Raw genomic sequence first — 57,340 nt, forward strand, 5'->3', positions numbered from 1 at the left:
TCACCGGCTGTGCCACCGAAGCCAACAACCTGGCCCTGCTGGGCGTGGCCAGAGCCTGCCCCCCAGGCAAACGACATCTGGTCATCAGCGCCGTCGAACATCCCGCCGTCATGGCCCCGGCTCGCTACCTGGAAGCCCAGGGGTGGCGGCTGACCCTCGTGCCTGTCGATGAAACCGGGCAGGTTTCTGCGGAGGCCGTGATCGATGCCGTGCGTCCGGATACGGCCCTGGTCTCGATCATGTTGGCCAACAACGAGGTCGGCACCCTTCAGCCTGTCGCCGACATCGCCAGGCATCTCGCCAACCGTGATGTCCTACTGCATACCGATGCCGCCCAGGCAGTAGGCAAGATCGCCCTCGATGTCGAGGCATTGGGCATTGATCTGCTGACCATCGCCGGCCACAAGTTTCAGGCGAGCAAAGGGGTCGGTGCGCTCTACGTGCGGGAGGGGACCCCGATCCGGTCGGTCCTGTTTGGGGCGGGTCATGAGAAGGGATTGCGGCCCGGCACCGAGAACGTCCCGGCCATCATCGGTCTGGGGGTAGCCGCCAATCTGGCGGCCCAGCGCCTGGCGAGCAACGACACCAGGCTGCGCGATCGACGCGACCAGTTGCATCAACGGCTCGGTGCCGACATCCCCGATCTACGTCTCAATGGGCACGCCGAGGCGCGACTGCCCAATACCCTGAACGTGTCGTTCCCCTCGGTCAGCGGCCAGGCATTGCTCGATGTTGTCCGCGACACGGTGATGGCCTCCGTCGGCTCGGCCTGCCATAGCGGAGAATCTACGCCCAGCGGGGTGCTGGGCGCGATGGGCCTCGACACGGCACGCGCGCTCGGTGCCGTGCGGCTATCAGTGGGCTGGGATACCACGGCGAAAGAAATTGAGGCCGCCGCTGTTGCGCTGGTTCAGGCCTGGCGGCACCTCGCCGATGGCCGTTAGGCACCAAAAAGACAGTGCAATGACGAAGGCTGTTCTTCGGCAAGCTCGCCTAGCGGGCCAGGTCTGCTGCCACCAACAGGAAGGCACCGCCGTGCAGCCACGCGGGCCAGCAACCCTCGGTATGCCGGGCCAGCCAGCCACCCCCTGGCAGCCAGATGGCGCTGCTGACGCTGACGTCGGTGACCGGCAGGCCGTCGAACAGCGCCCGCGCCTCGCGTGGCGTATGCCAGCGTGCGCCCCGGTAGGCGCCTCGACCGCCCCGCCGCCCCTTCTGCCACCACAGCAGGCTGTGCCGGTTCAGCAGCCCCAGTACGACACGCCGACGTGCCACCCTGACCATTTCCCTGACGGCAAGTCGCTCATCCTCGATGAAGCACAACGCGGTGATCGATACGACCAGATCAACGCTCTTGTCCCCGAAGGGAAGGGCCTGTGCATCGCCGACCAGCCAGTCGATATCAAGGTCATCCCGTTGTCTGGCGTAAGCCACCCAGGCCGGATTGATGTCGATGCCAGACACCGCCCCCTCTCGCTGCCTGGCAAGGCCACGGGTGAAATAGCCGGTACCGCAGCCGACGTCCAGCAACGACTCACCGGCGTGGACCGCAAGCAAGTCCCGGACCAGGCCAAGCTCACGGCTGGCGATCCACCGCCCGCGTGGCGTTTCGTACCAGGCGTCATAAGCACTGGCATCCACCGCGACACCTCACTTTTCAGCGTTCATCCAGTATACGCGCGAGACAACGATGGCTCGCGCCCAAGGAGGGCCAGATGACATCCCCCGGTTCGTCTCACGAACACTATCGGCACGGTATCCGTGAAAACCTTCACCAGTTCACTCATCAGCTGGGCCAAGTCTTTCTGGTCGGCCTGACCATCGGCATGATGCGCACCGTGGTGCCGGCACTGGCGGAATCCGAGTTCGGCGTCGCCGAGGGTTCCTTCATGATGCTGACGTCCTTCGTGGTCGCCTTCGGCTTCGTGAAGGGCTCCCTGAACTTCGTGGCCGGGCGGCTCTCCGAACGCATCGGGCGCAAGAAGGTCCTGCTGCTTGGCTGGCTATCGGCCATCCCGATTCCGTTCATGGTGCTGTATGCCCCGTCATGGAGCTGGATCGTCGCCGCCACCGTGCTGTTGGGCATCAACCAGGGGCTGTGCTGGTCGATGACCCAGACCGCCAAGATGGACATCACCCGAGCCGATGAGCGCGGCTTCACCATGGGTATGAACGAGTTCTCGGGCTATGTCGGGGTGGCCGTGGCAGGCATCGTCACCGGCTACCTGGCCATGGGGCTGGGACCGCGCCTGGGGCTGTTCGTGTTCGGTGCCGCAGTGATCGCACTCGCCATCGTGCTGACCCTGACGTCGATCCGCGAGACGCATGCCTGGGCCAAGGCTGAGAGCGCTCGCCATGCCAGCGGTAACCCTGACGGGCCGAGGGCGAAGATTTCGCGCCTGGTCTCGGACGACCCGACCACCGGCGAGATGTTCGCACTGATGAGCTGGCGTGACCGGCGCATGGTCGCCTTCAGCCAGGCGGGACTGGTGGAAAAGTTCGTCGATGCTCTGGTGTGGGTCTTCTATCCGGTCTTCCTCTACCAGCAAGGCCTTGGCCTCGACGCCATTGGCTGGGTGGTGGGCATCTACGGCTTCGTATGGGGCGGTTCCCAATTCGTGACCGGTCGACTGTCGGACCATATCGGCCGTCTAAAGCCCATCGTCTGGGGCATGTGGCTCTGCGGCGGTGGCGTGGCCCTGACGCTGCTGGGCACCGGCGTGGTCTGGTGGTCCTTCGCCGCCGCCGTCACTGGCTTTGGCATGGCCCTGCTCTACCCCAACCTGAGCGCGGCAGTGGCGGATATTTCCCACCCCAACTGGCGCAGCTCTGCCATCGGTATATACCGCTTCTGGCGTGACCTCGGCTATGGCATCGGCGCCCTTTGTTTCGGCCTGGTGGCCCATCTCACCGGCGCTGTGACGGCCGGCTTCTGGTTCGTGGCCATCGCCATGTTCCTCTCGGGCGCCCTGGTGATGGCCTGGGGGGAAGAGACTCACCCTCGGCTCAACCCCGAGGTGTGATCTACCCTTTGGCTCCCTCCCCCATCATCTATGCTTCCCTGTCACACTGCTGTCACCTTGCATACTCAGGGTGACATCCTTGTCCCCGGCTTTGAGGAGCTTGCATGTGCGACGACCAGGCTTCCCCGGGCCGCATCCGCGAGGTCTTTCGCGCCTTCCTGCTGCTGGGCCTGACCTCCTTCGGCGGCCCCATCGCCCACCTCGGCTACTTCCGCATCGAGTTTGTGGAGCGGCGCCGATGGTTTTCCGAACAGGCCTATGCCGATCTGGTAGCGCTGTGCCAGTTCCTACCCGGACCCGCCAGTAGTCAGGTGGGTTTCGCCATGGGGCTGATGCGCGCCGGCCCATGGGGGGCGGCGGCGGCCTGGACGGCCTTCACCCTGCCCTCGGCCATCGTGCTGGTGCTGTTCGCCTTGGGGTCTACCTTGCTTGATGGCCCCATCAGCCAGGGCATCATCCACGGCCTTAAGGTGACAGCAGTGGCCATCGTCGCCCACGCCGTGTGGGGCATGGCACGCAGTCTCTGCCCCGATCCTCGGCGCGCCGGTATTGCATTGGCCGCCGTGTTCACCGTGGTGCTGGTGAGCGGTCCGCTGGGCCAGGTGGCCGCCATCGTGATCGGTGCCCTGGCTGGCATGGCACTGTGTCGGACCCACGCCGAAGCAGACATTCCCGACCTGCCTTTGCCTGTCACGACACGTGCCGGCCATCTGGCGGGGCTGGTCTTCGTTGCGCTGCTGCTCGGCCTACCATTGCTGGCTTGGGCCATGCCCTCCGCAGCCCTGGCGGTCATGGACGCTTTCTATCGTGCCGGTGCCCTGGTGTTCGGCGGCGGGCATGTGGTGCTGCCACTGCTCGAGGCCGAGGTGGTGCAATCCGGCTGGGTCGCTGCGGACGAGTTCCTGACAGGCTACGGCGCCGCCCAAGCCATACCGGGGCCGTTATTCACCTTTGCCGCCTATTTGGGCGCGGTGATGGGACCGCTCGGCGGCAGCTTGCTCGGGGCCGCCCTAGCGCTGGTGATGATCTTCCTGCCCGGCATGTTGCTGCTGGTGGCAGTACTACCACACTGGAACCGATTCCGCCGTTGGGATAGCGCGCAGGCACTGATGCGCGGCGCCAATGCGGCAGTCGTCGGCATCCTGGGCGCCGCCCTCTACCAGCCGGTCTGGACCAGTGCCATTCTCGGCCCCCACGAGTTCGCCCTGGCGCTGACCGGTTTTCTTCTGCTCAGCGTTTGGAAACTGCCGGCCTGGGCGGTAGTAGTCATCCTTGCCGGCGGGGGCGTACTCATCACCTTGTAGCTGGAATCGCCATCCATACCGAACAGGCTCTATCCTGATAACGGATACATGCCACGCAAACCACCAGGTATCTGTTATCATCCCGTTTTGGCAACTCTGAAGGGGCTGCCAGGGACGCCTAGGAAGGGCATGAAGCTCTCTCAGTCAGGCGGTATGAGCTGGCGAGTCTCACCTCCACGCTCAATTGGAAGCCAGTCAACTCTGTTGAGCAAGTGCTTCAATCACTCGCTGTACGGATAACAAAGGTTTAGATCTACGACACATGGCATGCGTATAGTTGTGTAACAACCCATGAATCCAGGAAACAATCGGCCCTCCTCAGTGTCTTATCGTCGGCAGAAGTGCTTGATGCGAAGCTGGCCTTGCCCTTACGCACCTGCACAACACTGCCAAGTTGCCGTTACCGTCGAGCATCCCGGGTCAACGCTACTTGGAAGCACTATCCAGCTGGACCCAGTGCCGAGGACATTGACAGCAATCGTTTCTTGCGCATTCAATTGGTCACCTGCTTAATGGTTGAGTGGAGCGTTGAAGTTGGGCCTAGCATCAAAATATCGAATCGGTATTATCAAGAAATCTTTTATTCTACGCCTTTTATCGCGTTATGAATAAGCCATTAAAAAGCCGATGCAACGATGGCGTGATTCAATTTCAATAACACAAACCAACAGGATTGCTCGACATGCCCGAATTCCGCGACTCCCGCATCGGCATCCGCAATGCTTCGCTGATGCTTGGGGTCACTGTTACCGAGCTACGAGAGGCCATCCTCTCCGGCAGCAAGATTCATGGCGTAACACCACCCAAGCCATTGTTCAACGCCGGCCAGCGAAAATCTGAAATGATGTTCAAGGCGGGGGATATCATGGATTGCGCTGAAAACATACAAGCCTCTAAAACCAAAGGAGAAGCTGAATGACAGACCTGCAAGCGTTCGAAGAAGCGTTATTGTCGTCAAGGGATGACTTTGTCGAGAAGCACAATCGTTCAGTTGAACGCGCTCAGGAACAGTTTGGTGAGCGACGTGTCGCAGCAAAGAAGATCAACCTTCCTCAACAAGATCCCAAGAAATCACCTCAAGAACCCAAAAACAAAGCTTACACTGGCATGGCATATAAAACAGGATACATTATCAAGCTAGTCGTAAGAGAAAAGAAAATGAGCCTGCTTGATGAGGTGTTCGAGTACCAGTCTCCCAAAATCTCTGAGCTTGAAGCTCGCATAGACGCAGAAAAAGCTGCTAAAGCAGCAGGATACCCTATCATTGGCTATGTTCAGTCCATAGAAAAGCTGTGATAGCGCAAAACATGAACGGCGATGGAAAACTGATCATTGGCCAAAAAACCACCAGCATCTGAGATGGCCGCAAACCATCTTCCAGGGGATCCAAGCACTCAGTGCCGCTTCGTCAGCCCCCACCACGCCAAGGCTAATACCATGAACGACAAGCAAAAGGCCGAGTTGGATGACGCTATAAGCAGCTTGGAGCACCGGATCATGGGCCTGGCAATCACGCTCTCGATGGCCAACACCAAGCTCGACGAGCTGCGTAGCGAGGTTGACCAGCTCAAGGCCATACGCGACGGCAAGCGCCCCGACCTGCTTTCAAGCCTCGACTTCGCGCTGGATCTGCCCGACTTTATCGAGGCGATCCCCTCTTCTGTTCGTGGCCGAATCATCGCGTTAGCCCAAGAGCTAGAGGAGACCGGAGACACTCTGCTCGACAGGCTATGGCAGGAAACCCGCGCCCTTCTGCTGTACGACGCTATCTACGCCGATGTTGATGCAGAGTATGACCTACCCAACCCGATCCTTTCACGCACCATCAGGGGCTGTATTGACCATGCGGGCCGTGTGCCGGATGGAGCTGACAGGGACACTCTACTCTGCGAGTGCCCCCAGATCCTGGCAGCCATCGAAAGTGCGTATCAAAAGCATATCAGGGTTCAGCTTCAAGCTATGGGCAAGCAGGCCGAGGCACATTTACAAACGATGGGAAAGAACTACCGATAAGGAACCGCTGATTAATTTCGTGTCGGGCGGATGGAGCGCTCAGAACAGATCATGTCAACGCCCCCGCCCTGCTTGCGATGCCAGGTGCTGATAGCGCTTGGCAAAAGGCGTCGCGGTCACGCCATGCACGATAATCGAGACGGCCACGATCAGGCTGCCGACCACCCAGGCCATGTCGTTTTCAGTCCGCCTGGCAATCATGACAGCATAAAAAAGCGCCGAGATGCCGATCGGACCGAACCAGCCCATCACCAGCGCAATGGGCTTCTCCCTAACCGGCGGTAGCCACGGCCGCAATGCCCAGATGACCGGCAAGCGGCGCAGCAGCATGACAAGCATCGCCAGCAAAACTCCACTCCAGCCAAGTGCCATCCACTCGGACCAGGGCGCGATCACCCCGAACAGCACGAAAACCGGTAGAGTAAAGAAAAGGTTGACCGCCTCCTGAACATTATCCTCCTCGCTGCGCTCCTTGCCGCCCACCATCTGATCGAATGCCAGACCGGCTGCGAAGACCGCCAGGATGCTGTCGGTTCCCAATAGCTTGCCCACCCCCAGCACAAGGATCGTCAGCGCCACGGTAATGCTGAGAAAAGAGGGTTGGTCGAGATACTCATTAACCTCTGCCCATTCCAGAGCGCGCCCACTCACCCAGCCAATCAGCACGCCAAAGACGATCGCCATGCCCACTTCCCACAGCCACACCTTGGCAAACCAATCGATCCAGGCGGATTCTGTGGGCACGGTCAGCAGCAGGATGGGTAGTAACACCAGCGGATATGCCAAGCCATCGTTGGCGCCGGACTCGCTGGACAGCAGATGCCTGAACGACTCGGGCAGGGTCTCCTTGGCCAGGCTACCCGTGACGATCGACGACGCGAGCACCGGGTCCGTGGCGCATACGCTGGCACCGACCAGCATAGCGATCAGCCAGGGCAGCCCGAGTGTCCAGTGGACTAACAGCGCGCTGATCAGAAACATCGCGGGCATGCCGATCGCTAACAACAGGCACAGCGATCGCCAATGCCGCAGAGGGTAGGTTGGCGGCAAGCGCAGGGCAATACCCATCAGGCTGATGCCAAGGGTCAGGCGGGTGCTTTCTTCAAGCAGGGTGTCGACACTGCCCCACGCCGCCGGATTCAGCCACCCGAGCCCATAGGGACTGAGCAGGAGACCCAACAAAAAAGCCACCAGCGGAGGAGACAGCCAGGAGCGGTCAAGTGGTCGCGACAGCAAGCCAAGTACAAGGATTAGGGCACCAGTCGCGGCCAGTGCGACATTGAGTTCCTGCATGTCTCGTTCCTCCTGTCAGAAGGGCTATTCCGGCGTGCTCGGTAAACTCCGCTTGGGTGCGGTATTAGAATAGGTGTCGGGGCCCGCGTCATCAGAGGTTGTGTCGATCACTCGGGTCAAGTGACAATGGGAGCGGACAGAGATGATTTACTCAGAGAGTGCCCGGGGATACTGGATGCGATAGAAAGTGCATATCAAAAACATCCCTTTGGACAGCTTGTGAAATAATCAAACAGACCAAAACACATGCTCATGATAAGAGCTACTACTTCCAGCCTGCAACCTCTATTTATATCGCGGGAATGCAGATCAATCACATTCAATGGCCAAGTAAGTTATGTAGCCACTACTATCCAATATCGGGACCGCCTCCAAGCTCTCTCTCAATTTCTTTCAACATCACTTGGTGATTGCAATTCTTGTCGTAACCATTCCTGTACCTCAGCACACACCTCATCGTTGTCTTCGGGCAAAACAATAGCTTGACCCACCCCCGGCTCATCTCGAAAGAAGAAACGTTCAGGGATGGCAATCGAATCGCCTCCATGCAGATAGGCAACAATATCCCCACTCCAAGAAGGGAGGTAGGCACGCTCACTTTGCAGGCACTCCAGTGCCTCGCGGAAGGTCTCCAAGGGCTGAGGGAATCGATCCCGCAGATCAAACGCCCGGTAAGCAAAGATACGGTCCAGCGGGTCTTCTGGAGCAGGTGGTGATTGCTGAGTCATGCCTCCCCCCCTTCTGTGACGCGTACTAGCTATCATACTAGCCGATTGCCCGTGGTAGCGCTGCCTGCTGTGGACGGAACCGGGATGGATCAAGACATCGATTCCTCCTCGCCCTCCATACATCTATATATGTGCAGGATCAGTGAGTGAGTAGGTAAGTATTTGAGCAATAGGCTCCATGAGCAAAAGTAATTAAGCGCAATGAGGCTTGTTTCCCAGCTTCATGGTAGCGATGACCTTACCGATACATGCTTAGCAGTGATGTATTGTCCATCCAGTAAGTGCGTGATGGGAGCTATAATGGCCCCGAATTCCCCCTCCGACCAAGTCACTCCTACCCCCCATTATGATCGGCATGTCATGAAATACTTCAGGATTTTTCAAGTATAGCGTGAGCCTCTGCTATGCTTTAACCGTATGAAATATTCGAACGGACACAACCCCTGGTCCAAGGTCGCAACAGGACGGAGGCTCTAACCAGACCCGGAGATACTATCTATATGTCAAAATATCGATCGTTCGGAGTGGGTGCCATTGTGCTGTTCCTAGCCTCACTCGCAGGCCTCGCCATCGCGTTCTATGCCTATATCACCCCATTGACCGGGGTCACCGGTACGGTTGGCGCCCTGATCGCCATTGTGGCGTGCATCGCGCTCGCCGTATTGGCGCTCATTCTGAGTGCCGTCAAACGTCGCGGGGCTCGCATCGCTTTGCGCGTGCTGATCCTGCTGGGCCTCTCCGGTACCTTCCTTGCTGGACTCCTCCTGCATCTGTGGTGGTTGAGCGGTGCCATGGTGATCGGGCTTGTCGGGCTGATCATCGACATGGTCCGCTCGACTCACCACACCCGCCCGGTCCATTCCTAAGGAGCAGCTTCATGCCGACATTGAGAGTGGCCACACATCTCGGCACAGCAACCGCACTGGCGCTGTGCATCGCCCCTCTTCCACTGCTAGCGCAGGATCAGCCAACGACGACGAATCAGACGCCTGCGCAGCAGGACGGGGGTACGCAAGACGAGTCCGTTGCTATGACGGACGATGAAGCTGTGACGGAGACCAACGCGACACCGATCCCGCTAGTCCCTGGAGAGCCGACCTGGGACAGCTTCCACGGCCAACTCAATGCGCAGAAGTACAGTCCGCTTGACCAGATCACTGCGGACAATGTCAGTAATCTGGAAAAGGTCTGGGAAGTCCACACCGGCGATGTATCGGATGGTTCAGGAGAGCTTCCCGCGACTGTATGGTCAGCGACGCCGGTTTTCGCCAATGACACGCTCTATATCGGTACACCGTTCTATCGAATCCTCGCCCTCGACCCCGCCAGCGGCGAAGAAAAGTGGAGTTTCGACACCCAGTCAGCGCTTGAGCCCCTGACACAACCCGCTTTGAAGAATCGCGGAGTCGCCTACTGGCAGGCAGAGGAGCCAATAGCTGGAGAGCCCTGCCAGAAGATCATCTACATAGGCACGATGGATGCGCAACTCTTCGCGGTTGACGCCGATAGAGGCGAGAAGTGCGAAAGCTTCGCCAACAATGGCGTACTCGACGTCAATCAGTGGAATGACATCCACGACAAGTGGCCGTTGTCGCTTCTCCAGCCCCCCACCGTGGTTGGTGACCGTTTGATTCTCGGCTGGGCGGGGATGGACTGGGCTTACGCTCAAGCCCCACCCGGCACTGTTTTCTCGATCAATGCCCGCACCGGCGAGCGCGAATGGACCTTCGAGGCGTTGAGTGACGAGATACGCGAGCAGAGTGGCACGGCCAACGTCTGGACGCATATGTCCGCCGATGAGGCACTCGGCCTGGTCTACTTGCCGGTCTCCTCCCCCTCGCCAAATTTCTGGGGTGGCAACCGTACCGAGAAAGTCCCACTGGGCACCTCGACCACCGCCCTGGATATCGAGACGGGCGAAGTCGTCTGGTCGCGGCAATGGGTTCATCACGATATCTGGGATTACGATCCCCCCGCCGCCCCTACGTTGATGGATATCACGGTGGATGGTGAGGAGATACCGGCACTGATCCAGGCGACCAAGATGGGCTTTCTCTTTGTCGTTAATCGCGAAACCGGTGAAGACGTCTGGCCAATCGAGGAGCGTCCGGTTCCTGACGGTGATGGAACCGTCGACGGCGAGGTTTACGCCCCGACCCAACCCTTCCCGACCAAGCCGGCACCGCTGCTCAATCAGTCCGAGAAGCCAGAAGTCTGGGGGCTTGCCGATGCAGTGGGTTTCGGGGAGTGTTCGGCGCTCTGGGATGATCTCTGGTACGAAGGCCTGTACACCCCGCCTACTACCCAAGGCGAGGGCACGATGGGCTACCCCATCACGGCGGGCGGTGTACAGTGGGGTGGCATAGCCTTCGATCCGGAGAGCCAGACCGCAATTGTCAACACTTCCCACATTGTGCAGTACGTCAAGCTCTATGGGCGTGAGGAATACGAGGAAGCCAACACCGGCTCGGGCAATAAAGAGGGCTTCGCACCACAGGAAGGTGCGCCCTACGGGATGCGTCTTGAGATCGCACAAAACTGGCTCGGCATGCCCTGCTGGGAGCCGCCCTTCGGTGAACTGGTTGCACTCGACATGACCACCGGCGAGGTAAAATGGCGTCGACCGATGGGTGCATCGCAACAGTACGGCTTCTTCATGCCCGAAAGCTGGGGCTCGCCGACTATCGGTGGCCCGGCGGTCACAGCCGGCGGGTTGGTATTTATCGGCGCCTCGATGGATGCCAAGGTGCGCTCCTATTCACTCGAGACCGGCGAGGAGCTGTGGGAAGACCAGGTCGAGGCACCCTCCGTATCGAACCCGGCGGTCTACGAATACAACGGTCGCCAGTACGTTGCCTTCATCGCCGGCGGCAATACGATTCTGAAAGATGAAGTCGGCGATCAGCTGGTGGTTTACGCTCTACCGGAATAAACATCGAGCGGCTGCTACAGACTGAGGGCGGACCCATGGATCCGCTCCAGTCACGTGTGGCGGGGTTGAAAGGGGTAGTCTCACGCCATGGCTCGAATGCTATGCTGACTGTGCAGGGTCTGGCCGTTGGTCAGTTCGACCAGCCTCCGACCGAGCGGCGTCGGTATTGACATGAATCCTTAGGTCTGCGGCCCACTATGGCGGAGGTCGAATTGACCTGGATCGGTTTCTTAGAAGCTTCGCTGAAGGTCAGCCATTCCCCATCCTCCATCATCAGGATGAGGATCGTGCCCTCTGATCCCCCTGTCCTTATAATCCATTAGGAGGGTAAGGAAGACGTTCATGCCTCGTTACCCGAGGGACACCGCCATGCACGCATACATCCTCCAAAGCAAAAACCCCACACCGCTGAGCGTATGTGGGGCTTCATGATCAAGCTTCGGCGGCTATCGCCGTGCTGAATCAGTCCTCGGTGCGGACCAGCCAGGACTCGACGGTTTCGTCACCGTGCTCTTCTTTCCAGGCCTTGAGGGTCTTCTGGTTGCCGCCACGGGTCTCGACAACCTCCCCTGTGTTGGGGTTTTTGTAAATTTTCAGCTTACGCTTGCGGCGCTGGCCCTGGCCCTTTTGGCCACTATCGCCTGCCGAGTCGGGACGGAGGAGTGACAGGACATCAGCAGCGCTCTTGTCGTACTCCTTCATCAGCGCCTCAAGCTGGTTCTTGAACTCAATCTCAGCTTGGAGGCGTGGATCCTCCTCCATTTTTTTAAGCTTTTCCGCCAGCTCTTTCATTTGCTGCTCTTGCTGAGCGTATGTTGTCAGGAGGCTTGACATAGAATAGGTCTCTAACTGTTGAATTTACATGTAGCATGATAATTAACGAAAAATAGAAACGCAACGAGATTCTTGCTTTCATCTCGTGTGTCGGTTGATAGGACCAGATGGAGGTGCACGCGCTGGGACGCAACTCACATCCGCTCGGGCTAGGCTGCAATCGCAGGGCACCGCTCAAGAGCCTGAAGATGGTTCACATTGCCGCTGCCGCTGTTAAGTACGTAAGGATAGTCAGACACAGCCTTTTGTCGGACGCGGTGAATCCGACCAGTCCATCGGTTGAGGGCCGTCCTCCATGGGTAACAAGCGGGAAGGTCCCTAATTTGGCGGCATGGGGTTTGGTATTGGTTTACCCTGATACGGAGATTTCCCTCGGTCATCCCTGTCATATGCTCCTCTTCCCCTTTCGCGGCGCTGGCTGGCAAAAGTAGAGGATGCGGGACGCGCCACGGGAATAGACGTGCAACGGTAGTCCTAGACCGGCGATTGGCACGAGGCGAGATCGGCCGGGAGGAGTGCCAGCGGGTAAAGAAGGACCTCGAATGACGGTACAGGACTCCATGTTTCCTGCCACTGCCATGCCGGACAAGGACTGGTGGCATGCCCTATGGCCTAACCCCGACAGGGTCATCAAGGCCTTGCGCATCGAGCCGGGGATGAAGGTCGTCGACCTGGGCTGTGGCGATGGTTATTTTACTGCCGCCATCGCCCGCCATGTGGGCGCGGGGCGCGTCATCGGTCTCGACCTCGACCCAGTCATGCTCGAGCAGGCGCAAGCGGTGTGCAAAGGGATGACGAATTGTAGCTGGCTGCTGGGGGACGCCATGGCACTCAGTCGTCTTCTAGATCCATCGGTGGACTATGCGCTGATCGCCAACACCTTTCACGGCGTACCGGACAAGACCGCCTTGGCACGGGAAGTCGCCAAGGTCCTGAATCCGAACGGCCGCTTTGCTATCGTCAATTGGCATCCCCTGCCACGGGAACAGACGACTGTCCTCGGGCAGCCGCGAGGCCCCAAGACCACAATGCGCATGTCGGCGGAACAAACCCGGATGGTGGTCGAGCCTGCTGGCTTCAGGCTGGAGAAGTTGGTCGAGCTTCCTCCCTACCACTACGGGGCAGTTTTCATCCGTACCATCTGATCATAAAGGACCCTACATATAGCAGGAACCAAATTTTCACACAGCCTCGGCCAGAAATCGACGTTCAGAAAAACCTTTTCTAATGCCTCGATTTAGACGCGCACATGGCCGGAGGCGTTTTGTGTCGGCTGCAAGCGCAGGCTAGCTCGATCGTGTTTAATTAACACCTTTCGTCGTCGAGTCGTTCATTGCCTTCTCTTTCTTCTCACTGCGAAGATCCTTCCACAAGGTGTAAAGGAAATTTAGTACTAGTGGGATGAGAACTGCTAAAACCAAGCGCGTCGAATCGTTTGAAGACTTTAGCTCCCTAAGGATGGATTCTTGAAAGCCTTGTTGTTGTGCTGAAAGAGTGGTTCCAAGCTGCTCGAAGTCAACCCTGAGTGACTTCACCTCATCAGTCAATCGGGCAATGGTGAGAATGTCGTCGGGTTTTACCGGATTGATTGCCTGGCGAAGAGCCAGCGTCTGATCGCTGACTGCTTCAATTCGTTCATCAATCTTTTTCAATCGAACTTCGACTACTGAGGCGGAGGCCTCCAGAGGCAACTCAGCGACACTTTTTTGCACCAACTTTTCTATCTGCTGTTGGAGTTTCTCTGTTCTCACATCGAACTCAAACATGTCTCTCTCTAACGGATACTCAGCAAGTCGAACTGAAGTGAGTTGCTGATAAAGGGCAGCCAAGGTTACCAGAATAGTGAATATCGCTATTGAGAGCGTGAACCAATGAGATTTCATGACTTCTCCCTTCGGAGCCCTAACTGTTCAGCATTTCTTCGCCGTGCGGAGCATGGCGTATAAATGCCTGTTGGACTAAGCCGCCCATCAGGCTGCCACACAGCTTCTATAGGGTGTTGTTTTGGCCGGTGTGCGGCCTGAGACATCAGGTCGCGCGCATACGGATCTGTTGTGACGCGTTCGGGCCGTGATGTTGGCCATGATCCCAGTTCCCTCCGGGCCCAATTTGCCCCAACGTAGCGCGCCTGCTGGTCAAAATCCATCACCGGGGCGAGCGCCGCCGCGACCCGCAAGCGGGCCGGATCGCCGAGTCCGTTGTGTGAGTAGCGCATCAGCTCATGCTCGATAGCGTTGCTCCCTGTGGTTGTGGGGTCGGCTACGTTTGAGTCGCCGGGGCGAGAGGGTCCCGTTCACCCGCAGTGTCGGTTGCACGCAGTGGGGGCAGGTATAGGCCGGCTCCGGGTCACTGGCGGGCGTACCGGCATCCGGGTGTCACCTCGACAACTGCCGGAGCTTGGCGGATCTGTGCCAGGCGTCGTCGCCGGCAGCGATTGGCCAGAAAGCCGTAGTGGCGAACCCGCATCAGCCCCTTAGGCAGGACATGGAGCAGGAAGCGGCGCACGAACTCCTCGCCATCGAGGACGAGCTGTTTACGCCGGTCACGGTCGCGGTAGTCCTTGTAGCGAAGGGTCACCTGGTGGTCGTCCACGGCGAGGATGCGGGCGTTGCTGATGGAGATCCGTCGCGTGTAGCGCGCCAGGTAGCGCACCACCGTGTCGGTGTGTTCGAGACAGTTCTTGCTGTAGACCACCCACTCGGTGGCCATCAGAGTGTTGAGCTGGTCATCGACGTCACCGGGCCGGGTGACCCGGTGGAGTTCGCCGGCAATAGCGGCCTGACGCAGGGCACTGACCATGTGCCCGCGAAAGTGGCGCGACAGAGCCCGGACCGGGAACAGGTAGTGACTGCGAGCCCCATGCCAGCCGCCATCGTCGCCCAGCGCACCGCCAGGGACCAGGCAATGCAGGTGCACGTGCTTGCTCAGGTTCGGGCCCCAGGTGTGAAGCACGGCGCTCATGCCCATCTCGCCGCCGAGACGCTTGGGATCGCGACCGAAGGATCGGAGGGTGTACCAGGCACTCTGGAACAGCAGTCGGTAAATCACCTCTGGGTGAAGCTGGACCCAGCCATTGAGGCTGTGCGGCAGGGTGAACACGACGTGGTAGTAGCGCACCGGCAGGATGTTCGCCTGCTGACGCTCGGCCCACTGATGCATGGCGCGGCCCTGGCACTGCGGGCAGTGGCGATCGCGACAGCCGAAGTAGTGCGGCTGGGTGTGGTCGCAGTCCGTACACTGCAAGACCGTCCCGCCCATCGCCTCGGTGCAACAGGCGAGTAGGTGATGGCACACGCGTTGGCGCTGACGATCCAGGCCAGCCGGGTTGAGAAAGCGAGCCAGGGCCTGTTGGAGGGTGGCGGTCTCAGTCATGGGCCACCTCCAGGCCGGCTACCAGGTCGATGGGGCCCTGACTCGTCCCCTGCTGGCCCGGCAGCCAGTGCATGTAGCGCATCGTCGACTGGACGCTGCGGTGGCCCAGCAACCGTTGAAGCTGATGGACGGGCATACCCTGCTCCAGGACATCCGTGGCGTAGGCATGGCGCAGGCTGTGAATGCCACCGATCCATTCTACACCGGCCTGGCGCTTGGCCTGTGTAAAGGCCTTTTGCGGCGCGCTCGGGTGCAGCGCGCGATCCGGGAACAGCGCGCTCGGAAACAGACATGTGGGCGGCCGGTAGGCACGCCAGTAATCGCGCAAGCGATCGAGCAGGGTCACAGATAGCAGGACCATATGATCCTTCGCGCCCTTGCCCTGCGCAACACGCAGTTGGCCACGCTGGCTGTCGATGTCCCGGACCCGCAGGTGGTAGACCTCACTCACGCGCAGTCCGCAGCCGTAGCACAGTTCGAGCATCATGCGATGCTTGGGGTTTTGGCACGCGGCCAGGATCCGCCGGACTTCGTCGGGAGTCAGCAATTCCGGAATCCGTTGCGGTGTCTTCGGCACCACGGGCGATACCTCAACCGACGGCCGGTAAAACACCTGGAGGTACAGGAAACGCACACCGTGCAGATAGACTCGGCAGCTGGCGGCTGACAAACCGCGCTCCTGGACCAGATGATTGAAGAAGCGTTGCAGGTCGTCGGTGCTCAACGTGTCTGGCGGTCGGTGGAAATAGCGCGTCAGGTCCGTGATCACCATCAGGTAGGTAGTGTGGGTGCGTTGCGCGAAGCCATGCAGACGCATGGCCTCGATCATCGTCTGTCGCAAGGCAGTCATCGTCGTCACTCCTGTTCATTGACCCTCGTGGGTCAATGAACAGTGTGGTTCGATGAGGCGAGGGACAGGATTCGACGACAGCTACCGCGAAGCGGTTTAGTTCAACTGTTAATTAGCCAGCCTGCCCTGATATTGGATGAACGCACACGCGCGTTCATCAATGTTATACCGCTCGCCGCCTGCTCCATAACCCACTTAAATCCCGAAAAAAAAGTAAAGGTCGGGACGGCTGCTGGGGGTCGATAACCGTAGACCGTGAGTCTTTCAGTACCATACTAGCCAATATCCTGCACCACCCTGCACTGCGGATATCCTGAACACCCCCAAAACTGATTCCCAGCGTTCTTACCCCTTTTCGATGTCCGCAATACCATGCTACTGCCACACTTGGGGCATTTGCGCTGAGCATTAGAATCAGACCGAGTTTTAAGCTGTGCAACGTGTTCTCGGTGAGTCTCTCGTGAGGGGGCAAGCCTTCCAGTCTGGATTTTCGTGAAGGCCTCTTGAACCTGCGCTTCAGATAGAACGACGTCCCTAAACGACTTGATGTGATTCACGTAACCGCCGCCACGTGTGACGTTCTTCGGCATCTTGGTCTTTAGCTTCGCACTGCCAGTGAACACCACAACCGAATGAAGGACTTCCGAAGGAACGTCGAGGGCGCTCTCTAAAGCTTTTACATGCTTGTAGTTTTGACGCAAAGGGTTTGGGAACCTGCATGACTTCCGATAAATCTTTTGGGTCCATTGCGCCTGATGTTCGTCACCAAAGATCCAACCTTTCATGTACTTTGTTTCCACGACGAAGATCCCGAATCGAGACACAAAGATGTGATCTATCTGAGTTGAGCCGTCCGGCGTAGGGAGGGTGACATTGTGGATCGGTCGGTATGTCTCCGCTGGCAACCGAAACCTGGCTGCCGCTTTAACCAAAGCCTCTCCAAAAAGTCCCTTGAACCATGGTGACTTGATGATACCAATTAGAAAGGCTACGGGAATGACCCACCACAACGGCCTCAAGACTTCATAGATGAACAAAGAATGATCCAAGGTATTATCTCACTGGTAAATTTTTTGGTGAAGTCATCCTGTTGAGAACGTCACAAATTTCCAACACCCTACTTTTACTGCTCCTGGCTCTTTAACGTCTCATAGCGCGCACATGCCTCCTCGCGGGCCTCAGCGCTTGGCGACTGCTGAATTACCAGTCTGTTGCATTCCCTTTTTGCCATCTCAAGCGGCGAAGCTTGGCTGGCAGGGGAAACAAAGGCAATGGTAGGCTTGAAGGAGCTGGATGCTGTGCAGTACATATTCTTCGTCTTGTCGTACTTCAATCCGCTTCCCTGATTCTCTCGAAGATACCGACATGCATCAGCAAAGAATTTCTTTGCTGCCAAGGTGCACTTGGAGAACTCTGCCATTCTATCTCTTTTATCTACACAGACAGATTCGTCCCGTATGCGCCACAACTGGTGCTGGAACGAAATAAGTTGCTCGTTGTGATCAACAGTGACAGTTTTGACCTCTGTCCCCAATGATTCTTGCATATGATTGCTCACAGCACCTGAGGTGCTATCGAGTACCGCTGCGAACAGGGCTGAGATTGGGTCCATGCGTTCCTCGATCTGGATATCTAACGGTGATTAGGTAGTTTTCTCTGGTATTGGATGAATTCTCATACGGCACTGTCTTCACATTGTTTTGTAATCGCCAACTGTTATTTTTTTTATCAGCATACACTAACGGTTGTCATTCGGCCAGAAGCGGACATCCAGCTAATTATTATAGCTTAACTGCATTCAGTTAGAAGAAACTTCCCGAAAGTGGATACCTTCTTCTCCCTAAATCAGAATCAGGTATATGCAAAAAGATGCTAACATAGCCAAGATGCCTTTTCGCTTCTTTTCCGATTCTTCCTATCGCATAGAGCCTTGCTAACGCCCGGGTAAATCGCTCAAGGCGCGATACAACTTCTATATTGATTTCCTCGTCAAATCGCTGACTAGCAGGGTTCTCCTCAATCTCACGAAAAAGATCCTCCCGGGACAATAAAATTTCCGTTTCAAGCTTCTGCCATGCAGCATCAGGATCCTCAGTTTGAGGAGACCTACCGATGATTACGTCAAAGTTATAATAGCGTGCCGCTTGACCAAAATCACTTAAAACAGAAATTAACGACGTTAGCTCACTAGAACTGAGATACTCAAAATCCATCTGGCCGACAGGAATGGTGTCGACATATTCATTTAAAAAACATTCTTCCCGAACTCGTTTAAGGAGAAGATTTAGGTCATGGCCATCTCTGCCAGCAGGGAAGGTTTTGTTTGTCGGAAACTTTCCAGTGACTTCAATTGCACGAAAGCATAATGTAACTTTCATGAAGCGCTCAAAACCGCTAGCTAAGGATAGAAGCGGAAGATGGTAGAAATCATTTCCACCATCAAGGGTCTGCAACTTCCCCATTCCTGCCTTAATTAATCTCACCGCATTTAATAGCTCTTGGCCAAGCGCCAAGGTTCTTTGAATCTTTGAAGACATATCTTGATCTCATGACAGTAATAAAATGGAGAAGCCACCTTGAGAGGAAATATATCAACACTCTACCAGAATTATTTAAACTTCTCCATTCGACAAGAAGCGGTCGTTCAACAGACTATTCGTCCGCTATCACCGATCTTGTCCTGCGTAACCATGCTCTCAAGTACGCGAGCTTGCTCACAAATTAAATTAATATTTGTACACTAAGTGATCATAATCACCATCAACAAATCCAGCTTCAACACCAAACAGATCACCAATTTCTTTTAACGCACAGAGAACGTCACACTGAACCCTCTGCATGCTATTTTCTGAGAAATCGTGCTGGAACTTAGCTGCAAAATTAAAACCGATATAAACAACCGGATCCTTGTAATGCACAAGATAGTTACGCATATCAAAGAGATCCTGAATGCCAGCTCTCCAACTTGAATTTCCATAAGACAATCGACAGAATTTGTATAACCTTTTTAGCTTGGCTATTGTACTTCTATAGTTTCTCTCGTCCTCTTCTTTAGTTACTGGGTGAGCATGCCATACCAAATTTACAAATGCCTCAAATGAAATAGCCCAGCCAAGAATAGCTTCAATACAGAGCGCTATAGTTTCATCATCTTCAAACCCTGGACCTTTAAATAAGTAAGGCTCTCCAGACTCTGGCACAGAATCAGGAACTTCAACCATCCTTTTCTTAGCTTCGTAAAAATTATTGTTTGCTCTCCTAAGCATGAGCTGCTCAACATTCAGCCTGTATCCATATGTCATATATTTCTCTGCGCTTCAAAGGTTTATTAAGCTGATTTTTTGGTTCTTCGCCGTTGGGTGTGGTCACCAATCCCGGATCGCCGCTTATCCTTCAGCCGGTAACTTTCGCCCTTGATGTTCAAGGTGGTCGAGTGGTGCAGCAGCCGCACCTTGCCACGGCTCATTCCACGGCTGAGGTTGACGACAATACTCATCAGTCACTGGCTGCGGGCGCGATCTGCATTGGTCTCCACAACGTAGGTCGCTGAATTCCCATTTGAGATTGACGCGGGCGTCACTGAGCCCTGCTCGCCCTGGCGCCATCTCGATCAGCTTCGTACAGCCTCGGGCCAGGGCTATTGCAGATGGCAGAATAGCTCGGGGCTGATCCGGTGCTGGCCTTGGAATGCCGGACCATCGAGGAGACGCTGTAAACCCCTCCCTGGGCACTACCGACCCCATCCCTGGCGTAGGACCTCCTCTACACGGCCTGCCCCCAGCGCCCCTCACTGTAGCCAACTCCGATAGCCCTCAGCCTCAGTCAGAGCGATGTTGACACGACATGGACGAGCTGGTTACCTTGTACTCAGCGCCGATTTGAATCTCAGCTTGCGGGCGCTCTACAAATCCTGCTAAAGCGTCGCCAGAGGCCCGCTATAGCACACGCTGAGCGGGTTTTTTGTTGTCCGGCCCTCGGGCCACCGCCGATTTAAGCACCAACTTGCGGGCGGGATAGAAATGCAGCTAAAGCGGCGTGCGACTCCACTCCCCTGGGTCGGCGCTTGCCGAACCCTTTCCAAAGCACCACAGGGGAACTGGAGACGATCATGACCCACTACACTACCCTCCCCGGCCACACTCCGGCTACCGATGTCGAGGCCTCCTCCGAGTCACTTGGCCATAGCCTGGCCGACCTACTCGCCCAGGACGACATCGTTCGTCCGGAACTTCGCAATGCCGCCATCCTCAAGGCGCAGCGCGAAGCACTGGAAGGACGCCACATCGCCAAAAAGCACTCCACGCAGGCGAGGAGGTCGTGACCATGAACCTGCATCAGGAACTGCGCCTCAGGACCCAACACCTCGCTGACGCCGACGTGGTGCGTGGCATGGGCTACACCACGGTCGATGAGGCGGTGCTGGCCCACCTGAGGGCCATCCCGGAGAGCCCCTATCTCGGCCTGGAGAAAGAGTACCGAGATGCCCGGTACGGCGAACGTGGCTTCCTCGAGGCGCTGTGTCGCTGCTTAGGGCTCGACGAGGCCGAAACCCTGGCCGACATCGAGTATGTGGCCGAGCGACTCGCTGAGGACCGCGCTGCCTTTCGCCACTTGCTATTTGCCGATACCGACTATGTGCGGGGCCCCGGCACACCGATCTTCGCCATGGCCTTCACCGAGCACTATCGCCGACTGAAATTCCCTATCGGTTTCTGGCGGCTGCCATTCGAGGAGCGGCTGGCATCCGCATGCCAGAAAGCGCGCGAGCACATGCAGGATTCGGGAGGGCGTCTCGTGACCTGGGGAGACATCAAGCGCTACCACTACTTCCATGCGCAGGGTGAAAGTGTGGTGATTTCGCCTCGGGGCGAGATCCTTGGAGAGCGTTCGGGATTCGTTCCCCCGCGTGCAACTTTCGGGCTGGAAGGCAGCGACGAGAACCTCCCGGACCTGTTCGTCAAGGATGACGAATAGCTTGGTGCTGGGCCTGGAGGGGGAAAACGTCTGGAAGAGACAGAAAGGCCTCTGGGAGCAGATGGGGGATTTCGAAGAGCGAGCTGCTGGGCACATGTCCCGCATGCCGTTGATGTGCCAACCCCCCAGGCTTGCTTATCCATGGCTGGGTCTGGGGAAAGGCAGGAAACGGGCAAGAGTAGAGCTTCAGCAAATGCTGGAGCATTCCCAACGCCAACAGCACACGTATTTTTGAAATGGAGGTGGTACCGCTATCAAAAGACTTCAGCGTGTGAGATATAAGGATTACAGAGTTAGTCATTGAGACCGCCGCACCAAGTTAAACACCGGCTCCAAATTTCTCTCTAGTTCCTGTGTTTTAATCACAAATTTATTTGACATCAAATTAACATCAGTCAGCTGCTCTAAAAACATATCACTTTGCTTACTCCATATATCTAATAAATCAATAAACACATCCAATGCAGTCACTCGCTCTTTTTCGAGCTTTACTGTCTTCACCGTCATGTCTTCCAAAAGGGTTTCCAGGACGTCGTTTATAGTTACAAAATGACCAATTAATGGAATTGTTCCCGCCAAACTTTTGCTTGCTTTTCGAAGTCTTCGGATCCATTCTTTTTTTGTTCGCTCTTCAGCTGCATCTAAACATAATCTTACCATGTTTCTATCAATACTTAGATGCACCATAAGAACGGAATGGCTGACTGAAAGGTGAGTAGCTATTGCTGATAAATCGATGGATGGAAGAATCCTAAGTTTCGATATGCATGCCCCTACTCGAATCTGTTCTCCTTGAATAGAAAAGACGTCAGTCCAATCGCTTTTGCTGTCATTCTTGGTGGCAACTCGTTTTGTTTCAAGGTTTTCAAACTGAGAGTTAAAATATGCATCCGCATACTTTATCTCTTCGGCAAGCATAACTGAAGATTTTTGAAGTTCCTCGAGGAGAGTGACGCATTCAATTGCTTTTATTCTAGCTGCCTCAGACGCTGAAATAGCCGTATGGATTTTCGAAAGAGCTGTATTAAGTTGTGGTTTAACTAAATAGTTCGCATATTGGTGCAATTCCTCCAATTCGTTCTGAATCACTTTAAAGTTTTCCATTGACTACACTCCGCGCTTGTTTCAAGGGAAAATAAATGTTAAATAACACGCCATAAACAGGATGAGCATACCTGCGTGATGAACTTAACAAAAACTTTTCTTTCCAATGTAATGCTTATCAAGGGAATTAAATCCCCTCGGAAGCGCATAGAAAATTATTGCGCAAGCAGAATTGGAGGGATTACCGCTTTGGGTCGCAGGTATATCCACTAAAATAGACTAAACTTACTCTATCGGCCAGAAACAGTCGTTCAGGTGGCTCTGATATAACCTCTAGTGTGATGTTTCACAAGCAAACACCATAAACATGGTCTATCCTGATACCAGAATTCCGCAGCATTGCTGGAGGTATCATGGCAAAGCGAGGTCGGCCTGCCACCCGGATTACCGTCACAGACGATCAAATGGATGAGCTGAATCGGCGAGTAGCAGCTCGGAAAGGACCCGCCGATGAGCGGCTCCGCGCCTTGATCATAAAAGACGGTGAGCCCGGCACGTCGATTGGCAAGCGATTGGGCATCACTGCACAAACGGTCTCGAAGTGGCGGCGTCGCTTTGCCGACTATGGTCTGGACGGCCTGTATGATGAAGTTCGTAGTGGTCGCCCACGTTCGATTTCCGACGCCGTGGTGCAGGAAGTCGTTGATCGGGTCCGCCAGGAAAAGCCGGAGGATGCCAGCCACTGGAGTACGCGCTCCATGAGTGAAGTGACAGGAATTTCCCCGGCCAGTGTGCACCGAATATGGCGGGCCTTCGGCCTCAAGCCCCATATGGAGAGGACGTTTAAGCTGTCTACCGATCCCGCTTTCGTCGACAAGGTGCATGACGTCGTCGGTCTCTACATGGATCCTCCTGACCGGGCGATCGTTCTGTCGGTCGACGAGAAGAGCCAGATTCAGGCACTTAACCGTACCCAGCCAGGCTTGCCATTGACGTTTGGACAGCCTGAAACCCGTACCCACGACTATAAGCGCCATGGCACGACCTCGTTGTTTGCTGCGCTGAACATTGCAACAGGTGAAGTCATTGGTCGCCTCAAGCGTCGCCATCGCAGTACGGAGTTTCTGGAGTTCCTCAATGCCATCGACCGGTCAGTGCCAGCGGATCTCGATGTCCACCTCATCCTGGACAACTATGGGACCCACAAGACCGACAAGGTGAAGGCCTGGTTGGCGGAGAGGCCGCGTTATCATGTTCATTTCACGCCAACATCAGCCTCATGATTGAATCTGGTAGAGCGATTCTTTTCCACGATCAGCGAGAGGTGGATCAAGCGACAGGCGCACACCAGTGTGAAGGACTTGGAGGATTCCATCCGTCATTACCTGACGGTCTATAACGAGGATCCCAAGCCTTTCCAATGGCGCAAAAACGATGACGAGATAGTGTCCTCGGTGGGTCGAGCTGCATCAGCTCTTAAGCGACGCCCCGACGAGCCAGATTAATTATGCGAACTTGGAAAACATCACACTAGGCATCGCGAAGAGACTCATATACATCGCCCGCCTCTCTTGCCTTGCGGTCTTCGTAAGGACCGGCAAGTCGTCGGTAGGCCTCAAGTTTGGCACACTCTAATACGCCCACTACTTCATTTATTCGAGAATACCTGAGTCCGCCATGGGAAACGACATAGGCGTCTACAAGCCTTGTAACGAGGTAGTTTAGTTCTCCAGCCGTCTCAGGCTTAGATCCGCTATTTAAGGCCTCTCGGCGGTCTTGATCAATATAAGGCATGTTACGTGCCCTCCACTATTGTTGAGCGAAAAAGAAGTTGGGCCAATAGCCCGCAGCAAAAAATGCCACAATGCAAAGAACGTAGATTATTCGCAGCCATAGCTTGTGACTTTTCAAACGACTTCTCGTTCTATCCAGTGTGAGCAAACGTAGCCTGGATGATGTGTCGAGGCCGACGGAGTCTGAATGCTCTATCTCTTTCAGTGCCTCCCGGCCAATGTTCACTAGTTCTTCATTTCGAAACTCCAGCACCAGGAACGCGAGGGAAACGAACGAACCGATGTACGCAGTGGCCGAAGCAAACATCAGATTTTTACTGTCAAGTCCGCTATTGTAAGCAACCAGTAGAATCCCGATAAACACCAAAAAGTAACGAAAAGCCAAGAGCCTCTGAGCCGCGTGATACTCAAACCAATTCCATGCGTAGCTGAGCTTTTCTTGATCTGTGAGTGCCATGATTTCACTCCTTGCTAGCTGGACTTATCAAGATTTCGACACCTGATTTTACAGCATTTCCCGCCGTGCGGCATGGTGAAAAATGTTGTAAAGTTATACTGCACGTCATTCACTGCCCCTAAACTTCAATAAATTAAGTATAGATCGGCAGAATAACTGTTCAACACCAGTAATCGCGGCCCATGCATAACACAGATGAACGTGCAAGATACCTTTGCCGACACAGCCGTTTTGGGTCGTCCGCTGCACTCCACCCTCATAAACCAACTTGACCAATCGTGTCATATACATCACCGTCTTCCCTCTACAGGGTAGCGTCAATTCCCTGCCATGTCGTATTAGACTTTTAATTTATATTGCAGAGATAAATTTCCACACCTGTGACTGTCAGCCATACCACCTTTCAAAAATTAGCGAGAAACTTATGGACACGCCAGGTACTGTAATGGCCGAACCCTTGGGCTACACCACAATCAGCCCCTCTACTCTCTCAGCTCTTGCTATGCTGACAAAGTGACCAGCAAGGAGGCTCTTCACCATGATACGAGTCGAGACGCTCGCGAGGCGGGCCTGGCAGCTCAAGGAGCAGGGCTATGCCATTGAAGACATTGCCGATGCGATGGGAAAGCCGACCAGTGCTATCGAGTTATGGATCAGCCGCTGGCCCGAGATCGCTCAGCAGGAGGCTCCCTGGCATGAGGGGCTGAGCATTCGCACTGTGCACTGTCTCAGCGAGGCCGGCATCACCAGCCGAGAAGCCCTAGCCGAGGCATTGGAGAGCGGTAAGATCCAACGCGATCAACCACCAGGCATTGGCGTATCTCGGCTGGTAGAACTCAGGCGTTGGCTGAAAGACACGGGTACCGCGCTTCCTGAAGCACCGACCAGGGCCATGATAATCGACCTGTCACTCGAGGCCGAAGCGGCACTCAAGCATCTCAAGACAATGTCGGGGCAGAATGCCTCCCAGCTGATCAGCCGGCTGCTGGTCGAAGCTGATGAAATCAACCCGAGCGACTGACCATGTGTGGACGCTTCGCACTGTTCTCTGATCCTCCCCGGATCTCGCGTCGCCTCGGTCTGCCCGAAGCAGAGGCGCAATGGCAGGCACGGTACAACATCCCTCCCGGGACCTGGATTCCTGCCGCTAGGCGACGCGATGACGACTCTCCCCTAACACTGGATGAGGTGTGGTGGGGCTACAAACCACGCTGGGCCAAGGAGGACGCCCCTGAGCCGATTAATGCCACTGTCGAGAAGGTGGCCACCTCCAACTCTTTCAAGGGAGCGTTCGCCCACCATCGCTGCCTGGTGCCGGCCGATGGCTGGTTCGAGTGGGTCGCAGTTGATGGTCAGAAGCAACCGCACTTCCTGTGCCGGGAGGATCGGGAGCCCATCTGGCTGGCAGCCATCTGGGCCGAACGCGCAGACGGTGCACCCGGCTGCGCTATCCTGACCGAACCCGCTCGCGGAGTTGCCCAGCAGATCCATCCCCGCATGCCGCTAGTGCTGGATGACGAGAGCCTGGAGCCATGGCTCGATCCGGACATGACAGACCGCGAGACGTTGCGTCAGATCATTCATCACCTGAACGCTGAGCACATCACTCACTGGCCAGTGTCATCTCGAGTCAACAAGCCCGCCGAGAACGATCCCAGCCTGATTGAGCCGGCCACTTAGGACTAGCATTGATCTTTGTCCATGCGCCCACGACCATGGGAAGTTTTACGCATGGAGCACACTCTGGATGGTCGCTCGTCTGTTCGTTGCCTGGCTGGCCCTCCTCCCCCTGTCGACCCAGGCCGATGTCCTGATTGGCAGCTGGAACATCCGCCATCTCGGCTGGGACAACGACAAGGCAATGCCTCAGGTGGCTCATGTGGCCAACCACTTCGACCTGCTCGCGATCCAGGAGCTGATGGATACCTCGGCCCTGGCGCGTCTAGAGCAAAAAGTGGAAGCCCTCTCCGGCGAGGCTTGGTCCTCAATGGCCAGCCGTGAGCTGGGCCACTCGTCCTACACCGAACACTATGCCTTCCTGTGGCGCGAGAGCGAGGTCACATACGAAGATGGCGCAGTGGTATACCTCGATCACGGTGATGTCTTCAGTCGTGAACCCTATGCGGCTCGCTTCCGTGACCTGGAGACCGACGACGTGTTTACCGCCGCCACAGTGCATGTTGTCTACGGAGACGGTGTCAGTGACCGGCTACCGGAGATCCAGGCCCTGGCCGATTACTGGCAGTGGCTGGACGAGATCGCCAGTGGTACACCGCGCCTGCTGATGGGAGATTTCAATCTGGCGCCGAACCATGACGGCTGGGCGCCACTGCGAGCGCTCGGCGCGGAGCCGGCGATCATCGAAGGACGCACGACTCTGGGCACGACAGCGGGAGCCTACAGCAACCTCTATGACAACTTTTGGTTCGACGCCTCTGCCCTGGATCCATCCGATCGCGGCATTCTCCGCTTCCCGGATCTCCTGTCCCTGAGCCACCAGGATGCTCGTGACCGCATCTCTGACCACGCACCGGTCTATGTCGGCCTGAGCGGTGCTGAGCTGCAACGGGTACATGACGCCAACGGGAAGCGGATGCCTGCCTCTTCGCCCCCTGAGTGCATCGATCTCAACACCAGCCGAATCTCGCAGCTAGATGAGCTACCCCACATAGGCCCTGCCCGGGCCGAGGACATCGTGGAAGGACGACCGTGGGCATCTACTGATCACCTTACCCGTGTTAACGGTCTTGGTACCGCCAGGGTGCAGGAGATCCAGGCTAGCGAGCTGCTATGCCAGTGAGGAATTAGCGCACCTTGGGTAATTCGTCCCAACGCGTCGTCCAGCGCGGTGTACGGTTAGCGCATCGGAGATGCCAGGCGGCACCGGGCGAGGGGCGCCCAAACGTCACGGTGCCTCGACCCATCCGGCGGTTGAGGTTATCAAGGGTCACCATAAGGCGGTCGTTACGTTCACGGTCGGCTCGGCTCTGCGTAGTATCCAGCAACGAGAGCTGTTGCCGGTTGGCATCCACCAGATCGATCAGCATCACGCCGGCCTTCATGAATCTGTAGTGGGGACGAAAGATGGAGTTAAACGCCTGACTGGCGGCATGCAGGATGTCAAGGCTATCGTCGGTGGGCTGCGGCAGCTCCACGATGGTGCTGGGGGAGTACTGCGGCAGATCGGGACGGTGACGATTGGTTTTTAGGAATACGTAGACTGCACGCGCCACGCTGTCCTGGGCACGTAGCTTCTCGGCGCTGCGCTGAGCATACTGGCGGATCGCCTGGTGGATCTCCTGTCGGTTGTCGGTCAGACGGCCGAAGGACCGCGAGGTCATGATCCGCTGACGCGCCTCCCCCGGGTCGTTCATCTCGATACATGGAACGCCCTTTAGCTCCAGACAGGTACGCTCCAGGGTCACCGAGAAGCGCTGGCGAATCTTTTTCGGGTCTGCCTGTGCCAGGTCCCATGCCGTCTGCATGCCAAGTAAACCAAGCTGCTCTACCAGCCGACGCCCCACACCCCAAACGTCACTAAGCGCCACCTGCTGCAACAGGGCCTCGCACTCAGCACTGCCGGGACTGAGTACACAGACGCCGCCATAGATCGGTATCTTTTTGGCCGCCCCGTTGGCCAGCTTAGCGAGGGTGCGGGTCGGAGCGATCCCCACGCTGACCGGGACGTGCGTGAAGCGGCGCACCTTGGTGAACAGTTCCTGGGCATGGGCATGCATCTGTTCTGGGGCGAAGCCATCGAAGCGGACGAACATCTCGTCGATCGAATACGGCTCAACCCCTGCCGAGAACTCCTCAAGCACCTGCTGCACCCGTGAAGACATGTCGCCATAGAGTTCGTAGTTGGACGACAGCAGCTGGATCCGGTGCCGACGCAGCAGCGGCCTCATTTCAAAGGCCGGCGTGCCCATCTCCACGCCCAGTGCCTTGAGTTCATTGGAGCGTGCGATCACGCAGCCGTCGTTGTTGGAGAGCACACCCACGGGAACGCCCTCCAGACGGGGCTGGAAGGCCCTCTCACAGCTGACATAAAAGTTATTGCAGTCGATGAGCCCGATCACAGCGTTGGCTTCCAGGCTACACCGGATACTCATGAACCACGGCACGCACCACGCCCCAGGCTTGGCACTCTAGATCGGCAGCTGGGATCGGCCGATAGTTCGGGTTACTCGAGGTCAGGTAAGGTCGATTGCCCAGCAGCTCATAGCGCTTCACCACCAGTTCCCCTTCCACTGATGCCACCAGGATGTGACCCGGCCTCGGCTCGATAGCGCTATCGACCACAAGGAGATCGCCAGCATGGATGCCGAGCGCTTCCATGCTGTCGCCTGTCACCGTCATGAAGAAGGTCGAGGACGCTCGCTTCACCAGCCGTTCGTTGAGATCCAATGTGCGGCCCTCGTAGTCCTGGGCCGGGCTGGGAAATCCTGAGAGACCGCCCCGCGTGAGCGTCAACGGGAATGGGAGCGGCAAGGCCGGCGGTTCCGGATGGGCTGGGATGAGCGCACTGTGGGACATGATGGCCTCCTATCGATACCTGATATTTATACAGTATCAGGCAGGAGGCGTCGCCTGCCAAGGCTTCTGGCCACTCGTGGGCTGGCTTTGGTCTACTCCATTGTCAGCAGGGGGATTTTTCTTCGCAAGCAGTCCATTAGAAAGAACTGAATTTCTGTATGCAGCCAGAAGCGGCCATTGAGATTTCCCTGATATTTAACGCGAAGAGAAGCTGCGGACCGTCAGCGAGCCGCATTACGCGAATTGTTATTGGTTGCTTTACCAAAGTTCTCCAAGAGCCGGCACTGAGTCTGCATCTATTCCCTCATCACCAATTCCTGTTCGGTAAATTTCAATATCTTTTCGCTCACAAATTATCCGGAGTGCTTCGAAGAGAGATGGATTCATTCGATGACCAACTATTATCCGTCTTACGGGATTAGGCAGTTCAAAAAAATGCTCTCCGTGCAAGATCCGGAATTCTTTTTCATATGACCAATCTATATATTTTGAAGCAAATATGTGCCGCGCAGTTTCACGAGGTACATTAATATCCTGGAAATTTACATTGGTGAATACGCCCCCATACTCCATCTTCACCAAACTTGGATGATTGTCGGGAATATCGACCTCAATTGCCACACCAGAAAACCCGTCTGCATAGTGGGCCCAAAGCAAATGGCTGTCATAGGTGCTCGAAAGCGAGCAGATCCGAACTTTCTTTTTCTCTGTTCTAATATCATCTAAATGGGCCGAACGATCTACTTCGTCGGTAGACCTGTGAGAGTAGACGAATTGACCTTCCATTGGATCATTGAGCATTGTCCAATCTGCACAGTAAAGGCGGTCGTTAAACATGATGTCGAGGGTGAACTCAATCTGAGAGGGTTCCCTAAATTTATACAATAGCATGAATCGTCAACCTCTCCTAAGAACTAATAACGCCCGCATTTGCAGCTGGTTGGGAGCGCAGCGAAAAACAAGTTCGAGAACATGCACTTGTTACAAGCTTGGTTCACGATACTGCTCATGTAGTTTCAATTTTGCTTCCTCAAGTTGTGACAAGAGAGCCTCTTTAACTTTGTTTGTTGAAATTGAAGAAGTTTTATCGCTAAAGCTTATACTAGCAACCGTAATCAGCAATTCGGCATCACTTCTTTCACGACTAATGAATTCGCTAAACTCAAATACAATCTTACAATCGCCAGAGCACTCTTCTTGAGAAAAAGAGTATTCTGCCTCGATACGGTATACCTCTAAAAACTGATGATAATGTTTATCTTTCACAAAAAACGTTGTATGAATATCATTGCCCTGAAGAATCATGTTTTTTATCTTATCTTCCATCCAAGAAATATCACCTGGCAATTCCGTCTTTTTATCTGGTCTAAAGCCTATATCCTTAGTGTCTTTAAAGTACAAAGCCTCCTTAAGTTGCTTCTGAGATAACTCCTGTAGAAATGCTACCCTGCTGGAATTATTGAAGTCGTTAAATCTAATACGCCTGACCTCTGCCTCGCTGCTTACAAACCCCTCACATTTCATATTCTGGACGATTTTTCGAGAAACCTTATCCGCAACAAGCTTAGTCTCTTGAGATGTATGATTCAAACTCATGCTTACATTTAAGTTATCGACGCCTTTCCTTAGCGTAACTTTACCAGAAAATTGAGAAGTATTTTTATCCCAACTTTTTGTTAAATCATACCTCTCCACTTTGAACTCCATTTCCACATGATCTTGATCTCCATCTACCGCTTTAAAATTAGGCGCTCCCAATACTTTGTAGTTAGAAAACGGCTGATCAATAATATCTTGTATATTTAGCTCTACCGGGATCGCATCGAGTAAAGGCTTGTCGCCTCCAGCCCATGGTATACTCTGCGTGTGGACCTTTGGGTTGTCCTCTTTTCCTTTAACTTTATCAATCAGCTCTTCAAGCTCATAAGGCGAGATTCCGGTCTTTATAAGGACCGGAATCGTATTTACCTTTTCTTCATCAGAAAAAAAAACACCCCTTCTTCTCAAAATTGACTTAATGTCGGCCTTAGTAATTCCCGGTTGACTAAGAAACTCTCTTAACGGATCACCATAAGGTAAGAGAAATCTTTTATTGTTCATTTACAAGCCCCCTAAAATCGCCATTAGAACAATGGACTTTGACGTCAAAAAGAGAGGCTCTCTCGCCTAGACTTCTAATACACTTATTCACTATTGTCTTATCTTCCAGCTCATCATACTGAGTGAATATAAATATAAATTCTTGCGAAAAATCTTGAGAAATATCGCTAGCAAAATTCAACAGCCGCTTCATAGCATCTTCACTAAAGTTCTCTATTGTTGAAATACAAAACTTTTGTTTACCATTAGACTTGTCGATCAATCTCATGGGGATTATGGGAGACGTAATATACTCCAGCGGCAGAATTTTTCCATATTTCTCTATACTTTGGTCTGTATAGTTTGATGAATTAAATGAATAATGAAAATTTAGTTCACTTGTATCGTAAATGCGGCGTGCAGTTACAATTGAGTTATATATAAAAGCTGCCCTAGCGTTGTCGATCACCTGAATACTGCTAAAATCAAGCTCCTTGTCAAGTATTACCCCAGAAACCTTCCCAATCACATCTTGTTCGGAATCACGATCGCCGCTGAACCAGAACAGAACACCTGTATCATTCGACTTCCTTATTCCCAAACCTTCGTATTCTCGGTTGGATTGGTCCCGTAGCTCTGATCTTGCAAAACATTCAATTGTCTGAGAAAGGTCAGCAATATGTTCTTTAAATTTGTTATTCGGAGGATTAGGGTAAGCTTTGGATGTGTATTTTACTGAAATAATTGCGTTAGAAATCGTAAAATCTTCCAGCTGGCTCTTATGTGGGAAGAATAGATCAATGCCATGCGTTGTCCTAGGCGACCTTTCCTTCTTTGCATGCTTCTCAGGTTTGTTGCACTGCAAAGTTTCACCATCACCAGGTGCAGCCCAACCAATCATTTTTAGGAATTCGAGCACAACCCTTTCGCCGTGTTCGCCTATTTTCTTAGATAGTTCTCCCATACCACTTCCTTTTATAAATGTGAACTCTGGCTATGACTTGCAACAGGTATTAGACAGCGCGCTCGTTTAGTGATTTGAACGAACACGCGCGTTTAAGAATGTTATACAGCACGCATGCAGAGCCACTAAGGCACTGAAAAATATAAATTACGCATAGCTCGGCTACATAACATCGATCATCGCGCATGCTGTATATCCCCCAATGAACCTGCTTGCTGCCATCGCCACCATGTCCGCATAGGGCCGTTTCTCACCTTTCACCTGACAACCGAGCAAGCTTGAACGCATCCCCCTTCATATGACCATATGACCATATGACCATATGACCAGGCACGCTACCGCGAGGGAATCCTGACGCGAGCAGACGCCTCCCCTTCCATGGAAGCCCAAGGTGTCGCCATTTAGAGACATGGCAGCATCAGGCAGATACATACTTTCACATTACAGCCTAATCAAACTTTTCCGGATTAGCGAATGATGACTTTGATTCGTGTCAACGTAGTGCTACGTCGGTCATAGGTGAGAGGAGGTCTATGTAAGAGATTGCCGACATATCCTGTAATCCATCGCCCATGAAGGAAAACATACGCCGTGCTAGCTGCTACCCTACCGGCCTTGCCAAGGAGGACAGGATGCGACTCATCGCGATGGCTATAGCTTTACTGCCGCTGGCCGTGCACGCCCAGGTCATGAAGTGCCCTGATGGCTCTTACAGCGATCAATGTTCGGGAGGAGAGGCCTTCCAGAGTAGCAGCGTTTCTAGCTATTCAGCTCCTGAGCGGCATCCTATTCGCCCGCTACCTAGCACTAGACGCTCTAGTAGCCAGAGAAATACAGGAGGCATCGCGTCAACGCGCCCATCCTCAGGCCCGAGTTCGGTAGCAGACCGAGCCAGAGGTATGGGAATCAGCCGGAATGACCTGGTAAAGGCCCGAAGTCGCGGAATCATCCTGATTGGTATGGAAGAAAAGGATGTGATCGATATCCTTGGCAAGCCAAGTGATGTCGATACCAGCACTGGATATGGTTCCCGCTGCAAAACCATGTATTGGCATGACCGCCGAGGCAATCTGACTGACTACGTCAGCACCTGCGGCGGCAGGGTCGATTACTACAGTAAAGGCTAGACCAGTCGCTGGTCGACAAATGAGGCACCCGCGAGCGCCTCACCGCCTGGGGTATAAGAAGCAGCTGGAGGCCGCCTGGCTACCAAGAGTCGGAAACTGAATCCCGACGACGGCATCCTCGCTATGTATACCTCCGCTCAACGTACCTTCCGGCGAAGCCTGCATCAGCAACCACGAGCTGCCCCTTTATCCCCTAGCAACTCGGTTGGACATTCCCGCTGCGCGCACCGACGCTTGGCCTAGGATGAAGACCGGGCATTACGGGCGTGATGTGGCTCCACACTAGGCAAAGGGGATACGGGGATGACCATTGCCGCTTTCGTGGTTGGGCTTGTGCTGTTGATCGTAGGAGCGGAAGGGCTGGTCCGGGGAGCTTCACGGCTGGCCGCCCGCCTGGGTATCTCATCGCTGATCATTGGCCTGACAGTCGTCGCCTTTGGCACCAGCTCGCCGGAACTGGCAGTCAGCCTCAAGGCCGCAATAGACGGCCAGGCCGGGCTTGCCATGGGCAACGTAGTAGGAAGCAACATCTTCAACGTGTTGTTCATCCTCGGGCTCTCGGCACTGATCGTGCCACTGGCGGTAGCCCAGCAACTGGTGCGCATCGACATCCCACTGATGGTAGCCCTGTCGGTGCTGGTGCTACTGCTGTCACTGGACGAGGCCATCGGACGTTTCGATGGTCTGGTGCTGGTGACCGCTCTCGCCGCCTATACAACCTTCCTGCTGCGTCAGGGCAGGCGTGCTGCCAGTCCTGAATCCACCACCAGGGCCTCACCGCCCTGGGGCACTGACATGCTGCTGGTAGCGGGTGGATTGGGCCTGCTGGTGATCGGTTCGCGCTGGTTTGTAGAGGGTGCCGTGGCCTTCGCCGCCTACCTGGGTGTCAGTGATCAGGTGATCGGGCTGACCATTATCGCTGCGGGCACATCGCTACCCGAGTTGGTGACCTCGATCATCGCTGCCTTGCGCGGTGAACGCGACATCGCCGTGGGCAACGTGGTAGGCAGCAACGTCTTCAACATTCTCGGCGTGCTTGGTCTCACCGGCCTGCTGGCTCCCTCGGGTATAGCTCTCTCGGAAGCCATGGTCGGTTTCGATTTGCCGGTGATGATCGCAGTTGCCCTGGCGTGCCTACCGATCTGCTTTACCGGAGGCCAGATCAGCCGCTGGGAGGGAGGTGTTTTTTTGGGGTACTACCTGGCATATACCCTTTATCTGATCCTGGCAGCGGCACGCCACGATGCCCTGCCTGGATTTAGTGTGGTGATGCTCTACTTCGTATTGCCGATTACGGCGCTGACACTTGCTCTGCTCACGTTTCGGGATTTTCGGCGACCGCGAATACGCTGAGGGCGATGCCTCCCCCACAATCGACGCAGCAACGTCACTGTGCCATGTCCATTTCTAACCATTGAGCTGCCAGGATGAGGGACAAACGGCCATGCCTGAGTGTTCCTTCAGGGTGGAGTTGCTGAGCAACCGAGGCGAGGGGTAGGTTGCGCTAATGGTTGGTCTCGCCATGTTGCGCACCCTCGCGGTGCGCGTCATATCATATGCGCCAGTAAGGCTATGACGGCATCCAGACTGGATGTCTGTCTTAAAGGCCAGCAATCTGTGCAGTATTGCCGGTATGCCGGTGGGGCCGGTGTTGCAGCAGGGTTAGTGGCGTTCTTCCAGTCGGGAGAGAGGCTTACTCAGCAAGCAAGCTCGGTGTCGTCTCCGCTGAAAAAGGTTTCATCGTCTGCTGAACCCAGATTTCGAAGTGATCATGCATCGCTTGACGCGCCAACTCCCGATCTCGCGTCTTGACGGCATTCACAATTGCGATATGGGTTTCGTTGGTGGTCTTTTGCGCCTCTCGGGACTGTCTTGCCAGGATCCTTCGCTGGTGAAGAACCTTCTTCAGTACCGATGAGAGTCCTTGGAAGATGATCAAGATGGCCGGATTCTTGGCCATCATCGCCAGCTGTTCATGAAAGTCGTAATCGGCTTGTATACCTTCGAGAACATCGGTGGAGTTCACAATCTTGTCACAGAGCCGCTGAAGCCTCTCCAGCTCATGGGGTTGATGATTCACCGCAGCGGCTTGGACGATCTCTCTTTCGAACATTTCTCTTGCCGTTTCGAGATGATCGACCGATATATAATTTAGCTTTAGCGCAAGTTCGAAATAGAGCTGAATGAAGACCGGCTCAGGCATCTTTAGAAAGGTGCCACTGCCCTGCTTACGCTCGATGAATCCAAGGCTGTGTAGCACAGAAAGCACATTCCGCACCGAGGAGCGGTGCATCGCAAAGTGCTCACACAGCGCTCTCTCCGGCGGGAGTTTCAAACGGCCGTCCTTGGTTGGCTCTGAGACGGAAACGAACTCCTTGAGCCTTTCCAGAAGGTTCGGATCAATCTGGCTCATAATGGCATCCAAGCGTTGCCCCCCATACCACGGGGTAGAGGGGCAGGTTAACATAGTCAGTGGATGTGCATACCACCGTTGACATCCAGGGTAGCCCCTGTGATGTAGCCCGACAGCTCGCTAGCCAGGAACAGGAAGGCATTGGCGACATCATCGGGCGCGCCTAGGCGGTTCAGCGGAATGCCCTCCAGAATCTTGGCCTTCATCTGGTCGTCGAGCTTGCCGGCCGTGATATCGGTGGCGATCAGGCCCGGGGTGACAGCGTTAACCCGAATCCCGTTGGCCCCAAGCTCTCGTGCCATGGCCTTGCCAAGCCCCAGCATACCCGCCTTGGCAGCACTATAGTGCGGTCCACCGAAGATCCCCCCACCACGCTGGGCGGAGACAGAAGAAGTGTTAACAATAGAACCTGAATTAGCTTTCTTCATATATGGCACGACGGCTTGTGACATATAAAGCATGCCGCGCAGATTTACATCAAGAATCCGGTCGTAGTCTTCCGGCGAAATTTCCTCGAACTTCACCGGCTGAGTGATACCGGCATTGTTGACGAGCACATCGATGCGACCAAATTTTTCGTTAACGGCCTTCGCGAGATTCAGGCAATCATCTCGATTAGCCACGTTTCCGGTCACTACCAGAGAACGCTCGGGATCAAACTCACCGCGTACCTTCTCACAGGCCTCCTCGTTGATATCGGAAATCACCACCGAGGCCCCTTGCTCGTAAAAGAGTCTGGCGGTTCTCAAGCCGATTCCCTTTTCACCTGCGGCGCCGGTGATGATACATACTTTGTCTTTAAGCAGCATGGTAGTGTCCTCTTATGCATTCTCGGTAAGGAAATCCAGCTCCTCAAGGGAGCGGGAAACGCACGACTCGATCATTTCGAGCGGCAGGGGGAGTTCATCGCGCCATGGTTGCGCACTGGCATCACGATGAAGGCGGAACGGAAGTTCCAGGGAAAATGGCTTGCCCTGTATTAGAAGCTCCGTTGCCACTTCGGCGTCATCCACATCCCCCTTTCCAAAGGGAACGAAGTCGATTCCGTCAGGCGTTCGGATACAGGGTTTGAGATGGAAATGGTCAGCAATACTCATGGCCGCGCGGACATCGCCAAGCGGTTCACGCTCGGGGCAATGCGACAAGAGATTGCCAACGTCATAGTTGATACCAAAGGCATCACGATCCACTCGCTCCAGCAGACCTGCCACGTCGCCGGCATGGTCGAGCACGTTGGGGACTCTGTTACCTGGGTTCTCGAGCAGGATGCGCACACCATATTGCTTAGCTATCGCCGCCAGAGTGTCGGCCTGGCGGAAGAAGGCGTCACCACGATCGCGCGAGGCGGCATTGGTGATCACGAAGGAAGCCCCCAGGGACGCAGCGAAGCGACAGCGCGCCTCGAGCCTGACAGTGGCATCCTCACCACCCAGGTCGATATGGCCGGAAAAGTAACGACACTCCTGCCCATGTCGCTGCATCTCGCTCTTCAGATCGTTGGCAAAGGTGTCGGTAAAGTCACTATCGGTAAAGGCTTCTACATAACCATCGATGAAGGCAAACTCCACATGACGGACGCCACAGCGAGCCAGCGATGGCAGGATGGTATGGAACCCATAGCCATCATACGCCGCCGTACTGACTGATACATAACTCTTCATACATTCTCCTCAGTCCGTTGCTTCAAGACAGCTCAGTACAAGATCAGAGCCGGCACATAAGACACCAGCAACAGCACGATAATGGCTACCAGATAGAAGGGAACGAGTTCCTTCACGACGGCCCCGATACGCTCACGGGCAATGGCAGAGGAGACGAACAACGTGGTGCCGATAGGAGGCGTGAACAAGCCGATACTGAGGTTCACACACATCATGATACCGAGTTGCACGAGGTCCAGACCGATCGCATTGCCAATAGAGACAAGTATGGGTCCAAGAAGCAGAATGGCAGCGGGCAGATCAAGGAACATGCCAATGAAGAGCAGCAGCAGATTAATCGCCAGGATAATCAGGATCGGATGCTTCAGATACTCCAAGGACCACTGGGCAACTGCCTGAGGCACGCCTCCGGAGGTCAAAATGTAGGCAATGATGTTGGCTGCGGTGATGATCAGCAAGACGATGCCGCTGGTGATCACCGTGTTCACCAGCGCACTCATGACGCGCTCAGCAGAAAGATCGCGATAGATCACGGTGCTGACCACCAGAGCATAGGCTACGGCGATGATGCTAACCTCGGTAGGTGTGGCGATACCGACTCGCAGCAGCACGACAATGAATACGGGCATCAGCAGCGCCGGCAGCGCATTTATAAGCGTACTTATTACCTCAGACCGTGTGTACTTGAGGGTAAGCCTCGGGAATCCACGGCGTCTGCCAACGATATAGCAAGTCAGCATCATGCCAGCGGCGAGCATGAGAGCCGGTATCACTGCCGCGATAAATAGTGACGCAATAGACGTATTCGAGACGGTGGCAAACAGAATCAGGGGAATAGACGGTGGCATCAGGCCAGCGATCACCGACGACGCCGAAGTAACGGCCGCGCCAAAGGCACCTGGGTACCCTTCCCTCTTCTGCCAAGGTATCAGCATGGAGCCGAGGGCCGAAGCTTCGGCCACCGAAGAGCCGGAGACACCACCGAATACGGTCGACCCTACCACAGTGACCTGTCCGAGACCGCCATGATACTTACCCACCAACATGGAAGCCAAGTTCACCAACTTCTGGCCCAGCTTGCCTGACATCATCAGGCTCCCCGAAAGAATGAAGAAGGGTATCGCTAACAGAGGAAAGCTTTGTGTCGGTTGAAAGATCTTCATGACCGCCATGCTTGATGGCATAGGTCCGAAGACGGACAGTGCTGCCCAACCACTAATCACCAGCGAATAGCCGACCGGCATCGCCATCAAAAGAAACAGGATAAACGCTATAAGCATCTGGGCCGTCATATCCCATCCTCCCCGTGAGAGACTTGCGGTTCGGAGAATTTATCTCCACCGGTCAGGACTATCGCGATGTTCATCAGCGAATCGACTGCGAGGCCAATGAACCCTATCACCACCGCCCAATAGGCCCATGACATGCCAAGACCTGTAACCGGCAGTCGCTGGCTTCCTGCGATCTCGACGACGTCGAGTGCATGGACGGCCATGGTGGCAAAGGCGATCATCGCGATGCCGTCGACGGTCAGAACGACAATTTTCCTCGGCAATCTTGGCAGCTTCTCCACCACAAGATCGATGCCGATATGCTCGTTCTTGGCAGCGGCGGCAACGATGGCGCTCATCGTCAACCAAGGGAAGAATAGATTGGGCACTTCTGTGACCCAGCCCAGATTGGTGGAAAACACATAACGGACCAGTACAGCCATCAGCAGCGACAGGAACATCACAACGATGGAGATAATGGAGATCCACTTGAAGGTGTGGTAAATCGCATTTTTTGAGCGCACTAGCAGTGAAGGGGGCGCACCCACTTCACTGCTGCGGCTCTCTTCAGAGAGCTTCATGGAAAGCCCCTCCCGTTACTGCGACTCGCTCTGAGCCGCGTTGACGACCATCTCGACCAGGTCCGGGTATTCTTCACGCCACAGGTCGTAAACGGAGGAAGTGGCCTCGATGAAGGGCTGCTTTTCCACTTCGTTGAATGCCACGCCAGCTTCTTCCATTTCTTTGCGCAAATCTTCATCGGCCTGGAGCGATGCCTGACGATTGAATTCACCAGCCTCGACTGCCGCTTCCTGAATCACTTCCTGCTGCTCAGACGAAAGGGTGTCCCAAACGGCCTTGCTCATCAGCAGCGGGGTGGACTCATATTTATGGCCTGTGAGCGAGATGTAGTCCTGCACCTCGTAGAGCTTGGATGAATAAATATTCATCAGCGGATTCTCCTGGCCATCCACGACCCCCTGCTCGAGGCCGATGTACAGTTCGGAGAAGTTCATTGGAGTCGGGTTGGCACCCAGTGCCTCAAAGATGTCAACGGTCATCTCATCGGGTGGTGTACGGATCTTGAGACCGTCAAGGTCCTCAGGGGTCTCGATCGGACGCACACTGTTGCTGACATGGCGAATGCCGTTGTCCCACAGCGCGAGAAGCACCAGGCCCTTCTCTTCTGAAATCTTCTTCAGCTCGTCGCCAACTTCGCCATCCATCACTTTCCAGGCAGTGGGAAGCGAATCGAAGAGGAAAGGAAGGCCTAGCACGGAGAACTCCGGAACGACACTTGAAGTAGTGCCTTGACTATTAGCGCTTAGAGCCAGTGTCCCCATTCGCATCTGGGTCATGGCCTCCATATCGTCGCCATACTGGGAATTGCCACCAATGTCCACCACCAAAGTGCCGTCGGTGCCTTCTTCTACCAGCTCCGCAAACCTTTCAGACGCATCCCACTTAGGATTACCCTCAGCAGCACTGTGGGTAAGCTGAAGCGTCTGTTGTGCGATGGCGGCACCGGAAGCAAAAACGGCACCGGCGAGCACAGATCCAATTACTGTTGTTTTCATGGCGTGTCTCTCTCTTCACATGATTGTTAAAAAGGAATGTATAACTTTAGATAGTTGGCATGATGTCTTCATCGCTGGAGACATACTGCTCCAGGGTTTTAACTACCTCCTTTGTTGAAATACCATAGAGATCGTGAAGGGTCGGCAGAGCACCAGCGCCCAGGAATTCGTCGGGAAGACCAATTTGGCGGAACGTGACCGAGACACCTTCCCTCATCAGCAGTGAGGCGATGCTTTCCCCCAGCCCGCCGACGACCGAATGATTCTCTGCCACGAACACGGGACGGTCGGGATGACGACGTACCTCCTCCAGAATGGCCTCATTGTCCAACGGCTTGATCGTGGCGCAGTGCATGACGCCCACCTCGACACCATTCTCCTTCATCTGATCGGAGGCCTCGATCGCCCGAGTCGTCATCAGGCCAGAGGAGATAATCAGGGCATCCTTACCATCAATCAGCCGCTTGGCCTTGCCAATCTCGAAGCGGTAGTCTGGGAACCGATCCAGGACGCGCGGTACCTTGCCGCGAAGAAGGCGCAAGTAAACGGGCCCATCGAAATCCACCATCGCCTGCACCGACTGCTCGATGTCCACCGCATCGCAGGGGTCGATGATGGTCAGGTTCGGCATGCCACGGAAGATGGCGACATCTTCAGTGGCCTGGTGGCTCGGCCCGTACCCGGTCGTCAGCCCCGGAAGCGCACTGATGATCTTGACGTTCAACTTCTCCTCGGCAATCGCCAAGCAGATGAAGTCGTAAGCTCGACGTGAGGCGAAGACACTATAGGTCGTGACGAAGGGGATGAAACCCTCACGAGCCATGCCCGCCCCTGCCATCATGAGCAACTGCTCTGCCATGCCCATCTGGTAATACCGATCGGGATAGGCCTGGGCGAAGATGTGCAGATCGGTATACTTGCCGAGGTCCGCCGTCATGCCTACGATCTTCGGGTTCTTTTCAGCGGCTTTTACCAGCGCGTGCCCAAACGGGGCCGACGTCGTTGGCGTGCCTTCATCGGCGATGGACGCAATCATTGCCGAGGTTTTCAACTTCTTCTTGGCGCTCATTTCATATCCTCCTTACTGGACACCGTAGACTTCATCGAGCTGCTTGAGCGCCACACTCCACTCATCCTCATCAACGCGAATGAAGTGGGTCTTGTCCCGAGTTTCCAGGAACGGCACACCACGGCCCATCAGGGTGTCGCAGATAATGACGCGGGGCTTGTCGGAGCGGCTTTCCATGGCATTGTCGAAGGCGTCGATCAGCGCCTCGAGATCATTGCCGTTGACGCGATACGTCTCCCACCCGAAGGCGGTCCACTTGTCGGCAATCGGCTCATAGTTGAGGACGGTGGACGACTTGTCGTCGGCCTGCTGATCGTTGACGTCGACGATGGCAATCAGGTTATCCAGCTTCCAGTGGGCGGCGGATGCGACGGCCTCCCAGGTCGAGCCCTCATTCAGCTCACCGTCCGACAGCAGGTTGAAGATGCGCGAAGCACTTTCTTTGCGTTTCAGACCCAGTGCCATGCCGACCCCAATGCCCAGGCCATGGCCCAGGGAGCCACCGGTGATCTCCATGCCCGGCGTATAGTCGGCCATGCCGGACATGGGCAGGATACTGTCGTCGCTGCCGTAGTCTTCGATCTCCTCCTCGGCGATGACACCCGCCTCGATCAGGGCGGCATAGAGAGCGATGGCGTAGTGGCCGATAGACAGCAGGAAACGATCCCGCTCTTCCCATTCCGGGTCCTTGGGATCCAGTTTCAACGCGTGGAAATAGGAGACGGCCAGGACATCGGCAACCCCCAAGGCCTGGCCAACGTAGCCCTGCCCCTGCACCTCGCCCATCCGCAAGGCGTGGCGGCGAATCTTGTAGGCTCGCTGCCGAAGCGCCTCGACAGCGCTGGCCTTCGGCCCGATAGCGGTTTGACTCATTTCAGTCACCTCCAATTGGTTGACCATTTCAAGGTAGGGATAGTCGCTCCTAAGCGAAATACGACTTTTGTCTATTCCTGGCATAGCTAATATTGCGTCAAGCGATGCTATAGAACTTAGTTAGCATTTATTTAGCACGCTATTGGATGTGGCCGCGACGATATCACGCAGTCTATACGTTTAATATCAGCACTTTATGTAGGTTACATCAACACCTGACCTCTCTCTCTTTGATGAACATCGCTGTCACCTAAATTAATGTCACGGCATCTAGGTAGCTTGATGGAGGCCCAGGTAATTGCATTTTTCTTTTCTATTGGTTGACCAATATTGGCAGGGTGAGGTCCTTGCATAGCCTTGCTGCCAAAGATATCAACTTCCACCGCTCCATAGGCGAGGCGAGGCCAAGCCACTGCTGGAAGAAGTAAGCACACAGGATTCGCTCCAGCCCGATCGGCTGCTGGTCACGATTGCCGGCGGGGGTTCGGGAAGTGAGACGGCGCAACCGTTAGCTGAGCACTGGGTGTGTAAACCCATCAGGTTGTTCACGGAAAGGCCCAGCCGGCTAACCGGAGGGTGGTAATTCAGAGACTGGCATGCGGTCGGTGCCAGTTGTACTGATGAAGCCAGGTAGGCAGATGCCTGCCGCGCTCATCCGAGCTTAAGTATGACCGAGCGTAGGCCCACTGGCGTAGCGCCGTCTGGATGAACCGCTCCGCCTTGCTATTTGTGCGTGGACTGTAGGGCTTGGTTCGGCGATGTTTTAGACGCCGGCACAGGCGCTGGAAGCGGCGTGAGCGATAGCAGGCGCCGTTGTCGGTGAGCACCCGGCTAAAGCGGATGCCAAGATTGGCGTAGTAGCACACGGTCCAAGCAGGGGCTATGGGGATCTGAGGCGTGTGGTGTAGGCAACGCACCCGAGGAGTGAGGCGAAAAGCGAGCCGTCATGCCGGGCTGAGCGGGATCCACCAAGATAGAGCCGTGGATCCTCCCTACCCCACGGCCCAACTTTCAGCTGCCGGCGACCAAAATGCGCCACGGAATTCGAAGACGCGCTGATGGGCTCTGGGGCGATGTGGTGTAGGCAACGCACCCGGTTGTTGAGGCGAGAGGCGGGCCATAGGGCCGCGCTATGAGGGACTCACTGGGATTGGGAGCGGATCCTCCTTACCCCCACGGCCCTGCTTACCGCTGCCGGCGCGCAGCATGTGCCATGGAATGCCTTGATTGGCGCCACGGAATACCTTCACGTGCAGAGCGGACCTCGGGCGATGTGGTGTAAGCAACGCACCCCGGCTGGTGAGGTGAGAGGCAAGCCATCGTGCCTATCTGGGGGGTGCCAACCTGGATAGAGTCGTGAATCCTCCCTACCCTACGGCCCTATTTTCAGCTGCCGGCGAGCAGAATGCGCCACGGAATACCTTCACGCGCAGAGGGGACCTCGGGCGATGTGGTGTATGCAACGCACCCTGTTTGGTGTGTCGAGAGGCGGGCCATCGGGCTTATCTGGGGGTGCCAACCTGGATAGAGCCGTGGACTTCCCCTACCCCACAGCCCAACTATCAGCTGCCGGCGAGCAGAATGCGCCACAGAATACCTTCACGCGCAGAAGGGACCTCGGGCGATGTGGTGTACGCAACGCACCCCGGTTGGTGAGGCGAAAGGCAGGCCATCGTGCCTACCTGAGTGGGATCAACCAGGATAGAGCCGTGGCTCCTCCCTACCCTACGGCCTTTTCGCTCCCGGTGAGCGATCGTGCCAAGTTGACCGCCCGCCAGCCCCTTTCCAACGTGCCATCGTGACTGGGTTGCTCACCAGCACCCGGATGTAGTGTAAGTAACACATCATCGTCCATGGATGACGCATGAACCATCGTTCCTCGATATGTCGCTCGACGAGAAGGCTTGGTAGGAGCAACCAAGAAAAACTTGTTCTACATCATCGATGGTCAATCGGCCATAATATCAGTTATTGCAGTCGGCAAGGCACGTCGCCTTCCTTCACCCTGTGGGGAGGGGTTGCCTTACCGCCTTAATCAAGAACCTTAACGATAAATCGCGTCGGTCACCACAACTCCTAGGATCAACAGGTAAATCAGGAGTGGCTAGTTTTGCGAGAGCTGGGCGAGGTGTTTATTAAGGCTTTTGGTAGACAGACTATTGAAGGAGGTTGAATATGCCAGTCACAAAAGTCGAGCGTGAGAGGCTCTATGAGCAGGTTTGGTCGCGTCCTATGAGCCACTTGGCACATCAATATGGCGTTTCGGGCCAAAAGCTTAAGGAGATTTGTGAAAGAGCAAATATTCCAACCCCTACCTCAGGCCACTGGTCACGCGTCGCCGCTGGAAAGGCCGTGCATCAACCGAAACTTCCTAAATCATCTCCGGAGTCAATATGGGTAACTATTGCTCCTACCGTCCATCGCAAAAAAAAGCCAGCACCTTCCTGCCATGAAGAAGGTCCAAGTACAACAACTCATCCAGCAGCCGATCTGGATGCAGTGGTACCAACAAAAACAACCAAGTCCAGGCGAGATGATGACTTGGTGGTGCCAGCTAAGCTGGGGCGTGCACATCGGATCATCGCGGGCTGGCTTACGGAACACAAGCAGAGGGAGGAGGAAGCCAAGCAGCACCACTGGATTAACTTCCCCCCTACACCCTTTTCCCCCATGGATCGACGCCGCCATCGCATTTTGGATACATTTCTCAAAGCTATTGAGAATGTAGGAGGCAAAGCCTTGGAAGAGGAACGTAGGTCGTTGGCTGTCGAGCTAGAAGGGGAAAAGATCCCTTTTCAACTTCGCGAAAAGCAAAAACAGATTCGTCGCCCACTAACCGACACTGAGAAACGCTGGCACAGGCCCGGAGACAAGGAGTGGCGTCAGGAACTTCAGCCCACCGGAAAGCTCATCTTTGAGGTCAAGCGCTACCTGCCTTCAGGCTTCAAGACCCAATGGCTGGAAACTGATGAAATCCCCATGGAAGAGCTACTTTCTGAGATTTTCAAGACACTACGACAGGTTGCTCCGATACTAGCGCAGCAGACACGGGAAAGGTTGGAGCAAAAGCGACTTTCTGACATCGCAGCCCATGAGCGCTATTTGGCCGAGCAGGCTCGCAAACGTGACGACAATCAGTGGCAACGTTTTCTCGAAATTGCCGATACATGGCAACATTACGAGCATGCACGCAACTTCCTAGAAGTCCTCAAGCAGATCGATCTCACTCCAGACTGCAAGGTGGGAGAGAAAGCGTTGGCGGAGTGGATATGCTGGGTAGAACGCCGAATTCAAGCTGGGAATCCGCTGAATCAAGGCTTAGAAGCGATTTTTTCTGATATAGAGAAAATCACTAGCTATACATATTCCAAAAAGATGGATCATTGGAGATACTAAGGGAGCCTCTGAACAATTCGCTCCTGGTTCGACTGAATCGCTCAGGCTGGTCAGAGCATCGTCTCAGCGATCGTTTCACGAACACCTCAGATGGTCTGTTTTTACCTAATCGCCGCTTTTCCGGCTGTCAGACCGGATTCAAGACACACTGCCCCCGTTAACATGGGCCTGGCATCGTCCTGTCAGCACCAGGTTGCCGAGGGCAAACAGCGTGAATAGCTGTGCATGGTTCTTGACCAGCCCCTTGTATCGAACCTTCCAGTAACCGAAGAGGGTCTTGATGACATGAAACGGGGCTCTACCTTAGCCCGGATGCAGGACTTGGCTTTCTTGATCGCCAGCAGCAGCATCTTCATGGGGCTGTCAGCTTCGAGAGGGCGCAGTGCTTGGTCGCGATACAACACCAGGAGTCAGGAGCCCCCTTCTCTTCGTCGAGATGCTTCCACATACCGGTCTAGCCCGCATCGCCGTATACTTGCTTGTCATCCTTACGGACCAGGGCGCCGGCCATGGTGACATCGGCAACGTTGGCCGAGGTGGTGGCGACACCGTGTGTCCGCACAGTGACAGCATCGACGCCGATGTGGGCCTTCAGGCCGAAATACCACTGGCTGCCCTTTTTGGTCTGCTTCATCTACGGATGGCGTTGCTTGGCCTGGTTCTTGGTGGAGAGCGCGGCCGCCACGATGGTGGCGTCGACGATGGTGCCCTCGCGCATGAACAGGCCCTGCTCGGCCAGGCTGGCGTTGATTTCCTCGGAGATTCGCTGGGTCAGGGCATGCTTCTCAAGAATATGTCGGAAACGCAGCAGCGAGGTGGCGTGCAGCATGCTCTCGATGGCCAGGTCGATACTGATGAGGTCACTCATCGCCTGGATGCGTAGTTGACCTCTTCGAGCACCTCGTCGGCGAGGGCGTACCACTGTTGCAGGAAGTAGATCCACAGCATGCGCTCCAGGCCGATCGGAGGCCGACCGCGCTTGCCCGCCGAGTTCGGGAAGTAGGGCCGCGACAGCACGTCGATCAGCCGTTGCTAAGGCATCAGCGCGGCATCTGGGCCAGGAATCCTTCTCGGCGGGTAACCCTTTTCTTGTTCTGTTGCTCTGTCTGGGCGAACGAGGTCTGCTTCATCGGATGACTCTGTCAGACGGTGGCAGGAAGGTCAGATTCTACCCCGCCGATGGCTGCCCGGCAGCTGCGGCGGGATTTATGCAGCGTTTCCCTAGTGGAGGTCTTGGTCCTGATCGATCAACAGGATATGCCACCCTTCCTACCACGTCACATACACCAGAGTTGATCTTGACTCATCATCGAAAATGGCAAACCTACTTACCGTGCTGCAATGCAATGACTTTCCACAGAGAAAAAATAACCAGAAAATTGCGATATCGCTGAGTTGAAGCCGCTCTACACCTACGCCTACCCTGATTATGTAACATAATATTTTCATAGTCTTCGAAAAATCAAGAGCGTCCCCGTATAAGGGCGACACAACGGAGCGATAACATATACGGCAACCAGCTGACAGGGGGCGGGGATGCGTAAATACAACAAAAAACGTAGACTTAGCAAGCTTCTGACAAGAGCGAGTCTAGCATTAAGCCTAGCGCTAATTCTTGTAGGCTGCGATGGCCCCTTGCACCACACCGAGCCCTTGTTGAGCGATGAGCAAGTGCGCAAGGTGGATGGCATCGTCGGGACCTATCAGTTTCCAGGCGGAGAGGTCGAGAGCCAAAACCGCTTTTATTTGCGACTCTGGCCGGCTGAGGAACGCGGTTACTTCATTGAAGGCTATATGCTTCAAGAGAGTAAACCTGCCGGCAGCACATTGACCTTTCCGGCTTGGCTACGCGTTGGGCAGCGTTCCAATGGCACCTGGCTGGGTGAAATCCGTCATGATGACCTTTACCTTCCCATGCCCATGGCACGTAGTGGTGGACACTTCGAAGCCTGGCCACTGGTTCTACTGCCATTCGACAAACAACAGGAGCAGGCTGAGGCGCTGGGATTTACAGTGGAGAATAGCGGAAAACTGAATGGTGCCGACCGCTCACGTGAGCGATTTCTTTCTCTGGTGGATGCCCTTATGGGCTCTTTATTAGATGGTGAGGAGGGACTACCGCTCTTGCATACGTCGTTCGACTTTGCCGAAGCGGTCGATTCGCCTCGGCGCAGTTACCTTCAAGATCTAGACGGGCGTTGGTATCGCGCCTTAGAGGCTCAGAACACACCTCCGAGCGCCGAGGCTGTGAGGAGCATTCAGATCTTGGCTGACCGCGACGATCCTTGGGCCCACTACGCTATGGCCAGGTTCTACGGCAATGGGTATTACGTAGAGCGTGATATTAAACTTGCCCGGGAGCACGCCGAGCGAGCCCTAGAACTGGGTGAATCCAAAGCGCATGGCATACTCGGCTTTCTGGCTCTGTCTGGGCTGGAAGGCGAGGCCGATGTGACCACGGCGCAGCGGCACTATCGTTTGGCTGCCGCAGCCAATGACCCGGCCGGGACCCGCAACCTAGGTTTGGTTCTCTTGCAGTCGGACAACGATATTGAAGAGGGAGTGAAACTTCTGAACCAGGCAGTGGGACTAGGCGACCCCTTCGCGGCTTATGAACTTGGAGTACGCTATACCCAAGGACAAGGTGTGACGGCCAGCGCAACGCGTGCCTTCCCCCTGATGAGGCAGGCGGCTGAATGGGGTCATACCGAGGCCTCTTATCAAGCCGGATGGGCATTGGAGAATGGCAAAGGTGTTGCTGTGGACGCCAAGGCTGCCTTAGCTCACTACCGTCGTGCTGCCAACCAGCGCCATATTAAGGCACAGATCGCGTTAGGTCGCTTCTACTGGGAGGGCACGGAGGTAACTCAGTCGCCGGCATCAGCCATTAGCTGGTTCCAGCGGGCTGCTGAGCGGGAAGATGTACTGGCGATGAGCTGGCTCGGCCATGCGTTGTCATCTGCGCCCGGCGAACTACGTGACGATGCCCAGGCAGCCGTATGGTTCAAGCGCGCAGCCGACGGAGGGAATGCGTTTGCCATGTGGCGATATGGCGTCCATCTGGCTGACGGGCGGGGGGTAAAAAGGGACATGTCGCAAGCCCACAAGTGGCTTGCTCGAGCAGAAGAGGAGGGAGAAGAGCGGGCCAGGCAGGATTTCAAGCGCGTCGAGACTTTGATCACACAAGCAGTTGACCGCTTGAATCGTCAACAGAGTGGTCAGACAGGCGGTCCGACTGAAGAGGATCTTCGTGTCATTTATGCGGCGCAAACCGGCGCCATCAACAAGCAGCAAGATGACCTGCGAAGACGCTGCGAAAATCGAGAGTTTCAACGCGGCGGGGGCGATCCGCTCATGGCGATGCAATGCGTGGTGGTCATGGCTGGCGGACAGATGCAGACGGGGGTACGTGGCGTGCGGCTGATCGGCTGCGAAAAAGCGCCAGGGCGGCCTGGCTGGAATTGCGACTGGCAGGTGGCGCTAGATATCAACTCTCCCGGGATGCCGGGATCACTCAATCAGATGATGGGGCAGTGGCAAGCCTGCACGGGCCGCTTGGTGCGGGCTGGGCAGAAGTGGCAGATGGTCGAGCGCAGATGTTAGAAATTAAGAATATTCAGTACCATTGTGAAGAAAGAAGCTGAAATTTCCTGGCCTTCATGACCATTCTCGTGAGTTATTAAACCTGAGGCTTTTTCTGAAACCGGCCTTGAACTAGTCCAATTAAAGTGAACATATCAATATGCTTAATCATTGGAGATAAGTAGGAGTTCATGACAAAGAAGGCACGACGTTGGTAATCCGACAAACCCAAGGCCAAAGAGGTAAAAATGTTTCGGGAAAGGGCTATGCCATCTCCTAGGCCGACAGGAGCCCGATTATAGGTAGAAGCTTACTGGACCGCTGATGTCATAATCAAAACACCCCCTACATGGTTAAACGAGAAGCAAATAAACGCGCCCAACTATAAACACAACACCAATACGCAACTTTTTAAGAGGCAACCATATAATTAAATAAGAAGGAGAAGAAAATGAAGATTTATCGCGCTCTAAAAGTGCATCTAATATCTTTGGCTACGTTACTCGCCTTGGCCATTGCATCAACCTCTCATGCACAGTCTATCGAAATCACACAAGCAGTTGACCGCTTGAATCGTCAGCAGAGCGGCCAGACAGGCGGTCCGACTGAAGAGGATCTTCGTGCCATTTATGCGGCGCAAGCCGGCGCCATCAACAAACAGCAAGATGACTTGAGAAGACGCTGCGAAAATCGTGAGTTTCAACGCGGCGGTGGCGATCCGCTCATGGCGATGCAATGCCTTGTGGTCATGGCCGGCGGACAGATGCAGACGGGGGTACGTGGCGTGCGGCTGATCGGCTGCGAAAAAGCGCCCGGACGGCCTGGTTGGAATTGCGACTGGCAGGTGGCGCTAGATATCAACTCGCCCGGGATGCCGGGATCACTCAATCAGATGATGGGGCAATGGCAAACCTGCACGGGCCGTTTGGTGCGGGCTGGGCAGCAGTGGCAGATGGTCGAGCGCAGATGTTAAACATTAAGAATATTCAGGGTGCTTAGTTTGTGTGGACGAAATCAGTTTCATCGAATGACTCGGAAAATAGGTGGAGGATGATTATATTCAACACCACCAGTGGCGAACAGATAGTTAAGACAAGATTCATGAAGCATATGCTAAAAAATAGATTAAGCCTGTTCCAGCGATATCGACTTTGACAAATACCAATATCTATTCTATTAAAATTATAGAACAGTATTAATAATACATGGAAATTAATAATGCCAACGTGCGATAAATGCTTTGGGTCCGGCTGGGCCGGAGTGATAGGGCCCGGCGACCAGGATCGAGCGCCATGTCCTAAATGCAACGGCACCGGGATCTTGCCGGGGAAGCGATGGAAAGGGCCAAGACCTTTACCCGGCAAGGGAGCCCTTCTCCTCATTCTAATAGCGGGCTTGGGGTATCTGGGATATCTCTTCGGGATACATACAGGCGGCCATATTGGGAGCGATAGACCTTTGTTTTTCGCGATGGTGGGTGGATACGTGGCAATTCTGCTGGGGTCTATGCGCGGAACGGGGATCATTGGCCCTATCATTCTCGCCGGCCTTGTCGAGTTCGTAGGTCAACTCTATTTGGACGTCTCGATTCACAACCATATCTTTGATTCATTTTGAGCCGGGATCCTACAGTCTAAGATCACTCACCTACTATCAATTAGTTGAGGCACAGCAGCATCATCCATCTTATTTTGAATAGCGGTAAGGGTTGGGTATAAAGCACGCAAGCACCATTTAGCTCACAATGGCCATTTCCTTTGGAAGCTCAGCGGCGTCTCAGGCATGGCAACCTGATGAACAGAACCCCGGTATAGCCATCAGTGCAAATCACCGCTTATAGAACATCACCGCACACGCCCCGTTGCGTATGACTTCCATCGAATTGCTGCCCGTGGGTTCGGCTGGCGGCGTATGGGCCTTGTAGTGCAGGAATGCCAGCAGCCCATTATCGAGAACGTGAAAACCGACATAGTTGACGGGCTTCTCTCCGCATTCGAGGAAGGTCTCGCCATGTGGGGCGGTGATGCGAAAAATGCTGCCTCCCACGCGCACGGGTTCAAGTCGCGCAGTCGGCCCTACTTCGAAGCTCAGCCGCTCAGGTGCCACAGTCATCGCGCCTAGCAATGTGGCCCATTCACTATAAGGTTGCCAAACGCCGACCAAATCGTCCCCGGCGGTCAGCGGACACGCCATCGCGACGGCGGCGGCGAAAACAAAAGTTCGGACAATTGGTTTCAAAAAAATATTCATTATTTCAACTCGCTTCAACCCTACTCTTTCCGCATTGCATTGAATGTCATTACGGAATCGACGGGGTATGAATCCCCGGCGAAGTCTGTATAAGTTCCTTTCCATATTACCAATACATACATGTGGTCACCGTCTTCGCCCGTCAGCTTTCCTGTTACATCAGCGGTTTCTAAATTGAAGCGTTTCCAGACTCTCTCTGTGGTGGGAGACAATAGCCCGTTCTCAGCCTGAAACGTGCCAGTGCCCGTGATCTCGTCGCCTTCGAAGACAAGCCTCATGGTTGCAGTTGCATCACGGACAGCAGCCACCTGTGCGGGAGACCGCAAATGGACTTCGGCACTATCCCCTGTAACCACAACCTCGGAACCCATATAGAACCCTAAACCTGAAAGCTCAGAATCGGTTTGCTTCGTTCCTAACATATTATCAGCAACAGAACCAGAGTACCTGCCAGCTTGTCGTTTGTTTTGTAGTGGCTCTCCTCCTACATATCCACGCAACCAAGCTGTGGCCAAGCCGATTCTATCCAAGGGGCGAGCCTCCGCACCCTTGACCCATGTGAAGGTGCTCAGAACCCCAGGGGCTTCGGGCCGGGGAAGATTCTCTACCTCTTCCATCCCCTCATCGTCATGATGGAAAAGGATGTCATTCGATAGAGTCACCACTTCCTGATATCTATCGGGATATCCCGGCGGGTTTGAATGGTAGATCATCTGGCCGGGTGCTTGATAAGCAGGTCTCAACTCGTCTGAATTCTCTACGCTAAAAACTTTCATGGCGTCAAGATCGAGACACAAGTCACTGAATATATGCTCAGTTTCAGGAGTTGTGCTGGCCTCGAACCACGAATAACTGACAATAGCGAGGCCAGATTTTCCATTGCAAGGCTCCTGTAGCCTAACATGTTCAATCTCTGCAACCTCTGCAACACCATTCGTCGGTAACGCTAAGAGGGCCGTGACTGTAAGCCCTGCCATATTCTTTAATGAATGAAACATTGTGCCCCCTCGGGTTGCATTGACTCTGCATATGCATTTAATTTGGGCATTGGCTCGACACTGCCTATAATAATCATCAATATACAGGGTTTGCTTGGCTGCTTAAGAGTTGATCAAACATTTCTTACCCACCGCTAAGGCGACAGCATAGGAACTAACGGAGGGCCCTCAATACTTCAATTCTCTGCAAAGTCTGTTCTTCCATACATGACCAATAAAACATGTAATCGGCGCTGCCACCTTCTTCCAATTCCGATTCACAATGCGCGTCGCGACGCCTCAGCCATGCACGTTGTTCTTCGAGGAGAACCTGGCCGGTTCCACGAGCGTCCGCCAATGCCTTAACTTCATTCCAGAGTTGATTTAGTTTCTGGTCCGCGATCTCCCATTTTTGTTTGGCGCAGATGTTGGCGTCCCGTTGGGTCTGCCCGTTACAATAGGATTGAGAAACGGCTGTCGCCGGATGTAGAAATACTGCAACTATGAAAATGAAGAATAGTCTCATGATGAGCTACCACCTCCGGAGCTATGGAAGTAAATATTATCAGCCATAGTTAAGGATCATTATATTTATTTAGAGTCAGTTATCACCTCGGGAGAAAATCGTTAGCTCATACACAACGCAACACTGCAAAGGGAGATCGAACGTAACGACACCTTCTCCGGTTTGCTGCTTGCCTCCTCACGATTGTTCAGCTTGCAATCGGCTGAGAACCTCCAGCATTTCTGGAGAAATATCCGTATGATGATGAATCATCTTCCACGTTCCGGCTTCTCGGTGATAGAGGTTCGTGACGCGATGATCGATGCTGGTCTGATGCCCGCCCATTGTAAGCTCCCCCCGCTCGACACCTACTTCATAGGCAACATCTCCAGCAACCTGGATCAGTTGATCGTGCAGAGCAATATTTCCTCCTGAAGCGAGTTGAGATACTTTCTCAAACGATTCCCTGATCGCATGCCAGCCAACATGTCGACCGCCAACCGGGTGCATGGCCGTCACCTCCTCGCTATGAGACCATATATCTGCCAAAGAATTGGCATCTCCATTCGCCATACGGTTCAGTGCCACGTAGAAATCTTCTGATGCTCTACGAACCTCTTCTTCCGCGCTCATGTTGGCTTTCCTCGCCGCATATCTAGCTAAAGTTGTATTTGATCATACACTGATATGGCATTCGTCTTAATCATTCTAATTCGCACCCTATCTACCAACGAGAGAAACCGGGGAATCCTTCTCTTCTCCCGAGTTCTTCCACATTCCAGTGTAGCTGCATCGCCGTATCCCCGCTTGTCATCCTTCCCGACCAGGTGACCTCGCACTTGAACAGGATCTGCTAGGCCAGACTGGCATTGATCTCCTCGAAGATCCGCTGGTTCTGGGCATGCATCTCCAGCAGGTGGCAGAAACGCAACAGCGTGGTGGCGTTTATGGCCAGATCGATACCGATGAAGTCGAGCATGGATTGGCTGTCATAGATGGCATGTTCCAGTTACTCATTGGAAAGTGCATACCCTGTTTAAGGAAGTAGATCCTAAGCATGCGCTCCAGGCCGATCGGTGACAGGCTACGCTTCCCCGCCGTGTTCAGGAAGTCGGACGTCGACACCCCGCCGAGCAGACGTTGCCACGGCACCAGGGCCTCCTTCTGGGACAGGAGTCGCTCTCAACGAGTAACCTTCTACTTATTCTGGTGATCTGCCTGGGCGAACGAGATTTGCTTCATCGGATGACTTTTTCAGACGGTGCCGGGAGGGGCAGATTCTACCCCGCCGGTGGCGATCAGGCTGCTGCGCCGGGTTTTGTGCAGCGTTTCCCAAACAACATGGAAATCACCCATTAATATCCAATGTAAAACTCAAATTCCTTGGAACATGAATATATATATTGAACAGCTGTGGATACCATCCCTCTGGGCATTCTTGGTGTAGCTTTAAAGAACTTTCCTCACGCCTGAATGCGACGCCCTTTATGCAATAAAATCTTTCGTCAATCGTTATACGGTCACTATCTGAATTTTTTTTTGGTAAAAAAACCTCTGCCTCTCCATTATTGTCTTGAAATATTACAGACATAAAACCCACAAACTCAACTCCTGGTCCATCATTAACAGGTAGGCAACTGTCTTTTTCGATTTTAAGCCACCCTACACTCGACCATACCTGTGCATAGTTCCTAACTTCTCGCTGCACCTTGCTAATATATATATCTTTATCAGCCTTATTACAAGCAACAAAGTCTCCGTAAGTTTCAGGGGGCACTAGTCCATAAATAACAGCGAAGAAGAAAAGAATCTTTTTCATAGCACACCCCCATAACAATATTGGTGGCTGTACACCTTGAAAAAATCAACATTTATTTTCATGAATAGCTTCTAGTGGGACTATTCGTCCACTTTTATAAAACCAGAATTCACCATTAAAAGATCTGATGATAACTTTTTTATCTTTTGAAAAATCACATACTCTTCTAGCCGGACATCGCAACTCAACTTCCCTACATTCCAATGATCTTCGCTCATCATTGAGAGCCGCAAGCTTCCTCTTTAAACCATCTATATGATCTTGAGTTAAATCAAGGACTCTCTCTCTTACTTCAGGATCAAGTCCTCCACCAGATGATGTAGAGCGTGTTGTGTCCAACTTTTTTTTATCTTGCTGATCACTTCGACACCTTTCATTTTGAATCTTAAAATCTAAATGAGGAAACCCAAAAGACTTCTCCTGAAAATATACCGCCACTCCGCCATTACCCCACTCCCAGTTTCCATTCCCAAAAGCGTTAGAATATGCATCACAAGAAACACCGAGATAAATAGCACCGTCATTAGTTTCTATAGATGCCCCATGCTCATTATAGGTTACTGATAAAGCTTCAGCTTTAGCATCACTAGAATAATAAGAAGAAATCAAAAAAAATATTGCAAACGCCCCCGTTGTGACAATGATAAGCGATAATTTTCGTAAAGTTGAACAACTTGTTGAATTAAGCATCTCATCCCCCCCTTGTTTACATTCAACATCATGTGGTTTAACTTTCGGATTATGTGTTTAACCACCCGACTGGGGATGATGAATAGTTATTCATTTTTGAATACTCATGAGATTTAGACATCACAGGCTCTGGCCATGATTTTTTAACTCTGAGATAAAATTATAAGCCGACCGACACATCCAGTTTAAACTCTATATTTACTTTACAAATGTTGGAATTTTAATTATCCCTTGAGAGTTTCGTATTTTAAATATAGGTTCATCTTCAACCTTCTCGGAAATATGTTCTTCTAAATAGTGTAAAACATAGGTGGTCAAGCCCCCCATGAATCAACACTTTTTATATGCAAAGAATCCATAAAAAACTCTAAGTGGTCTCCTAAAAGCACAGCAGAACAATAAAGGACTAAATCATCCTCAACTGTATCGAACTCAATCAAAAAAACCTCTCCTCCATTTCTCAACCTTCTAACTAAATAAAAACTCATATTAGCATCATCTTCCCAGTCCACTGTTCCGTCGCTATTAAAGCTAAAAGCCATAATGGTATTGTCAGGCCTTGCAAAAAAACACCTAAACAACCTAAACTATCTTTCTCCGCAGTATCAGATAAAACCACACCTTTCCTAAAGATCTCTATCTCATATACAGGATTCTTAGAAACGCCTTTAGTCAATTTCAAATCTGATTCATAGCATTCCGAAAGCACTGCTGTTATTAAAATAAAAATAGGTAAACTCAAAAGCTTGATAAATTTAAAATTCTTCAAAGCCCCCAAAAAAAACTAGGCAAGTGATATTCTCTATATATTCAATGTTTTCCGAAAACCTTGATCTTTATCGGCCACAATTTACAATTACATCACCTTATATATTGTTATTTGAATATTCATTACTGGATAGTTGAAATTAAGACCGCTCACTAACTATAACATTTATCGATTACACTTTGTAGGATACGAAACTCTTCCAGTGTGGATCCCATTTGATTGACAACCCTCTTGGCAAATAGCTCAAGACGTTTGGTCTGCCACTCCTTCATTACTGTAACTGATGATTGATGATGCAGTACCTTCTGAAGGACGAGGTGATTGTACAGCCAAACGTAGCGCTTGTGTGTCTTCTCGAGGCCTTCACATGATGCATAGCACCAAGTCACCTGCACATCGCTGATGCGGCCGTTGAGGCGCTCCAGCAGATCGTTCATCTGTGACCTTCCCATCTTGAATAGGCTATGTTCGTTCCCATGGGGCCTGACACTCCTCATCGAAAGGCTGGCGGTCGCTGAGCTTGCGCTCACCTGGCCACATAAAAGCGATCGGTTAACGACTTACCGTCGTGGGTGAGTACCGTCTGGATCTTGAAGGGATCCTTCTCATCCACACGCTGCATAAATGCCTTGGCACCCTTGGCGGAGTGGCTGCCGCCTGACTTCTAGATAGACCCGGTGTATGGCGCGGTCGATGGCGATGTACAGGTAGCGTTTCTACTCCTCGTCGGGCATCTGAGGCAGATGCTGGATGTTGATATGCACTTATACAGGTACAGGCTCGTAGTCCTTGAAGGTCTTGTACCGGGGCTTACCATCATCTCCGCTGTCCTGCCTAGCCAACTTCAGCCAGTGATAGCACTTCGCGCTGCTTGAGCATGCGGTGTAGACCATTGCGAGACAACCAAGGGTTCAGGAATTCACGTGCCACGACGAGCAGATCATCCAGGCCGAGGCGCAGGAATCCGCGAGCGGGGATCAGCTCCTCCTTCTCAGGCGTGAGCGTGCCCAGCAGAGAATAATTCCTATAGCTCATTTGACCATCCGGTACCCTGCATCTATAGGAGGTTTGGTCATCCGGGAGCCTACAGTTTTACGATGTATCAGGTTACAAAGCTACCGCTAACCGGCCCCCATAAAAGCCACCACATTAAACAGTCAAACGT

At 54.1% G+C, this 57,340-nt stretch carries 51 protein-coding genes and 7 pseudogenes (1 of these 58 cut by a window edge); 19 read left to right on the forward strand and 39 right to left on the reverse strand.

From position 1 onward, the window contains the following. Positions 1-944 carry the 3' portion of a cysteine desulfurase family protein gene (locus QLQ83_RS11850; RefSeq protein WP_282735731.1) on the forward strand. 202 nt of this gene lie to the left of the window's left edge, so the window shows 944 of its 1,146 coding nt (coding positions 203-1,146); the start codon falls outside the window, past its left edge; the stop codon is at positions 942-944. 49 nt (positions 945-993) lie between these two features. Here the strand turns inward: QLQ83_RS11850 and QLQ83_RS11855 are convergent, their stop codons facing one another. After that, positions 994-1,641, reverse strand: a complete 648-nt coding sequence (locus QLQ83_RS11855) for a class I SAM-dependent methyltransferase (protein WP_282735732.1) — start codon at positions 1,639-1,641, stop codon at positions 994-996. A gap of 74 nt (positions 1,642-1,715) precedes the next feature. On the opposite strand from QLQ83_RS11855, the gene QLQ83_RS11860 reads away from it, so the two are divergent. From QLQ83_RS11860 to QLQ83_RS11880, 5 genes are all read left to right on the forward strand, one after another. Beyond that, positions 1,716-3,023 (forward strand): MFS transporter, encoded by a 1,308-nt coding sequence (locus QLQ83_RS11860; protein ID WP_282735733.1) that lies wholly within the window; start codon positions 1,716-1,718, stop codon positions 3,021-3,023. Between the two features lie 104 nt (positions 3,024-3,127). Next, positions 3,128-4,327 carry a chromate efflux transporter gene (chrA, locus tag QLQ83_RS11865; protein WP_282735734.1) on the forward strand — a complete coding sequence of 400 codons (1,200 nt, stop codon included), beginning with the start codon at positions 3,128-3,130 and terminating at the stop codon, positions 4,325-4,327. A 682-nt stretch (positions 4,328-5,009) separates the two neighbouring features. Continuing rightward, positions 5,010-5,246, forward strand: a complete 237-nt coding sequence (locus tag QLQ83_RS11870; RefSeq protein WP_282735735.1) for a hypothetical protein — start codon at positions 5,010-5,012, stop codon at positions 5,244-5,246. Next, positions 5,243-5,623 carry a hypothetical protein gene (locus QLQ83_RS11875; protein ID WP_282735736.1) on the forward strand — a complete coding sequence of 127 codons (381 nt, stop codon included), beginning with the start codon at positions 5,243-5,245 and terminating at the stop codon, positions 5,621-5,623. The genes QLQ83_RS11870 and QLQ83_RS11875 overlap by 4 nt, the downstream gene beginning before the upstream one ends. 141 nt (positions 5,624-5,764) lie before the next feature. Beyond that, the gene (locus tag QLQ83_RS11880; RefSeq protein ID WP_282735737.1) at positions 5,765-6,340 is read left to right on the forward strand and encodes a hypothetical protein; all 576 of its coding nucleotides are present in this window, start codon (positions 5,765-5,767) and stop codon (positions 6,338-6,340) included. A gap of 54 nt (positions 6,341-6,394) precedes the next feature. On the opposite strand, the gene QLQ83_RS11885 is transcribed toward QLQ83_RS11880, so the two are convergent. Next, positions 6,395-7,633 carry a cation:proton antiporter domain-containing protein gene (locus QLQ83_RS11885; protein ID WP_282735738.1) on the reverse strand — a complete coding sequence of 413 codons (1,239 nt, stop codon included), beginning with the start codon at positions 7,631-7,633 and terminating at the stop codon, positions 6,395-6,397. Positions 7,634-8,016: 383 nt separating this feature from the next. Continuing rightward, on the reverse strand, positions 8,017-8,361 hold the full coding sequence (locus QLQ83_RS11890; RefSeq protein ID WP_282735739.1) for a hypothetical protein: 345 nt from the start codon (positions 8,359-8,361) through the stop codon (positions 8,017-8,019). Positions 8,362-8,861: 500 nt separating this feature from the next. On the opposite strand from QLQ83_RS11890, the gene QLQ83_RS11895 reads away from it, so the two are divergent. Further along, a complete protein-coding gene (locus QLQ83_RS11895) occupies positions 8,862-9,227 on the forward strand; it encodes a hypothetical protein (protein ID WP_282735740.1) in 366 nt (121 codons plus the stop codon). A gap of 11 nt (positions 9,228-9,238) precedes the next feature. Then, on the forward strand, positions 9,239-11,293 hold the full coding sequence (locus tag QLQ83_RS11900; RefSeq protein WP_282735741.1) for a pyrroloquinoline quinone-dependent dehydrogenase: 2,055 nt from the start codon (positions 9,239-9,241) through the stop codon (positions 11,291-11,293). Between the two features lie 462 nt (positions 11,294-11,755). Here QLQ83_RS11900 and QLQ83_RS11905 read toward each other — a convergent pair whose 3' ends face one another. Beyond that, positions 11,756-12,127 carry a histone-like nucleoid-structuring protein, MvaT/MvaU family gene (locus tag QLQ83_RS11905; RefSeq protein ID WP_326521407.1) on the reverse strand — a complete coding sequence of 124 codons (372 nt, stop codon included), beginning with the start codon at positions 12,125-12,127 and terminating at the stop codon, positions 11,756-11,758. Between the two features lie 542 nt (positions 12,128-12,669). On the opposite strand from QLQ83_RS11905, the gene QLQ83_RS11910 reads away from it, so the two are divergent. Further along, the gene (locus tag QLQ83_RS11910) at positions 12,670-13,272 is read left to right on the forward strand and encodes a class I SAM-dependent methyltransferase (protein WP_282735743.1); all 603 of its coding nucleotides are present in this window, start codon (positions 12,670-12,672) and stop codon (positions 13,270-13,272) included. Between the two features lie 156 nt (positions 13,273-13,428). Here the strand turns inward: QLQ83_RS11910 and QLQ83_RS11915 are convergent, their stop codons facing one another. The 8 genes and pseudogenes from QLQ83_RS11915 to QLQ83_RS11950 form a co-directional block, all read right to left on the reverse strand. Next, positions 13,429-14,010, reverse strand: coding sequence for a hypothetical protein (locus QLQ83_RS11915; protein ID WP_282735744.1), 582 nt, complete (start codon positions 14,008-14,010; stop codon positions 13,429-13,431). A 336-nt stretch (positions 14,011-14,346) separates the two neighbouring features. Further along, a pseudogene (locus QLQ83_RS11920) lies at positions 14,347-15,499 on the reverse strand (IS91 family transposase). After that, positions 15,492-16,349 (reverse strand): tyrosine-type recombinase/integrase, encoded by an 858-nt coding sequence (locus tag QLQ83_RS11925; protein ID WP_282735746.1) that lies wholly within the window; start codon positions 16,347-16,349, stop codon positions 15,492-15,494. Before QLQ83_RS11925 ends, QLQ83_RS11920 begins: the two are co-directional and overlap by 8 nt. A 275-nt stretch (positions 16,350-16,624) precedes the next feature. Beyond that, a complete protein-coding gene (locus tag QLQ83_RS11930) occupies positions 16,625-17,398 on the reverse strand; it encodes a nuclease-related domain-containing protein (RefSeq protein ID WP_326521408.1) in 774 nt (257 codons plus the stop codon). Between the two features lie 74 nt (positions 17,399-17,472). Then, a complete protein-coding gene (locus tag QLQ83_RS11935; protein ID WP_282735747.1) occupies positions 17,473-17,961 on the reverse strand; it encodes a hypothetical protein in 489 nt (162 codons plus the stop codon). A 190-nt stretch (positions 17,962-18,151) separates the two neighbouring features. After that, the gene (locus QLQ83_RS11940) at positions 18,152-18,886 is read right to left on the reverse strand and encodes a hypothetical protein (RefSeq protein WP_282735748.1); all 735 of its coding nucleotides are present in this window, start codon (positions 18,884-18,886) and stop codon (positions 18,152-18,154) included. A gap of 189 nt (positions 18,887-19,075) precedes the next feature. Then, positions 19,076-19,651: a hypothetical protein gene (locus QLQ83_RS11945; protein WP_282735749.1), complete on the reverse strand. Its 576-nt coding sequence runs from the start codon at positions 19,649-19,651 to the stop codon at positions 19,076-19,078. 26 nt (positions 19,652-19,677) lie between these two features. After that, positions 19,678-19,797 (reverse strand): annotated as a pseudogene (locus QLQ83_RS11950) (ATP-binding protein); the annotation flags it as partial. A gap of 660 nt (positions 19,798-20,457) precedes the next feature. On the opposite strand from QLQ83_RS11950, the gene QLQ83_RS11955 reads away from it, so the two are divergent. Both QLQ83_RS11955 and QLQ83_RS11960 read left to right on the forward strand, forming a co-directional pair. Then, on the forward strand, positions 20,458-20,670 hold the full coding sequence (locus tag QLQ83_RS11955) for a hypothetical protein (RefSeq protein ID WP_282735750.1): 213 nt from the start codon (positions 20,458-20,460) through the stop codon (positions 20,668-20,670). A 2-nt stretch (positions 20,671-20,672) separates the two neighbouring features. Further along, positions 20,673-21,323, forward strand: coding sequence for a hypothetical protein (locus tag QLQ83_RS11960; protein WP_282735751.1), 651 nt, complete (start codon positions 20,673-20,675; stop codon positions 21,321-21,323). A gap of 297 nt (positions 21,324-21,620) precedes the next feature. Here QLQ83_RS11960 and QLQ83_RS11965 read toward each other — a convergent pair whose 3' ends face one another. Beyond that, positions 21,621-22,427: a hypothetical protein gene (locus QLQ83_RS11965; RefSeq protein WP_282735752.1), complete on the reverse strand. Its 807-nt coding sequence runs from the start codon at positions 22,425-22,427 to the stop codon at positions 21,621-21,623. A 353-nt stretch (positions 22,428-22,780) separates the two neighbouring features. Between QLQ83_RS11965 and QLQ83_RS11970 the strand changes: the two are divergent. Continuing rightward, positions 22,781-23,872 (forward strand): annotated as a pseudogene (locus QLQ83_RS11970) (IS630 family transposase). Between the two features lie 25 nt (positions 23,873-23,897). On the opposite strand, the gene QLQ83_RS19550 reads toward QLQ83_RS11970, so the two are convergent. Together QLQ83_RS19550 and QLQ83_RS11975 are read right to left on the reverse strand one after the other, a co-directional pair. Further along, complete coding sequence (locus QLQ83_RS19550; RefSeq protein ID WP_411971131.1) at positions 23,898-24,161, reverse strand: DUF6899 family protein; 264 nt, start codon at positions 24,159-24,161, stop codon at positions 23,898-23,900. Positions 24,162-24,176: 15 nt separating this feature from the next. After that, positions 24,177-24,617: a hypothetical protein gene (locus QLQ83_RS11975; protein WP_282735753.1), complete on the reverse strand. Its 441-nt coding sequence runs from the start codon at positions 24,615-24,617 to the stop codon at positions 24,177-24,179. Positions 24,618-25,155: 538 nt separating this feature from the next. Here QLQ83_RS11975 and QLQ83_RS11980 point away from each other — a divergent pair. From QLQ83_RS11980 to QLQ83_RS11990, 3 genes are all read left to right on the forward strand, one after another. Continuing rightward, positions 25,156-25,638, forward strand: coding sequence for a hypothetical protein (locus tag QLQ83_RS11980; protein ID WP_282735754.1), 483 nt, complete (start codon positions 25,156-25,158; stop codon positions 25,636-25,638). A gap of 2 nt (positions 25,639-25,640) precedes the next feature. Continuing rightward, entirely contained in the window at positions 25,641-26,297 is a 657-nt protein-coding gene (locus tag QLQ83_RS11985; RefSeq protein WP_282735755.1) for an SOS response-associated peptidase, read from the forward strand. 67 nt (positions 26,298-26,364) lie between these two features. Further along, positions 26,365-27,417 (forward strand): helix-hairpin-helix domain-containing protein, encoded by a 1,053-nt coding sequence (locus QLQ83_RS11990; RefSeq protein WP_282735756.1) that lies wholly within the window; start codon positions 26,365-26,367, stop codon positions 27,415-27,417. 4 nt (positions 27,418-27,421) lie between these two features. Here QLQ83_RS11990 and QLQ83_RS11995 read toward each other — a convergent pair whose 3' ends face one another. From QLQ83_RS11995 to gapS4a, 5 genes are all read right to left on the reverse strand, one after another. Then, the gene (locus QLQ83_RS11995; RefSeq protein WP_326521409.1) at positions 27,422-28,729 is read right to left on the reverse strand and encodes a Y-family DNA polymerase; all 1,308 of its coding nucleotides are present in this window, start codon (positions 28,727-28,729) and stop codon (positions 27,422-27,424) included. Next, entirely contained in the window at positions 28,713-29,153 is a 441-nt protein-coding gene (locus QLQ83_RS12000; RefSeq protein WP_282735758.1) for a LexA family protein, read from the reverse strand. The genes QLQ83_RS11995 and QLQ83_RS12000 overlap by 17 nt, the downstream gene beginning before the upstream one ends. A gap of 258 nt (positions 29,154-29,411) precedes the next feature. Then, the gene (locus tag QLQ83_RS12005) at positions 29,412-30,044 is read right to left on the reverse strand and encodes a DUF2971 domain-containing protein (protein ID WP_282735759.1); all 633 of its coding nucleotides are present in this window, start codon (positions 30,042-30,044) and stop codon (positions 29,412-29,414) included. Between the two features lie 90 nt (positions 30,045-30,134). Then, complete coding sequence (gapS4b, locus tag QLQ83_RS12010; protein WP_282735760.1) at positions 30,135-31,253, reverse strand: GapS4b family protein; 1,119 nt, start codon at positions 31,251-31,253, stop codon at positions 30,135-30,137. Continuing rightward, positions 31,243-32,196, reverse strand: a complete 954-nt coding sequence (gene gapS4a, locus QLQ83_RS12015) for a GapS4a family protein (protein WP_282735761.1) — start codon at positions 32,194-32,196, stop codon at positions 31,243-31,245. The genes gapS4b and gapS4a overlap by 11 nt, the downstream gene beginning before the upstream one ends. A gap of 1,430 nt (positions 32,197-33,626) precedes the next feature. Here gapS4a and QLQ83_RS12020 point away from each other — a divergent pair. Next, positions 33,627-34,676: a calcium/sodium antiporter gene (locus tag QLQ83_RS12020; protein WP_282735762.1), complete on the forward strand. Its 1,050-nt coding sequence runs from the start codon at positions 33,627-33,629 to the stop codon at positions 34,674-34,676. Positions 34,677-35,016: 340 nt separating this feature from the next. Here the strand turns inward: QLQ83_RS12020 and QLQ83_RS12025 are convergent, their stop codons facing one another. The 9 genes and pseudogenes from QLQ83_RS12025 to QLQ83_RS12065 all read right to left on the reverse strand — a co-directional run. After that, the gene (locus tag QLQ83_RS12025; RefSeq protein ID WP_282735763.1) at positions 35,017-35,736 is read right to left on the reverse strand and encodes a FadR/GntR family transcriptional regulator; all 720 of its coding nucleotides are present in this window, start codon (positions 35,734-35,736) and stop codon (positions 35,017-35,019) included. 56 nt (positions 35,737-35,792) lie between these two features. Further along, on the reverse strand, positions 35,793-36,545 hold the full coding sequence (locus QLQ83_RS12030; RefSeq protein WP_282735764.1) for an SDR family NAD(P)-dependent oxidoreductase: 753 nt from the start codon (positions 36,543-36,545) through the stop codon (positions 35,793-35,795). A 12-nt stretch (positions 36,546-36,557) separates the two neighbouring features. Next, on the reverse strand, positions 36,558-37,397 hold the full coding sequence (locus QLQ83_RS12035) for a sugar phosphate isomerase/epimerase family protein (RefSeq protein ID WP_282735765.1): 840 nt from the start codon (positions 37,395-37,397) through the stop codon (positions 36,558-36,560). A gap of 32 nt (positions 37,398-37,429) precedes the next feature. Beyond that, positions 37,430-38,689, reverse strand: coding sequence for a TRAP transporter large permease (locus QLQ83_RS12040; protein ID WP_282735766.1), 1,260 nt, complete (start codon positions 38,687-38,689; stop codon positions 37,430-37,432). Then, the gene (locus QLQ83_RS12045) at positions 38,686-39,249 is read right to left on the reverse strand and encodes a TRAP transporter small permease (RefSeq protein WP_282735767.1); all 564 of its coding nucleotides are present in this window, start codon (positions 39,247-39,249) and stop codon (positions 38,686-38,688) included. The genes QLQ83_RS12040 and QLQ83_RS12045 overlap by 4 nt, the downstream gene beginning before the upstream one ends. Positions 39,250-39,264: 15 nt before the next feature. Next, on the reverse strand, positions 39,265-40,245 hold the full coding sequence (locus QLQ83_RS12050; RefSeq protein ID WP_282735768.1) for a TRAP transporter substrate-binding protein: 981 nt from the start codon (positions 40,243-40,245) through the stop codon (positions 39,265-39,267). 46 nt (positions 40,246-40,291) lie between these two features. Beyond that, entirely contained in the window at positions 40,292-41,314 is a 1,023-nt protein-coding gene (locus QLQ83_RS12055) for a transketolase family protein (RefSeq protein ID WP_282735769.1), read from the reverse strand. A 12-nt stretch (positions 41,315-41,326) separates the two neighbouring features. Beyond that, positions 41,327-42,187, reverse strand: coding sequence for a transketolase (locus QLQ83_RS12060; RefSeq protein ID WP_282735770.1), 861 nt, complete (start codon positions 42,185-42,187; stop codon positions 41,327-41,329). 522 nt (positions 42,188-42,709) lie between these two features. After that, positions 42,710-43,047, reverse strand: a pseudogene (locus QLQ83_RS12065) (integrase core domain-containing protein); the annotation flags it as partial. A gap of 1,315 nt (positions 43,048-44,362) precedes the next feature. Here QLQ83_RS12065 and QLQ83_RS12070 point away from each other — a divergent pair. Further along, on the forward strand, positions 44,363-45,583 hold the full coding sequence (locus QLQ83_RS12070; RefSeq protein ID WP_282735771.1) for a ferritin family protein: 1,221 nt from the start codon (positions 44,363-44,365) through the stop codon (positions 45,581-45,583). Positions 45,584-45,721: 138 nt separating this feature from the next. Here the strand turns inward: QLQ83_RS12070 and QLQ83_RS12075 are convergent. Beyond that, positions 45,722-46,713, reverse strand: a pseudogene (locus QLQ83_RS12075) (IS5 family transposase). A gap of 505 nt (positions 46,714-47,218) precedes the next feature. On the opposite strand from QLQ83_RS12075, the gene QLQ83_RS12080 reads away from it, so the two are divergent. Further along, positions 47,219-49,186: an SEL1-like repeat protein gene (locus tag QLQ83_RS12080; protein WP_282735772.1), complete on the forward strand. Its 1,968-nt coding sequence runs from the start codon at positions 47,219-47,221 to the stop codon at positions 49,184-49,186. 430 nt (positions 49,187-49,616) lie between these two features. Beyond that, a complete protein-coding gene (locus tag QLQ83_RS12085; RefSeq protein ID WP_282735773.1) occupies positions 49,617-50,138 on the forward strand; it encodes a hypothetical protein in 522 nt (173 codons plus the stop codon). Between the two features lie 854 nt (positions 50,139-50,992). Here QLQ83_RS12085 and QLQ83_RS12090 read toward each other — a convergent pair. From QLQ83_RS12090 to QLQ83_RS12130, 9 genes and pseudogenes are all read right to left on the reverse strand, one after another. Next, complete coding sequence (locus QLQ83_RS12090; protein WP_282735774.1) at positions 50,993-51,415, reverse strand: hypothetical protein; 423 nt, start codon at positions 51,413-51,415, stop codon at positions 50,993-50,995. Between the two features lie 20 nt (positions 51,416-51,435). After that, positions 51,436-52,413: a hypothetical protein gene (locus QLQ83_RS12095; RefSeq protein ID WP_282735775.1), complete on the reverse strand. Its 978-nt coding sequence runs from the start codon at positions 52,411-52,413 to the stop codon at positions 51,436-51,438. A 154-nt stretch (positions 52,414-52,567) separates the two neighbouring features. Further along, positions 52,568-52,918 (reverse strand): lysozyme inhibitor LprI family protein, encoded by a 351-nt coding sequence (locus QLQ83_RS12100; protein WP_282735776.1) that lies wholly within the window; start codon positions 52,916-52,918, stop codon positions 52,568-52,570. A gap of 177 nt (positions 52,919-53,095) precedes the next feature. Continuing rightward, entirely contained in the window at positions 53,096-53,530 is a 435-nt protein-coding gene (locus QLQ83_RS12105) for a YybH family protein (protein WP_282735777.1), read from the reverse strand. A 223-nt stretch (positions 53,531-53,753) separates the two neighbouring features. Continuing rightward, positions 53,754-54,139, reverse strand: a pseudogene (locus tag QLQ83_RS12110) (transposase); the annotation flags it as partial. Positions 54,140-54,245: 106 nt separating this feature from the next. Continuing rightward, positions 54,246-54,716, reverse strand: a complete 471-nt coding sequence (locus tag QLQ83_RS12115) for a hypothetical protein (protein WP_282735778.1) — start codon at positions 54,714-54,716, stop codon at positions 54,246-54,248. Between the two features lie 45 nt (positions 54,717-54,761). Next, positions 54,762-55,406, reverse strand: a complete 645-nt coding sequence (locus tag QLQ83_RS12120; RefSeq protein WP_282735779.1) for a hypothetical protein — start codon at positions 55,404-55,406, stop codon at positions 54,762-54,764. 314 nt (positions 55,407-55,720) lie between these two features. Continuing rightward, the gene (locus QLQ83_RS12125) at positions 55,721-55,918 is read right to left on the reverse strand and encodes a hypothetical protein (protein ID WP_282735780.1); all 198 of its coding nucleotides are present in this window, start codon (positions 55,916-55,918) and stop codon (positions 55,721-55,723) included. 409 nt (positions 55,919-56,327) lie between these two features. Next, positions 56,328-57,249 (reverse strand): annotated as a pseudogene (locus QLQ83_RS12130) (transposase family protein); the annotation flags it as partial. Positions 57,250-57,340 lie beyond the last annotated feature (91 nt).

This window comes from Halomonas rhizosphaerae (assembly GCF_030010555.1).
GTDB classification, from domain to species: Bacteria; Pseudomonadota; Gammaproteobacteria; order Pseudomonadales; family Halomonadaceae; genus Halomonas; species Halomonas rhizosphaerae.

What these genes read in the sequence shown, in the direction of transcription:
- QLQ83_RS11860 (WP_282735733.1), top strand. Translation starts at nt 1,716, where the DNA reads ATGACATCCCCCGGTTCGTCTCACGAACACTATCGGCACGGTATCCGT.
- chrA (WP_282735734.1), top strand. Translation starts at nt 3,128, where the DNA reads ATGTGCGACGACCAGGCTTCCCCGGGCCGCATCCGCGAGGTCTTTCGC.
- QLQ83_RS11870 (WP_282735735.1), top strand. Translation starts at nt 5,010, where the DNA reads ATGCCCGAATTCCGCGACTCCCGCATCGGCATCCGCAATGCTTCGCTG.
- QLQ83_RS11875 (WP_282735736.1), top strand. Translation starts at nt 5,243, where the DNA reads ATGACAGACCTGCAAGCGTTCGAAGAAGCGTTATTGTCGTCAAGGGAT.
- QLQ83_RS11880 (WP_282735737.1), top strand. Translation starts at nt 5,765, where the DNA reads ATGAACGACAAGCAAAAGGCCGAGTTGGATGACGCTATAAGCAGCTTG.
- QLQ83_RS11885 (WP_282735738.1), bottom strand. Translation starts at nt 7,633, where the DNA reads ATGCAGGAACTCAATGTCGCACTGGCCGCGACTGGTGCCCTAATCCTT.
- QLQ83_RS11890 (WP_282735739.1), bottom strand. Translation starts at nt 8,361, where the DNA reads ATGACTCAGCAATCACCACCTGCTCCAGAAGACCCGCTGGACCGTATC.
- QLQ83_RS11895 (WP_282735740.1), top strand. Translation starts at nt 8,862, where the DNA reads ATGTCAAAATATCGATCGTTCGGAGTGGGTGCCATTGTGCTGTTCCTA.
- QLQ83_RS11900 (WP_282735741.1), top strand. Translation starts at nt 9,239, where the DNA reads ATGCCGACATTGAGAGTGGCCACACATCTCGGCACAGCAACCGCACTG.
- QLQ83_RS11905 (WP_326521407.1), bottom strand. Translation starts at nt 12,127, where the DNA reads ATGTCAAGCCTCCTGACAACATACGCTCAGCAAGAGCAGCAAATGAAA.
- QLQ83_RS11910 (WP_282735743.1), top strand. Translation starts at nt 12,670, where the DNA reads ATGACGGTACAGGACTCCATGTTTCCTGCCACTGCCATGCCGGACAAG.
- QLQ83_RS11915 (WP_282735744.1), bottom strand. Translation starts at nt 14,010, where the DNA reads ATGAAATCTCATTGGTTCACGCTCTCAATAGCGATATTCACTATTCTG.
- QLQ83_RS11925 (WP_282735746.1), bottom strand. Translation starts at nt 16,349, where the DNA reads ATGACTGCCTTGCGACAGACGATGATCGAGGCCATGCGTCTGCATGGC.
- QLQ83_RS11935 (WP_282735747.1), bottom strand. Translation starts at nt 17,961, where the DNA reads ATGGACCCAATCTCAGCCCTGTTCGCAGCGGTACTCGATAGCACCTCA.
- QLQ83_RS11940 (WP_282735748.1), bottom strand. Translation starts at nt 18,886, where the DNA reads ATGTCTTCAAAGATTCAAAGAACCTTGGCGCTTGGCCAAGAGCTATTA.
- QLQ83_RS11945 (WP_282735749.1), bottom strand. Translation starts at nt 19,651, where the DNA reads ATGACATATGGATACAGGCTGAATGTTGAGCAGCTCATGCTTAGGAGA.
- QLQ83_RS11955 (WP_282735750.1), top strand. Translation starts at nt 20,458, where the DNA reads ATGACCCACTACACTACCCTCCCCGGCCACACTCCGGCTACCGATGTC.
- QLQ83_RS11960 (WP_282735751.1), top strand. Translation starts at nt 20,673, where the DNA reads ATGAACCTGCATCAGGAACTGCGCCTCAGGACCCAACACCTCGCTGAC.
- QLQ83_RS11965 (WP_282735752.1), bottom strand. Translation starts at nt 22,427, where the DNA reads ATGGAAAACTTTAAAGTGATTCAGAACGAATTGGAGGAATTGCACCAA.
- QLQ83_RS19550 (WP_411971131.1), bottom strand. Translation starts at nt 24,161, where the DNA reads ATGCCTTATATTGATCAAGACCGCCGAGAGGCCTTAAATAGCGGATCT.
- QLQ83_RS11975 (WP_282735753.1), bottom strand. Translation starts at nt 24,617, where the DNA reads ATGGCACTCACAGATCAAGAAAAGCTCAGCTACGCATGGAATTGGTTT.
- QLQ83_RS11980 (WP_282735754.1), top strand. Translation starts at nt 25,156, where the DNA reads ATGATACGAGTCGAGACGCTCGCGAGGCGGGCCTGGCAGCTCAAGGAG.
- QLQ83_RS11985 (WP_282735755.1), top strand. Translation starts at nt 25,641, where the DNA reads ATGTGTGGACGCTTCGCACTGTTCTCTGATCCTCCCCGGATCTCGCGT.
- QLQ83_RS11990 (WP_282735756.1), top strand. Translation starts at nt 26,365, where the DNA reads ATGGTCGCTCGTCTGTTCGTTGCCTGGCTGGCCCTCCTCCCCCTGTCG.
- QLQ83_RS11995 (WP_326521409.1), bottom strand. Translation starts at nt 28,729, where the DNA reads ATGAGTATCCGGTGTAGCCTGGAAGCCAACGCTGTGATCGGGCTCATC.
- QLQ83_RS12000 (WP_282735758.1), bottom strand. Translation starts at nt 29,153, where the DNA reads ATGTCCCACAGTGCGCTCATCCCAGCCCATCCGGAACCGCCGGCCTTG.
- QLQ83_RS12005 (WP_282735759.1), bottom strand. Translation starts at nt 30,044, where the DNA reads ATGCTATTGTATAAATTTAGGGAACCCTCTCAGATTGAGTTCACCCTC.
- gapS4b (WP_282735760.1), bottom strand. Translation starts at nt 31,253, where the DNA reads ATGAACAATAAAAGATTTCTCTTACCTTATGGTGATCCGTTAAGAGAG.
- gapS4a (WP_282735761.1), bottom strand. Translation starts at nt 32,196, where the DNA reads ATGGGAGAACTATCTAAGAAAATAGGCGAACACGGCGAAAGGGTTGTG.
- QLQ83_RS12020 (WP_282735762.1), top strand. Translation starts at nt 33,627, where the DNA reads ATGACCATTGCCGCTTTCGTGGTTGGGCTTGTGCTGTTGATCGTAGGA.
- QLQ83_RS12025 (WP_282735763.1), bottom strand. Translation starts at nt 35,736, where the DNA reads ATGAGCCAGATTGATCCGAACCTTCTGGAAAGGCTCAAGGAGTTCGTT.
- QLQ83_RS12030 (WP_282735764.1), bottom strand. Translation starts at nt 36,545, where the DNA reads ATGCTGCTTAAAGACAAAGTATGTATCATCACCGGCGCCGCAGGTGAA.
- QLQ83_RS12035 (WP_282735765.1), bottom strand. Translation starts at nt 37,397, where the DNA reads ATGAAGAGTTATGTATCAGTCAGTACGGCGGCGTATGATGGCTATGGG.
- QLQ83_RS12040 (WP_282735766.1), bottom strand. Translation starts at nt 38,689, where the DNA reads ATGACGGCCCAGATGCTTATAGCGTTTATCCTGTTTCTTTTGATGGCG.
- QLQ83_RS12045 (WP_282735767.1), bottom strand. Translation starts at nt 39,249, where the DNA reads ATGAAGCTCTCTGAAGAGAGCCGCAGCAGTGAAGTGGGTGCGCCCCCT.
- QLQ83_RS12050 (WP_282735768.1), bottom strand. Translation starts at nt 40,245, where the DNA reads ATGAAAACAACAGTAATTGGATCTGTGCTCGCCGGTGCCGTTTTTGCT.
- QLQ83_RS12055 (WP_282735769.1), bottom strand. Translation starts at nt 41,314, where the DNA reads ATGAGCGCCAAGAAGAAGTTGAAAACCTCGGCAATGATTGCGTCCATC.
- QLQ83_RS12060 (WP_282735770.1), bottom strand. Translation starts at nt 42,187, where the DNA reads ATGAGTCAAACCGCTATCGGGCCGAAGGCCAGCGCTGTCGAGGCGCTT.
- QLQ83_RS12070 (WP_282735771.1), top strand. Translation starts at nt 44,363, where the DNA reads ATGCCAGTCACAAAAGTCGAGCGTGAGAGGCTCTATGAGCAGGTTTGG.
- QLQ83_RS12085 (WP_282735773.1), top strand. Translation starts at nt 49,617, where the DNA reads ATGAAGATTTATCGCGCTCTAAAAGTGCATCTAATATCTTTGGCTACG.
- QLQ83_RS12090 (WP_282735774.1), bottom strand. Translation starts at nt 51,415, where the DNA reads ATGAATATTTTTTTGAAACCAATTGTCCGAACTTTTGTTTTCGCCGCC.
- QLQ83_RS12095 (WP_282735775.1), bottom strand. Translation starts at nt 52,413, where the DNA reads ATGTTTCATTCATTAAAGAATATGGCAGGGCTTACAGTCACGGCCCTC.
- QLQ83_RS12100 (WP_282735776.1), bottom strand. Translation starts at nt 52,918, where the DNA reads ATGAGACTATTCTTCATTTTCATAGTTGCAGTATTTCTACATCCGGCG.
- QLQ83_RS12105 (WP_282735777.1), bottom strand. Translation starts at nt 53,530, where the DNA reads ATGAGCGCGGAAGAAGAGGTTCGTAGAGCATCAGAAGATTTCTACGTG.
- QLQ83_RS12115 (WP_282735778.1), bottom strand. Translation starts at nt 54,716, where the DNA reads ATGAAAAAGATTCTTTTCTTCTTCGCTGTTATTTATGGACTAGTGCCC.
- QLQ83_RS12120 (WP_282735779.1), bottom strand. Translation starts at nt 55,406, where the DNA reads ATGCTTAATTCAACAAGTTGTTCAACTTTACGAAAATTATCGCTTATC.